The 55625-nt window shown below is 69.9% G+C and carries 55 protein-coding genes and 1 riboswitch (1 of these 56 cut by a window edge); of the genes, 28 read left to right on the top strand and 27 right to left on the bottom strand.

Annotated features, from left to right (window positions below; genetic code table 11):
* Together AB0I12_RS26925 and AB0I12_RS26920 are read right to left on the bottom strand one after the other, a co-directional pair.
* On the bottom strand, window positions 1-1561 hold the 5' portion of the coding sequence (locus tag AB0I12_RS26925; RefSeq protein WP_359934635.1) for an ABC transporter ATP-binding protein. The gene continues 218 nt to the left of window position 1, outside the view; only the first 1561 of its 1779 coding nucleotides appear in the window; its start codon is at window positions 1559-1561; the stop codon falls past the left edge of the window.
* Window positions 1558-3318 carry an ABC transporter ATP-binding protein gene (locus AB0I12_RS26920; protein WP_359934633.1) on the bottom strand — a complete coding sequence of 587 codons (1761 nt, stop codon included), beginning with the start codon at window positions 3316-3318 and terminating at the stop codon, window positions 1558-1560. The genes AB0I12_RS26925 and AB0I12_RS26920 overlap by 4 nt, the downstream gene beginning before the upstream one ends.
* A 164-nt stretch (window positions 3319-3482) precedes the next feature.
* Here AB0I12_RS26920 and AB0I12_RS26915 point away from each other — a divergent pair, with 164 nt between their 5' ends.
* Window positions 3483-4892 carry an MFS transporter gene (locus AB0I12_RS26915; protein ID WP_359934631.1) on the top strand — a complete coding sequence of 470 codons (1410 nt, stop codon included), beginning with the start codon at window positions 3483-3485 and terminating at the stop codon, window positions 4890-4892.
* Here the strand turns inward: AB0I12_RS26915 and AB0I12_RS26910 are convergent.
* Entirely contained in the window at window positions 4879-5892 is a 1014-nt protein-coding gene (locus tag AB0I12_RS26910) for a (p)ppGpp synthetase (protein ID WP_359934629.1), read from the bottom strand. The genes AB0I12_RS26915 and AB0I12_RS26910 overlap by 14 nt on opposite strands.
* Before the next feature lie 149 nt (window positions 5893-6041).
* Here AB0I12_RS26910 and AB0I12_RS26905 point away from each other — a divergent pair, with 149 nt between their 5' ends.
* From AB0I12_RS26905 to AB0I12_RS26885, 5 genes are all read left to right on the top strand, one after another.
* On the top strand, window positions 6042-7235 hold the full coding sequence (locus AB0I12_RS26905; protein ID WP_359934627.1) for an ATP-binding protein: 1194 nt from the start codon (window positions 6042-6044) through the stop codon (window positions 7233-7235).
* A gap of 475 nt (window positions 7236-7710) precedes the next feature.
* Window positions 7711-8565 (top strand): DUF3152 domain-containing protein, encoded by an 855-nt coding sequence (locus AB0I12_RS26900; RefSeq protein WP_359934622.1) that lies wholly within the window; start codon window positions 7711-7713, stop codon window positions 8563-8565.
* Window positions 8566-8593: 28 nt separating this feature from the next.
* A complete protein-coding gene (locus AB0I12_RS26895; RefSeq protein ID WP_359934620.1) occupies window positions 8594-9400 on the top strand; it encodes a hypothetical protein in 807 nt (268 codons plus the stop codon).
* Window positions 9397-10056, top strand: coding sequence for an alpha/beta hydrolase (locus tag AB0I12_RS26890; protein ID WP_359934618.1), 660 nt, complete (start codon window positions 9397-9399; stop codon window positions 10054-10056). The genes AB0I12_RS26895 and AB0I12_RS26890 overlap by 4 nt, the downstream gene beginning before the upstream one ends.
* Window positions 10057-10073: 17 nt before the next feature.
* Window positions 10074-10191, top strand: a riboswitch (TPP riboswitch).
* Window positions 10187-11512, top strand: a complete 1326-nt coding sequence (locus AB0I12_RS26885; protein WP_359934616.1) for a cytosine permease — start codon at window positions 10187-10189, stop codon at window positions 11510-11512. It overlaps the preceding riboswitch by 5 nt.
* On the opposite strand, the gene AB0I12_RS26880 is transcribed toward AB0I12_RS26885, so the two are convergent.
* Genes AB0I12_RS26880 through AB0I12_RS26860 form a run of 5 tightly spaced genes read right to left on the bottom strand, consistent with a single transcriptional unit; the run spans window position 11451 to window position 16237 of the window.
* Complete coding sequence (locus tag AB0I12_RS26880; protein WP_359934614.1) at window positions 11451-12671, bottom strand: cation:proton antiporter; 1221 nt, start codon at window positions 12669-12671, stop codon at window positions 11451-11453. The two genes, AB0I12_RS26885 and AB0I12_RS26880, sit on opposite strands and share 62 nt — an antisense overlap.
* Before the next feature lie 39 nt (window positions 12672-12710).
* Window positions 12711-12941 carry an anti-sigma factor gene (locus tag AB0I12_RS26875; RefSeq protein WP_359934612.1) on the bottom strand — a complete coding sequence of 77 codons (231 nt, stop codon included), beginning with the start codon at window positions 12939-12941 and terminating at the stop codon, window positions 12711-12713.
* Window positions 12938-13570, bottom strand: a complete 633-nt coding sequence (locus AB0I12_RS26870; RefSeq protein WP_359934610.1) for a sigma-70 family RNA polymerase sigma factor — start codon at window positions 13568-13570, stop codon at window positions 12938-12940. The genes AB0I12_RS26875 and AB0I12_RS26870 overlap by 4 nt, the downstream gene beginning before the upstream one ends.
* 29 nt (window positions 13571-13599) lie before the next feature.
* Complete coding sequence (locus tag AB0I12_RS26865) at window positions 13600-14304, bottom strand: flavodoxin family protein (protein WP_359934608.1); 705 nt, start codon at window positions 14302-14304, stop codon at window positions 13600-13602.
* 10 nt (window positions 14305-14314) lie between these two features.
* Window positions 14315-16237, bottom strand: coding sequence for a thiamine pyrophosphate-binding protein (locus AB0I12_RS26860; RefSeq protein ID WP_359934606.1), 1923 nt, complete (start codon window positions 16235-16237; stop codon window positions 14315-14317).
* 86 nt (window positions 16238-16323) lie between these two features.
* Here AB0I12_RS26860 and AB0I12_RS26855 point away from each other — a divergent pair, with 86 nt between their 5' ends.
* Window positions 16324-16932 carry a hypothetical protein gene (locus AB0I12_RS26855; RefSeq protein WP_359934604.1) on the top strand — a complete coding sequence of 203 codons (609 nt, stop codon included), beginning with the start codon at window positions 16324-16326 and terminating at the stop codon, window positions 16930-16932.
* A gap of 26 nt (window positions 16933-16958) precedes the next feature.
* Entirely contained in the window at window positions 16959-17642 is a 684-nt protein-coding gene (locus AB0I12_RS26850; RefSeq protein ID WP_359934602.1) for a class I SAM-dependent methyltransferase, read from the top strand.
* Window positions 17643-17732: 90 nt separating this feature from the next.
* Here AB0I12_RS26850 and AB0I12_RS26845 read toward each other — a convergent pair whose 3' ends face one another.
* Window positions 17733-18299: a methylated-DNA--[protein]-cysteine S-methyltransferase gene (locus AB0I12_RS26845; protein ID WP_359934600.1), complete on the bottom strand. Its 567-nt coding sequence runs from the start codon at window positions 18297-18299 to the stop codon at window positions 17733-17735.
* Window positions 18292-18777, bottom strand: coding sequence for a sigma-70 family RNA polymerase sigma factor (locus AB0I12_RS26840; RefSeq protein WP_355693388.1), 486 nt, complete (start codon window positions 18775-18777; stop codon window positions 18292-18294). The genes AB0I12_RS26845 and AB0I12_RS26840 overlap by 8 nt, the downstream gene beginning before the upstream one ends.
* 251 nt (window positions 18778-19028) lie before the next feature.
* Between AB0I12_RS26840 and AB0I12_RS26835 the strand changes: the two genes are divergently transcribed.
* From AB0I12_RS26835 to AB0I12_RS26815, 5 genes are read left to right on the top strand one after another with little or no spacing between them, the layout of a single operon-like run.
* Window positions 19029-19571 (top strand): flavin reductase family protein, encoded by a 543-nt coding sequence (locus AB0I12_RS26835; RefSeq protein ID WP_359934598.1) that lies wholly within the window; start codon window positions 19029-19031, stop codon window positions 19569-19571.
* On the top strand, window positions 19564-20607 hold the full coding sequence (locus AB0I12_RS26830) for an ABC transporter substrate-binding protein (protein ID WP_359934595.1): 1044 nt from the start codon (window positions 19564-19566) through the stop codon (window positions 20605-20607). The genes AB0I12_RS26835 and AB0I12_RS26830 overlap by 8 nt, the downstream gene beginning before the upstream one ends.
* A complete protein-coding gene (locus AB0I12_RS26825; RefSeq protein WP_355693382.1) occupies window positions 20604-21440 on the top strand; it encodes an ABC transporter permease in 837 nt (278 codons plus the stop codon). The genes AB0I12_RS26830 and AB0I12_RS26825 overlap by 4 nt, the downstream gene beginning before the upstream one ends.
* Window positions 21416-22126: an ABC transporter ATP-binding protein gene (locus AB0I12_RS26820; protein ID WP_359934593.1), complete on the top strand. Its 711-nt coding sequence runs from the start codon at window positions 21416-21418 to the stop codon at window positions 22124-22126. The genes AB0I12_RS26825 and AB0I12_RS26820 overlap by 25 nt, the downstream gene beginning before the upstream one ends.
* A complete protein-coding gene (locus AB0I12_RS26815; RefSeq protein ID WP_359934591.1) occupies window positions 22123-23457 on the top strand; it encodes an LLM class flavin-dependent oxidoreductase in 1335 nt (444 codons plus the stop codon). The genes AB0I12_RS26820 and AB0I12_RS26815 overlap by 4 nt, the downstream gene beginning before the upstream one ends.
* A gap of 133 nt (window positions 23458-23590) precedes the next feature.
* Here the strand turns inward: AB0I12_RS26815 and AB0I12_RS26810 are convergent, their stop codons facing one another.
* The gene (locus AB0I12_RS26810) at window positions 23591-24568 is read right to left on the bottom strand and encodes a zinc-binding alcohol dehydrogenase family protein (protein ID WP_359934589.1); all 978 of its coding nucleotides are present in this window, start codon (window positions 24566-24568) and stop codon (window positions 23591-23593) included.
* A 205-nt stretch (window positions 24569-24773) separates the two neighbouring features.
* Between AB0I12_RS26810 and AB0I12_RS26805 the strand changes: the two genes are divergently transcribed.
* The 3 genes from AB0I12_RS26805 to AB0I12_RS26795 all read left to right on the top strand — a co-directional run bounded on the left by AB0I12_RS26805 (window position 24774) and on the right by AB0I12_RS26795 (window position 27405).
* The gene (locus tag AB0I12_RS26805) at window positions 24774-25598 is read left to right on the top strand and encodes a glycerophosphodiester phosphodiesterase family protein (protein ID WP_359934587.1); all 825 of its coding nucleotides are present in this window, start codon (window positions 24774-24776) and stop codon (window positions 25596-25598) included.
* Between the two features lie 241 nt (window positions 25599-25839).
* A complete protein-coding gene (locus AB0I12_RS26800; RefSeq protein WP_359934585.1) occupies window positions 25840-26256 on the top strand; it encodes an ATP-binding protein in 417 nt (138 codons plus the stop codon).
* Window positions 26257-26433: 177 nt separating this feature from the next.
* Entirely contained in the window at window positions 26434-27405 is a 972-nt protein-coding gene (locus AB0I12_RS26795; RefSeq protein WP_359934583.1) for a DUF5926 family protein, read from the top strand.
* A 373-nt stretch (window positions 27406-27778) separates the two neighbouring features.
* On the opposite strand, the gene AB0I12_RS26790 is transcribed toward AB0I12_RS26795, so the two are convergent.
* Together AB0I12_RS26790 and AB0I12_RS26785 are read right to left on the bottom strand one after the other, a co-directional pair.
* Window positions 27779-29011, bottom strand: coding sequence for an arginine deiminase (locus AB0I12_RS26790; RefSeq protein ID WP_359934581.1), 1233 nt, complete (start codon window positions 29009-29011; stop codon window positions 27779-27781).
* A gap of 94 nt (window positions 29012-29105) precedes the next feature.
* Entirely contained in the window at window positions 29106-29696 is a 591-nt protein-coding gene (locus tag AB0I12_RS26785) for a dihydrofolate reductase family protein (RefSeq protein ID WP_359934580.1), read from the bottom strand.
* A gap of 250 nt (window positions 29697-29946) precedes the next feature.
* On the opposite strand from AB0I12_RS26785, the gene AB0I12_RS26780 reads away from it, so the two are divergent.
* Together AB0I12_RS26780 and AB0I12_RS26775 are read left to right on the top strand one after the other, a co-directional pair.
* Window positions 29947-30744 carry a glycosyltransferase gene (locus tag AB0I12_RS26780; RefSeq protein WP_359934578.1) on the top strand — a complete coding sequence of 266 codons (798 nt, stop codon included), beginning with the start codon at window positions 29947-29949 and terminating at the stop codon, window positions 30742-30744.
* On the top strand, window positions 30734-32272 hold the full coding sequence (locus AB0I12_RS26775) for a DUF2029 domain-containing protein (protein WP_359934576.1): 1539 nt from the start codon (window positions 30734-30736) through the stop codon (window positions 32270-32272). The genes AB0I12_RS26780 and AB0I12_RS26775 overlap by 11 nt, the downstream gene beginning before the upstream one ends.
* Window positions 32273-32433: 161 nt before the next feature.
* Here the strand turns inward: AB0I12_RS26775 and larC are convergent, their stop codons facing one another.
* Window positions 32434-33801: a nickel pincer cofactor biosynthesis protein LarC gene (gene larC / locus AB0I12_RS26770; RefSeq protein ID WP_359934574.1), complete on the bottom strand. Its 1368-nt coding sequence runs from the start codon at window positions 33799-33801 to the stop codon at window positions 32434-32436.
* Entirely contained in the window at window positions 33801-34517 is a 717-nt protein-coding gene (gene larB / locus AB0I12_RS26765; protein WP_359934572.1) for a nickel pincer cofactor biosynthesis protein LarB, read from the bottom strand. The genes larC and larB overlap by 1 nt, the downstream gene beginning before the upstream one ends.
* 103 nt (window positions 34518-34620) lie before the next feature.
* Here larB and AB0I12_RS26760 point away from each other — a divergent pair, with 103 nt between their 5' ends.
* A complete protein-coding gene (locus AB0I12_RS26760) occupies window positions 34621-35106 on the top strand; it encodes a DUF4446 family protein (protein ID WP_359934570.1) in 486 nt (161 codons plus the stop codon).
* A gap of 24 nt (window positions 35107-35130) precedes the next feature.
* Here AB0I12_RS26760 and AB0I12_RS26755 read toward each other — a convergent pair whose 3' ends face one another.
* The gene (locus AB0I12_RS26755; RefSeq protein ID WP_359934568.1) at window positions 35131-36693 is read right to left on the bottom strand and encodes a diacylglycerol kinase family protein; all 1563 of its coding nucleotides are present in this window, start codon (window positions 36691-36693) and stop codon (window positions 35131-35133) included.
* 127 nt (window positions 36694-36820) lie between these two features.
* Between AB0I12_RS26755 and serS the strand changes: the two genes are divergently transcribed.
* On the top strand, window positions 36821-38095 hold the full coding sequence (serS, locus tag AB0I12_RS26750; RefSeq protein ID WP_359934566.1) for a serine--tRNA ligase: 1275 nt from the start codon (window positions 36821-36823) through the stop codon (window positions 38093-38095).
* Entirely contained in the window at window positions 38092-38895 is an 804-nt protein-coding gene (locus tag AB0I12_RS26745; RefSeq protein WP_359934564.1) for an HAD family hydrolase, read from the top strand. Before serS ends, AB0I12_RS26745 begins: the two co-directional genes overlap by 4 nt.
* A 144-nt stretch (window positions 38896-39039) precedes the next feature.
* On the opposite strand, the gene AB0I12_RS26740 is transcribed toward AB0I12_RS26745, so the two are convergent.
* Window positions 39040-39594, bottom strand: coding sequence for a WhiB family transcriptional regulator (locus AB0I12_RS26740; RefSeq protein WP_359934562.1), 555 nt, complete (start codon window positions 39592-39594; stop codon window positions 39040-39042).
* Window positions 39595-40172: 578 nt separating this feature from the next.
* Here AB0I12_RS26740 and AB0I12_RS26735 point away from each other — a divergent pair.
* Window positions 40173-40982 carry an HAD-IIB family hydrolase gene (locus tag AB0I12_RS26735; RefSeq protein ID WP_359934560.1) on the top strand — a complete coding sequence of 270 codons (810 nt, stop codon included), beginning with the start codon at window positions 40173-40175 and terminating at the stop codon, window positions 40980-40982.
* A gap of 4 nt (window positions 40983-40986) precedes the next feature.
* Here the strand turns inward: AB0I12_RS26735 and AB0I12_RS26730 are convergent, their stop codons facing one another.
* From AB0I12_RS26730 to AB0I12_RS26705, 6 genes are all read right to left on the bottom strand, one after another.
* Window positions 40987-41589, bottom strand: a complete 603-nt coding sequence (locus tag AB0I12_RS26730; protein ID WP_359934558.1) for a bacterial proteasome activator family protein — start codon at window positions 41587-41589, stop codon at window positions 40987-40989.
* Window positions 41590-41635: 46 nt separating this feature from the next.
* The gene (locus AB0I12_RS26725; protein ID WP_359934556.1) at window positions 41636-42166 is read right to left on the bottom strand and encodes a CGNR zinc finger domain-containing protein; all 531 of its coding nucleotides are present in this window, start codon (window positions 42164-42166) and stop codon (window positions 41636-41638) included.
* 169 nt (window positions 42167-42335) lie between these two features.
* Entirely contained in the window at window positions 42336-44948 is a 2613-nt protein-coding gene (locus tag AB0I12_RS26720) for an FtsX-like permease family protein (RefSeq protein ID WP_359934554.1), read from the bottom strand.
* Window positions 44948-45661 (bottom strand): ABC transporter ATP-binding protein, encoded by a 714-nt coding sequence (locus AB0I12_RS26715; RefSeq protein ID WP_359934552.1) that lies wholly within the window; start codon window positions 45659-45661, stop codon window positions 44948-44950. The genes AB0I12_RS26720 and AB0I12_RS26715 overlap by 1 nt, the downstream gene beginning before the upstream one ends.
* Complete coding sequence (locus tag AB0I12_RS26710) at window positions 45658-46245, bottom strand: helix-turn-helix transcriptional regulator (protein WP_359934550.1); 588 nt, start codon at window positions 46243-46245, stop codon at window positions 45658-45660. The genes AB0I12_RS26715 and AB0I12_RS26710 overlap by 4 nt, the downstream gene beginning before the upstream one ends.
* 33 nt (window positions 46246-46278) lie before the next feature.
* Window positions 46279-46851, bottom strand: a complete 573-nt coding sequence (locus tag AB0I12_RS26705) for a TetR family transcriptional regulator (protein ID WP_359934549.1) — start codon at window positions 46849-46851, stop codon at window positions 46279-46281.
* A 73-nt stretch (window positions 46852-46924) separates the two neighbouring features.
* Between AB0I12_RS26705 and AB0I12_RS26700 the strand changes: the two genes are divergently transcribed.
* The gene (locus AB0I12_RS26700) at window positions 46925-47344 is read left to right on the top strand and encodes a VOC family protein (protein WP_359934547.1); all 420 of its coding nucleotides are present in this window, start codon (window positions 46925-46927) and stop codon (window positions 47342-47344) included.
* A gap of 114 nt (window positions 47345-47458) precedes the next feature.
* On the opposite strand, the gene AB0I12_RS26695 is transcribed toward AB0I12_RS26700, so the two are convergent.
* The 3 genes from AB0I12_RS26695 to AB0I12_RS26685 form a co-directional block, all read right to left on the bottom strand.
* A complete protein-coding gene (locus AB0I12_RS26695; RefSeq protein ID WP_359934545.1) occupies window positions 47459-48436 on the bottom strand; it encodes an NAD(P)H-quinone oxidoreductase in 978 nt (325 codons plus the stop codon).
* A gap of 79 nt (window positions 48437-48515) precedes the next feature.
* On the bottom strand, window positions 48516-49376 hold the full coding sequence (locus AB0I12_RS26690; protein ID WP_359934543.1) for an aminoglycoside phosphotransferase family protein: 861 nt from the start codon (window positions 49374-49376) through the stop codon (window positions 48516-48518).
* A gap of 32 nt (window positions 49377-49408) precedes the next feature.
* A complete protein-coding gene (locus AB0I12_RS26685) occupies window positions 49409-49948 on the bottom strand; it encodes an NTP transferase domain-containing protein (RefSeq protein ID WP_359934541.1) in 540 nt (179 codons plus the stop codon).
* A gap of 107 nt (window positions 49949-50055) precedes the next feature.
* Between AB0I12_RS26685 and AB0I12_RS26680 the strand changes: the two genes are divergently transcribed.
* From AB0I12_RS26680 to AB0I12_RS26660, 5 genes are all read left to right on the top strand, one after another.
* Window positions 50056-50847: a carbon-nitrogen hydrolase family protein gene (locus AB0I12_RS26680; RefSeq protein WP_359934539.1), complete on the top strand. Its 792-nt coding sequence runs from the start codon at window positions 50056-50058 to the stop codon at window positions 50845-50847.
* Window positions 50848-50902: 55 nt separating this feature from the next.
* On the top strand, window positions 50903-51931 hold the full coding sequence (cobC, locus tag AB0I12_RS26675; protein ID WP_359934537.1) for an Rv2231c family pyridoxal phosphate-dependent protein CobC: 1029 nt from the start codon (window positions 50903-50905) through the stop codon (window positions 51929-51931).
* A gap of 103 nt (window positions 51932-52034) precedes the next feature.
* The gene (locus tag AB0I12_RS26670) at window positions 52035-52658 is read left to right on the top strand and encodes a BatC protein (RefSeq protein ID WP_359934535.1); all 624 of its coding nucleotides are present in this window, start codon (window positions 52035-52037) and stop codon (window positions 52656-52658) included.
* Window positions 52655-53950, top strand: coding sequence for a cupin domain-containing protein (locus AB0I12_RS26665; RefSeq protein WP_359934533.1), 1296 nt, complete (start codon window positions 52655-52657; stop codon window positions 53948-53950). Before AB0I12_RS26670 ends, AB0I12_RS26665 begins: the two co-directional genes overlap by 4 nt.
* A 112-nt stretch (window positions 53951-54062) precedes the next feature.
* The gene (locus AB0I12_RS26660) at window positions 54063-54989 is read left to right on the top strand and encodes a sucrase ferredoxin (RefSeq protein WP_359934531.1); all 927 of its coding nucleotides are present in this window, start codon (window positions 54063-54065) and stop codon (window positions 54987-54989) included.
* A gap of 4 nt (window positions 54990-54993) precedes the next feature.
* Here AB0I12_RS26660 and AB0I12_RS26655 read toward each other — a convergent pair whose 3' ends face one another.
* The gene (locus AB0I12_RS26655) at window positions 54994-55593 is read right to left on the bottom strand and encodes a gamma carbonic anhydrase family protein (RefSeq protein ID WP_355693323.1); all 600 of its coding nucleotides are present in this window, start codon (window positions 55591-55593) and stop codon (window positions 54994-54996) included.
* Window positions 55594-55625: the final 32 nt, after the last annotated feature.

Genomic DNA, 55625 nt, shown 5'->3' with positions numbered 1-55625 from the left:
CCATCAACGAGGTCGCCTCGTCCAGGACCAGGGTGTGGGGGTCGGCGAGGACCAGCCGGGCCAGTGCGACCTGCTGCGCCTGGGCCGGCGTCAGCGAGACCCCACCGGAGCCCACTTCGGTGTCCAGCCCGTCGTCGAACCCGGCGACCCAGCCGTCCGCGTCCACCGACCGCAGCGCCGCCCACAGGTCCGCGTCGGACGCGTCCTGCCGGGCGAGCCGCAGGTTGTCGCGCACGCTGCCCACGAACACGTGGTGCTCCTGGTTGACCAGGGCAACATGACTACGGACCTGCTCGGCAGACATCCGGCCGAGCGCCGCACCGCCCAAGGTGATGTCACCGACGCGCGGCGAGTAGATGCCGGCGAGCAACCGGCCCAGCGTCGACTTGCCCGCACCGGACGGCCCGACGAGCGCCACCCGGGCACCCGGCTCGACCGTCAATGTGACACCGTGCAGGACGTCGCGGCCCTCCAGGTACCCGAAGCGGACGTCGTCGGCCAGCACGGTCCGCCCGTCCGGCTCGGCCTCGCTCGCCGCCGCGGCGGTCTCGACCTCACGGACGCCGACCAGCCGCGCCAGCGACACCTGCGCGACCTGGAGCTCGTCGTACCAGCGGATCATCATGTTGACCGGCTCGACGAGCATCTGGATGTACAGCGCGCCTGTGGTCAGTGCACCGACGGTCAGCCAGCCCTGGATCGCGAAACCGCCGCCGATGACCAGCACGGCCGCCAGCGCGACCGTGTGGGTCATGTTGATCACCGGGAACAGGATCATCCGCAGGTACAGCGTGTACCGCTCCCAGGCGACCCACTGGCCGATCCGGGTGTCACCCAGCTCGATCCGGCGGCCACCGAGCCGGTGCGACTCGACGGTGCGGCCCGCGTCGACCGTCTCGGCCAGCGCCGAGGCGACCGCGGCGTACCCGGCCGCCTCCGACCGGTACGCCTTCGGGGCGCGCTTGAAGTACCAACGGCCGCCGATGATCAGGATCGGCGCCGCGATCACCACCGCCACGGCCAGCGCGGGCGCCGTCACGATCAGCGCGCCGATCAGCAGCGACGCCCAGATGATCGCGATCGTCAGCTGCGGTACGGCGTCGCGCATCGCGTGCGACAGCCGGTCGATGTCGGTGGTGATCCGGGACAGCAGGTCACCGGTGCCGGCGCGCTCGAGCACGCCCGGCGGCAGCCCGACCGCACGGATCAGGAAGTCCTCGCGCAGATCCGCGAGCATCTCCTCACCGAGCACCGCACCGCGCAACCGGGTCAGCCGCACGAACACGGTCTGCACCGCCAGCGCGAGGACGAAGCCGATCACGACATACGGCAGGTTGACGTCGGTGTGGCCCTCGGACAGCTTCTGCACGACGTTGCCGAGCAGCCACGGACCGACCATGCCGCTCAGCGCTGCCACCGCGTTCACCAGGGTCAGCCAGAGGAACTGACGCCGGTGTCGGCGGAACAGTGTCTTGATGTAGGCACGGACGGTCGCGCCACTCGCTACCGGCAGCCGCACCACTTCCTGGGGGGCTGCCGGGTCGTACTCCGGGCGCTTCACGCTGACTCCTCGAATGTTGGCTCTTCTTCACGGGTCACAACGGCCCTGTACCGCGCGTTGGTGTGCAGCAGTTCGTGGTGCGTGCCGACCGCGTCGACGCGGCCCTCCGGCACGAACACGACCCGCTCCGCCCGGTCCAGCATCAGAGGACTGGACGTGAACACCACCGTGGTCCGGCCGGCACGCAGCAGCTGCAGACCGTCCGCGATCCGCGCCTCGGTGTGCGCGTCGACCGCACTGGTCGGCTCGTCGAGCACCAGCACCTGCGGGTCGACGTACAGCGAACGCGCCAGCGCCACCCGCTGCCGCTGACCGCCGGACAGGGACCTGCCGCGCTCGGTCAGCACCGCCTTCATGGCGTCGGACTCACCAGCAGGCAGCGTCTGCCGCAGCACGTCGAGGATGTCCTCGCACTGCGCTGCGTCCAGGGCCGTCTCGGGTGAGACCGCACCACTCGCCGGCACGTCGAACAGCTCCCGGACCGTCCCCGACAACAGCACCGGGTCCTTGTCCTGCACCAGGACGACGGTGCGCGCGGACTCGAGCGGGATGTCGTCCAGTGCGACACCGTCGAGCAGGACGGAGGCCTCGTCGGTGGCGGACGGGCTGTGGCCACCCAGCCGGTCGGCCAGCAGACCACCGGCGTCCGGGTTGCCGCAGACGACCGCGGTGAAGCTTCCGGCCGGGACGTTCAGCCCGGTGACCGGGTCGAGCAGGTCGCCCTCCGGCAGCTGGGCCGCGGACGTCCCCTTGGTCTCGTCGGTCCGCTGCAGCGACAGCACGCGCGCGGCCCGGCGCGCCGACACCTTCGAGAAGATGAACGCGCTCGCCGTCTCCTCGAACGTGTGCAGCGGAACCAGCATGAACGTGATGAACCCGTACGTCGTGACCAGCTCGCCGACCGAGATCCGGCCCTGGGTCACCAGCCGGACGCCCATCCAGACGACGACCACCAGGAACAGACCGAACAGCAGCACCTGCAGAGCCGCGATCAGCGACCACATCCGGGCACTGCGCACCGCGCTGCTCCGGTACTGCTGTGAGGCCTCGCGGTAGCGCTGCAGGAACAGCTGCTCACCGCCGATGCCGCGCAGCACGCGCAGGCCGGCGACGGTGTCGGCGGCGAGCTCGGTGGCCCGGCCGCCCTTGGCCCGCTGCTCGTCCGCGCGGCGCTCCGCCGGACCCATCAGCGGCACGATCGAGAACGCGAGCACCGGTACGGCGATCGCGACGACGAGGCCGAGCTGCGGTTCGTACAGCAGCAGGCCGATGACGACCGCGAAGCAGGTCAGCAGCGCGGCGACGAAGCGGCCCAGGACCTCGACGAACCAGCCGATCTTCTCGACGTCGCCGCTGCTCACGGCGACCACCTCGCCGGCCGCGATCCGGCGGGTCAGCAACGAGCCCAGCTCCGCGGCCTTGCGGAACAGCAGCTGCTGCAGGCGCGACGCGGTGCTGATCCAGTTCGTCACCACGGCCTTGTGGAAGAACGAGTCGGCGCCGGCCTTGGCCGCGCCGAAGGCCAGCAGCAGCGCGCCGGCCAGGATCAGCTTGGGCCAGGACAGGTCGATCGCCGCCTGCACGGCGAGACCGACGGCGACCGGAGCGGCGGCGATACCGCCGAAGTAGACCAGTCCCCAGAACACTGCGAGGACTTGCCCCCGCAGTTGCTGGTGCTCCAGCCAGATGATGAGTCGGAGGCCGGATCGGGTGTCCGGCACACCCGGATCGGCGAAGGGAATGAGGCGCAAGGACATGACGTCTCACAAAGAGGCATAGAAGGATTGGAAGAAGGCACCTGACCAGGCGAATGGAACAAGCGTAGGCGGCCCCGCCGACAGTCCGTCAAACCGTTTTCGTGGCTGGTCGGGAACCGTTTCCAGGCTGGGTAGTACAGTCTTCAACGGATGGAGGGAGCCGGGTGGAGGAGCTGACCCGCGGTCGGCGGCTGCTGGTGCTCGCGATCTGTTGCTCGAGCCTGTTCATCGTCGGGCTGGACTCGACCATCGTGAACCTGGCGCTTCCGGCGATCCGGTCCGAGTTCGACGCCTCGGTCGCCAAGCTGCAGTGGACGATCGACGCCTACACGCTGGTGCTGGCCTGTCTGCTGATGGTCTCCGGGTCGACCGCGGACCGCGTCGGGCGGCGGCGGACCTTCCAGGCCGGGCTGGTGCTCTTCGGGATCGGGTCGTTGCTGTGCGGAGTCGCGACGAGCATCGACCTGCTGATCGCGTTCCGGGTGCTGCAGGCCGTCGGCGGGTCGATGCTGAACCCGGTGGCGATGTCGATCATCACCAACACGTTCACCAACCCGCGTGAGCGCGCCCAGGCGATCGGGGTCTGGGGCGGAGTCGTCGGGCTGAGCATGGCGGTCGGCCCGGTCGTCGGCGGTTCGCTCGTGGATGCGGCCGGGTGGCGGTTGATCTTCTGGATCAACGTGCCGGTCGCCGTCGCCGCCTTCGTCATGACGGCGCTGTTCGTACCGGAGTCACGGGCCGCCGTACCGCGGCGGATCGATCCGGTCGGGCAGGTGCTCGTCGTCTTGCTGCTGGGCAGCCTGACGTACGGAATCATCGAAGGTCGGTCGGCCGGGTGGGGGTCGCCGCTCATCGTCGGATGCTTCGTCGTGTGCGTCGTCTCGCTGGCGTCCCTCGTGTACTACGAGCGTCGCCGGGAGGAGCCGCTGCTGGACCCGCGGTTCTTCCGGAGTGCGCCGTTCTCCGGGGCCACACTGATCGCGGTGTGCGGGTTCTCGGCGCTGTCCGGGTTCCTGTTCCTCAACTCGCTCTATCTGCAGTCTGTGCGCGGGTTCAGCGCACTACATGCCGGTCTGCTGACCCTGCCGATGGCTGCGATGACTGTGGTGTTCGCGCCAGTGTCCGGGTGGCTGGTCGGTCACCGCGGCCCACGGGTACCGCTGGTCGTCGCGGGCACCATGCTGACTTTGTCGGGTCTCCTGCTGTCCCAGTTGAGCACTACTACTTCCACTGCATGGTTGCTGGTCAGCTATCTGGTCTTCGGGCTCGGCTTCGGGATGCTGAACGCACCTATTACCAATGCGGCGGTCTCCGGGATGCCGCGTTCCCAGGCCGGCGTCGCTGCAGCGATCGCGTCGACCAGTCGCCAGGTGGGTGCCTCGCTCGGTGTTGCCGTCGCGGGCACTGTCCTCACGGCGCGTCTGGTCGGCTCTTTCGAGTCCGGGTTCGTCGACGCGGCAAAGCTGTGCTGGTACATCATCGCGGGCTGCGGTGCGCTGGTACTGGTGCTCGGTCTGATCACCACGACCCGCTGGGCCCGCCGTACGGCAGAGGACCTCGTCAGGGCTGGATGATCTCGGCCCGGACAAGTGCCTTGAGCCGGCCGCGGAGGATCTTTTGGCGGCGCTCCTCGTCCGGGAACAGGTCCAAGTAGGCAGGGCCTTTGGCGGCGAGCAGGTCGTCGTCGAGGCGGCGTACCGTGCCTGCCGGCGCCCGGTGCGTCATGGCGGCCTGCACTGCTTCACTGTCGATCCCGGTGAGCAGTTCGGTGAGCTGCTCCTCCGTGGTGATGTCGAGGCGGTGCAGGATGCCCAAGATCCAGGCGTAGTGCGTGGTCTTCGCGTGTGGCGCGTCCGGGTAGCGACGCGTCAGGTACGTCGTCAGCGTGGCCGTGGTGAGGTCGAGCGGCGCCTTGTCCTCCGCGGTCGCCGCCAGCTCGCGGTACAGGCGGTCGATCTCGGTGAACTCGTTGTCGGCCAGCTCCATCAGGGCCGCCGCCAGCAGGAACCGCCGGTCGAACTCGGGCTTGCGGTCCGGCGGGATGTCCAGCTTGTACCGGATGTCGTGCTCGAACTCGGCCCACGCGTGCTGGACCGCCGTACGGACCTGGATCTCCATCACGAGGTTCTTCAGTACGGCGTACTCCGGGAGCTCGCGGCGGTGCTCGTTCAACCGGACCAGGTAGTGCTTGCTGGCGTACCCGAAGACGCCCTGCGCCCGGGTGTGCGCGCCCATGTCGGTGTGCTCGACGATCTCGAACTCTTCCTCGATCACCTCGCACACCCGGTCCACCGCCTCGACCAGGAACGTGATCACCCGGGCCGCGACCAGGTCGGTGATCTGGTTCAGCGGGTCGTCGTACTTCGGCCTGGCGGGATCGTCCGGGTGCGGCTTGGACGCCTTCGCGAGGAACGACTCCGGGTCCTTCGCGCGAGCCGTCGCGCTCAGGTAGTTGATGCCTTCCTCTTCGCCGATCAGCTCGTTGATCAGCGCCTCGAGCTTGCGTGCGCCGCCGACGTACTGCTGGTGCACCCGCTCGTACAACGCCCCTGCCTGCGGAGCCCACTCCACCATGGCGGAACCATAGTGGTCTTCGGGTCGCTCACGGTGTCTATCGGTTTCTAGTCATTTCACTAGAAAGCCGTAGAGACCGCTCGCGACACGCTCTGGCCGTCGATCGGTCAATCTACGGAAAACGCTAGACGCGCTCATACAGTGAAAGCATGGATCCGATCCGGAATCCCTATGCGCCCGGCGCCGGTCAGCGGCCGCCTGAGCTGGCCGGACGCGACACCGAGGTGCGGCAGTTCGAGGTAGTGCTCGAACGGGTCGCGGCAGGCAGACCGGAACGGAGCCTGGTGCTCAGCGGACTCCGGGGCGTAGGCAAGACGGTCCTGCTCAACACACTGCGCTCACAGGCCATCAAGCGAGCGTGGGGTACCGGCAAGATCGAGGCCCGGCCGGACCAGAGCATCCGGCTACCGATCGCGCAGGCGCTGCACACCGCGATGCGGGAGCTGGGCCACCGGCACCGCGACGACCAGAAGGTCGACCAGTTCAGCGCCGTACTGAAGGCGTTCGCGCTGCGCACCGCGGTGAACGACCGGAAAGGCATCCGCTGGCATCCGCCGGTCGACGTCGCCGCGGCAAAAGGCCGAGCCGACTCCGGTGACCTGGAGATGGACCTGATCGAACTGTTCACCGACGCCGCGGACCTGGCCGGTGACCTGACCGTCGGGGTCGGGCTGTTCATCGACGAGATGCAGGACATCAGCACCGACGACCTGTCCGCGCTGTGCGCCGCCTGTCACGAGATCTCGCAGCAGAGCGCCCCGCTGGTCGTCGTCGGCGCGGGGCTGCCGCACCTGCCCGCCGTACTGTCGGCCAGCAAGTCGTATTCCGAGCGGCTGTTCCGCTACATCCGCGTGGACCGGCTGGCGCGTGAAGCGTGCGACCGGGCGCTGATGGTGCCGGCCGAGAGCGAAGGCGTGCAGTACGACGAGGAGGCTCTCGACGAGCTGTACGCGCAGACCGACGGCTACCCGTACTTCGTGCAGGCGTTCGCGCACTCGACCTGGGACCACGCGCCGACCTCACCCATCACCATCAAGGACGTCGCCGTCGCCGCCCCCGAAGCATCCGCCGAGCTGACCGTCGGCTTCTTCGGCTCCCGCTACGAACGCGCCACACCCGCGGAACGCGAGTACATGCGCGCCATGGCCGAACTGGGCATCGGCGTCGACGACGGCTCCGTCCCCACCGCCGAGGTCGCCAGCACCCTCAACCGCAAACCCCAGTCCCTCTCCCCCGCCCGCGACGGCCTGATCAAAAAAGGCCTAGTCTTCTCCGCCGAACGCGGCACCGTAGCCTTCACCGTCCCCCACTTCGGCAAGTTCCTCCGCACAAGAACAGCCTGACAACTGGCGGAGGGTGAGCGGGGAAGTGTGAGCGGGGAGGTATGAATGGTGAAGGTGGAGCAGGCCACGCGTGCTACGCAGCCGCCACTCGTCGCTCCGCTCCTCGCCGCGCCTGCTACGCGCGCTCCCTCCCACCCCCGGGCTAGCGCCCGTGCATCAGTTGCCGGCTGCCGCCGGCGTGCTCCCGGCTGCCGCCGGTGCGTTGCGGGCTGGCGCCCGCGTGTTCGCGCTGCCGCGCGGGGTGACTGCAAGCGGATTCCGGGCCGGGGCATGACCGTCGCCGGCGAACAGACCGCCTTCAACCCACCCCGAGCTGGCGCCTGCACACACCTCCGGTTCTCGCCGGGTGCTGCGCCTGCGGCCAACCGCGAGCAGGCCGTCCGTGGGAGCCGCTCCTCCTCTTCCGGCTCATCTGACCGCGGCTTAACACAACCGGGCTTTCGTGCTTTGGCAGGTATCGGTAGGGTCACTTGTCATGACCACCCGGCGGAGCGGCCAGCGGGCCGACGTGTCCAGGCGTCGGGGTGGGCGGCACAGTCGGCGGAAGTCGTACAAGGGGCAGTGGCTTGTGGTGACGGCGTTGGCGGTGCTGGGGACTGTGGTGGTGGCGCATCCGGACGTGGCGCATCGGAACAGTCTTGCGGCGGAGGCGGTGGCGGGGGTTGACGCTGTCGCCGAGGAGGTGCCGGTGGCTGCTACGCCCAAGCCGACTCCGATCGCCACGCCGACGCAGAAGTTCACCACGCCGTTGCGGCCGGCACCGACGCTGACGCGCAAGCCGAAGAACGCGAAGCCGAACGTGTTGGTCTCGAGCGGGAAGCTTGCGGTGGTGCCGGGGTCCGACAAGGCGACCGGGGTGCGCGACAAGCTGACGTACCGGGTCGAGATCGAGCAAGGGGTGTCGGTGAACGGCGCCGCGGTGGCGGCGGCGATCCACAAGACTTTGACGGATCCGCGCGGCTGGCAGGCGCTGCATCCGGTGAGTTTCGAGCGGACGGACCGCGTCGACGCCGACCTCCGGATCATCCTCGCGACGCCGACCTTGACCGACAAGCTCTGTCTGCCGCTCGACACCGGCGGTGAGGTGTCCTGCCGCGTCGAGGACCGGGTGGTGCTCAACGCCAAGCGGTGGATCTACGCGATCCCGGCGTACAACGGCAACGTCGAGATGTACCGCAGCTACCTGGTCAACCACGAGGTCGGTCACGCGCTCGGCCACGGGCACTCCACCTGCACCACCCCGAAGACCCCCGCGCCGGTGATGATGCAGCAGACCAAGGGTCTGGCCGGCTGCCTACCGAACGCCTGGCCGACCATCAAGGCCACCTGAGAGACTGGGCGCGACGGAGGGAGCACCGATGTCGTCACAGGACTTCCCGACGTACGGCCGGGGCGATGAGCCCGAGAAGCAGCAGGCAGCTGGTGAGGAGCATCACTACGCTCCGCCCGCGCCGTACGGCGGCGGCACGTACGCCGGGCCGCCTGCCCCGCCGGAGCAGTTCCAGTACGCGCAGCCGCAGCCGTACGGGACCCAGCCGCAACCGCAGGGCAACCCGGCGTACCACCAGCCTCCGGCCTACCGCCCCGGCGCACCCTACGGCGCCGAAGCGAGCCCGCAGCCGCATGAGCTCCCGACGTACGGCCGGGACGAGCCGTCGCGGGATCCGCGCGCCGCTCGGGTCGTCGGCCTGGCGACGTTCATCGCCGCGATCTACGGTCTGCTCGTCGTGTCCGTCCAGCGGGTCGCGCTGCGGGAGATCTCCCAGGCGCCCGGCTCACCGCTCAACCACCCGTTGCGGACCGACGTGCTCGACGCGATCGGCCAGCTGCTGCTTCTCGTCGTCGGCACCGGCGCGCTGGTGATGTGGATCCGGGACGTGCTGGCCCGCCGCAAGGCCGATCGTCGGCCCGAGCCGGCCGAGCTCGCGGGGCTGCTGCTGGTCGCGGTGTCGGTGGTGCTGATCCTGGTCTGGCTGCTCATGGTGCTCTCCACCGGGCTGGGTAGCAGCAACGACGCGCTGCACCGGCTGCCCACGGCGTACGGCTGGGGTGGGGTCGGCCTGCTGCTTCTCGCCCTCGGCCTGTTCCTCGGGTACCGCGAGCTGAAGCCCGACGTAGCGAACCCCGTCGTCAAAGGCGCTCCGGCCAAGGCGCCCTGGGAGTGAGCGCACCGATCGTCCTCGTGCCCGGCCTGGGCCTCGGCCCGGAGTCGTACGCGCGGACCGCCGAGCATCTCGTCACGCCGTACCACGTGGTGACGCTGCCCGGGTACGGCGAACCGGCAGGCGCTCGGGAGGACCTGCATCCGCGGGCGCTCGCGGTGGCGCTGGCCGAGAAGATCCGCGAGCGGTCGGTGCTGGTCGGCCACTCGGCGAGCTGTCAGGTCGTCGTCGAGACGGCGGTGCGCTACCCCGAGCTGGTGCACGCCCTCGTGCTCGTGGCCCCGACGGGTGATGCCCGGATGTCGAGCTGGGTCGACCGCGCCGTCCGGCTCGTCGGGTCCGCCATCCCGGATGTGCCGAAGCTGGTCCGGATCAGCCCGCAGTACGCGCGCACGACGCTGCCGTCGATCGCCCGCGCCGGGGAGGCGTCGCGGATCCACGACCTGGCCGCGGTGATGCCGCACGTCCGGGCGCCGGTGGTCCTGGTCCGCGGCAAGCACGACCTGATGTGTACGAAGGAGTGGCTAGAGCAGCTCGCCGAGCTCAGTCACGGTGAGGCACGCACGCTGGAGACGGGTGCCCACATGCCGGTCGTCACGAACGGCCCCGAGGTGGCGGCGCTCATAGAACGAGCGGCCGCTCTGCCGGAAAGTAGCTGACGCGTTAAACTCACAGCACCAACCTATGCGGGAGCTCGCACCGAGGATGCGCGGGCTGAGAGGGCGACAGCTGGGTCGCCGACCGCCTGAACCTGACCGGGTAATGCCGGCGTAGGGAGTGGGGTCACTCATGACCGATACAGCTGTTCGTCCGTCGAGCTCCACCGAGGCTCCGCTCGTTCTCACCACCGATGCGCCGCGCACGCTCGGCTTCTTCGACCAGTTCACGCTCTGGGGCAACTTCGGCATCTCGCTGTTCGGCCCGGTGACCGGTGCGCTGGTCGCGGCGTACACCGGCTCGCTGTGGCAGGGCCTGCTCGCGGTCGTCGTCGGCTGTGGCATCGGTGCGCTGGTGCTCGGCGGTGCGGCCGTGTTCGGGTCGCAGACCGGTGCGCCGGCGATGGCGTGCCTGCGTGGTCTGTTCGGCCGCCGCGGCTCGATGGCGCCGACCGTGCTGAACATCGCGCAGAACGTCGGCTGGGCGACGATGGAGATCATCGTGATCTCGCAGGCCGCGGTCGCGGTGACGAGTGAGCGCTGGCGCTGGCTGTTCGTCGTCCTCGCCGGGGTGATCGCGACCGCGATGGCGGTGCGTCCGCTGGGCAGCGTGAAGATCCTGCGCAAGTTCATGGTCTGGCTGGTGCTGATCGCGTCGGTGTACCTGTTCGTGCAGGTGCTGAGCAAGCCGACGCACGCCCTGCCGCAGGACAGCGTGTTCGGCTTCTGGCCGGCGGTCGACCTCGCCGCGGCCGGTGTCGTGTCGTTCGCCCCGCTGGCCGCGGACTACACGCGGCACTCGCGGACCAACAAGGCGGCGTTCGCCGGTTCCTCGCTCGGCTACGGCCTGGCCGCCATCGCGTACTACGCGCTCGGCGTGGTCGCCGTTGCGACGCTGGGGACGAACAGCGACGACGTCATCACCGCACTGGTCACGCTGCCGGCCGGCGCGATCGCCCTGCTCGTGCTGCTGGTGGACGAGGTCGACGAGGCGTACGCGAACGTCTACTCGACCACGATGGCCGCGCACAACCTGATCGGCCACATCGACCGGCGGTGGATCTCGGTCGCGATCGGCGTCATCGCCACCGGGATCGCGCTGTTCATCGACCTCGGCAACTACACGCAGTTCCTGTACCTGATCGGCTCGGTCTTCGTTCCGCTGTTCGCGGTCGCGATCGCCGACTTCTTCGTGGTCAGCAAGATGAAGTGGGACGTGTCCGGTACGGCGAAGTTCCGCTGGCAGCCGACCGTCGCGTGGCTGATCGGCTTCGTCGCGTACCAGCTGGTGAACCCCGGCACCGTCACGGGCTGGTCGCCGTTCTGGACCAAGATCCAGCAGGCCCTGTTCAACGACCAGCCCGTGCCCAGCTGGCTCGGTGCGACGTACACGTCGATCATCGTCTCGATGGTGGCTGCGGTACTGCTCGGCCGGATCGGTCGGCGGCAGGCTGCCTGAGCAGCACCAGCGCGACCGCCGGGAACACCAGCACGGACAGCAGCCCGGCGCAGACCAGAGCGGCGGCGGTGACCGGGCTCATCAGCCCGGTCGCCACGCCGATCTGCGTCGCCGTCACGATGAACGGCAGCGACGTCGCCTGCAGCAGCGCCGCCGCAGCCGTCGCCCGGGGGCCGAGTGTCCGCACTGCGAGGTACGCCGGTGCGCCGCGGACGACGAGCAACGCGAGCAGGAACAACGGCACCCGGACGAGCGCGGCCGGGTCCTCGAGCAGGCCGCGCAGATCGAGCCGGAGTCCACTCGTCACGAAGAACACCGGGATCAGGAACCCGTAGCCCAACGCCTCCAGCTTGATCCGGAAGCGTGGATGCGAGGCGGCGTCCCGGTCGACCAGTCCGACTACCGCTCCGGCCAGGAACGCCCCGAGGATCGTCTCCAGCCCGAACTGCTCCGCCAAGGCGACGAAGGTGACCAGCAGCACCACAGCAGCCCGGACCCTGATCTCCGCTGTGGTGTCCTGCAGCCGCAGCAGGACCCCGCCGAGTCGCTGCGACCGTCCGGCGGTGGCGACCACGAGACCCGTGACGACCACGAGCAGAGCGAAGAGCGCGACCATGACGAGCCGTTCGCCCGCACTGCCTCCTTCGGTCGAGAAGACGAGTGACAGCACCAGTACGGCGGCGAAGTCGGCGACGGATGCGGCCGCGATGGTGAACTGCCCGACGCTGCCCTCGGCCTTGCCCGCGTCCTTGAGGACCGGCACGACCAGGCCCAAGGACGTCGCTGACAACGTGACAGCGAGCAGGAGCGCGCTGTTCACCCAGCCGACCGCAGAGAACCCGAAGCCGGCCAGCCCGCCCAGCAGCAACGTCACCAGATAGCCCAGGACCGCCAGCCGCAGCACCTGTCCGCGCAGCCGGTGTACGTCGATCTCGAGGCCGGCCAGGAACAACAGGAAGCCCAGCCCGAGCAGCGAGACGATCTGCAGCGGCAGGTCGACGTCGATCAGGCCGAGCCCGTGCGGACCGAGCACGATCCCGGCGACGATCTCGAGGACGACCGCCGGGACCCGGAGTCGCGGTGCGAGGCCGAGCAGCAGCGGTGCGAGCAGCGCGATCAGGACGACCGCGAACAGGTTGGTGAACTCCACGTCCGGCATACCGCTTCAGTGCCGTCGACGCGGCCGGACGTTACGCGGTCAACCGCGCGGGAAGGAACGGAAGGCGTCGAGCAGCCGGTCGCGGGTCTCCTCGGGCAGGTTCTCGGGCTCGACCCGCCCGACCTCGGTCGCCGTGCGCCGGATCTGCTCGACGTAGCTCTCGCAACCGTCGCAGAGCGCCAGATGCTCGACGAACCGCTGCTCGGTCTCCGTGGCCAACGCACCGTCGAGATAGGCGGTGACAAGCTCGACCAGCTCGGCGCACGTCATGCGTCAGCTCCCGTGAAGTAGTGGTCCAGCCGGCCGCGAACGGCTGCCCTGGCGCGGTGCAGCAGGACCCGTTGGTTGGCCATGGAGATCTCCAGCAACGCACACACGTCCTCGGCGTCGTGTCCGTCGATGTCCCGTAACGTCAGCACCACCTGCTGTCGGATCGGCAGGCCCTCGATCGCCGCGGCCACGGTGGACCGGACCTCGTGGGCCAAGACCTCGCTCTCGGTGGTCGGCCAGCGGTCCGGGAACGTGCGCCAGCCGCCCGGGTACTGGTCGTCGGCGCCCCGGAAACGCTGCGGGTCGACCGTCGGCTCGCTGTCCGGCACAAGGCTCGTCCAGGGGACGGTCCGCTGCTCGCGAGTGGCCCGCTTGCGGGCGATGTTCACCAGGATCCGGTACACCCACGTCCGCAGTGACGACCGGCTCTCGAAGCGGTCGATCCCCTCGAACACCGCCAGCCAGGTGTCCTGCACGACCTCCTCGGCACTGGCCGACGTGGACACGAACGACCGGGCCAGTCGCAACATCGAGCCGGACCAGCCGTTCAGCAGGCACGCGAACGTCTCCTCGTCCCCGGTCCGCAGCCCGGCGACGAGGACGTCGTCCGTCGGCAGCACCACCCCCACAAGCCGACGGTACAGCAGCACCCCGGACGTCAGCGGTACTCCGGGTTCTCGAAGTCGAAGCGGCAGCCGGCGTCCCACTCGGAGCGCTGGTTGCCGTGCGCCGGTACGCCGCCGGCGTCGTTCAGCATCCGCGCGAGGTGCAGCAGGTTCCAGGTCATGAAGGTCGTGTTCCGGTTGGTGAAGTCGTTGTCGGGCCCACCCGAACCCTCGTCCAGGTACGACGGTCCCGGGCCGGCCTCGCCGATCCACCCGGCGTCGGCCTGCGGCGGGATCGTGTACCCGAGGTGCTGCAGCGAATACAGGACGTTCATCGCGCAGTGCTTCACGCCGTCCTCGTTGCCGGTGATCAGGCAGCCGCCGACGCGGCCGTAGTACGCGTACTGCCCGTGCTCGTTCAGGATCGACGAGTTGCCGTACAGGCGTTCGATCACCTGTTTGGTGACCGAGCTGTTGTCGCCGAGCCAGATCGGTCCGGCGATCACCAGGATGTCGGCGGCCATCACCTGCTCCTGGATCGCCGGCCAGCCGTCGGTCGCCCAGCCGTGCTCGGTCATGTCCGGCCAGACCCCGGTGGCGATGTCGTGGTCGATCGCGCGGATCACGTCCACCTGGACGCCCTGCTTCTCCAGGATCTTCCGGCTGACGTCGATGAGTCCCTCGGTGTGGCTGCCGGCCGGCGACCGCTTCAGCGTGCAGTTGAGGAACAGGGCGCGGAGGTCGTCGTACTCGGTCATCGGTGTCTCCTCAGAGAAGTTCCGCGTCCTGCTCGACACAGAGCAGGACCGGGCCGGTGGCGGTGAACAGTTCGGTCATCGCGTCGTCCAGGTCCTGACGACGGGTGACCCGCAGGCCGGTCGCGCCGCACAGTTCGGCGTAGGCGGCCCAGTCGGGGTTGTGCAGCGAGGTGTGCCAGACCGGGTAGTCGGCGGCGAGCTGCTCCTTGCTGATCTTGCCGAGCGAGTGGTTGTCGAGCAGCACGTGCTTGACCGGGATGCCGTACTTGACCGCGGTCGTGAGCTCGGCGGCGTACTGCGCGAAGCCGCCGTCACCGGTCACCGCGACGATCGGCCGGCCCGGAGCGGCCGCCCACGCGCCGAGCGCGGCGGGATACCCGAAGCCGATCGATCCGAGGTAGCCGGACATCAGCACCGGTTGGCCTTTCGACTCCAGGTACCGGCCGAGCGAGTACGCATGGTTGCCGACGTCAACGGTCACGACGGCGTCCGCGGGCAGATGCTTCGAGAGCGCGTCGAACACGGCCGCCGCCGACACACCCCGCCCTCGGTCGTCGTTCACACGCCGCTGTTTCTCCGCGCGCCAGATCGCCCAGCGCTCGGCCACGTCCGGCCGCTGGTCCTCGGCCTTGACCTCGCCGAGCATGCCGGTGAGCGCGGACAGTGCGAGCCGCGCGTCGCCGAGCACGTCCACGGCGACCGCGTCGAAGCGTCCGATCGCGGCGTGGTCGTCGTCGATCTGGACGATCGGCTTGTACGCCGCGATGCCGGTGTGGTTCGAGAACGAGGCGCCGGCCACGACGAGCAGGTCCGACTCGTTCATCAGCCAGCTCGCGACCGGCGTACCGCTGCGGCCGAGCACCCCGGCGCCGAGCGGATGCGTGTCCGGCAACAATCCCTTGGCCTTGAAAGTGGTCAGCACCGGCATGTTGAGGCGCTCGGCCAGCTCGCGGACCTCGGTCTCGGCTCCGCGGGCGCCGTGGCCCACGATCATCACCGGCCGGCGTGCGTCGCGGATCAGGTCCGCCGCGCGGACCAGCGTGTCCTCGTCCGGCCGGATCCGGCGGCCGGAGAGCCGCCCGCTGGGATTCTTGGCCGCCGCATCGGACGGTTGGACCTGTACCTCGTCGGGCAGCACGAGGTGTGCGACGCCGCGGCCGTCGATGGCGTGCTTGACCGCCAGCGCAGCCAGCTCGGCGTGATCGCTGCCGGCCTGGACCGCCGTACTCGAGACGGCGACGTCCTTGAAGACCGCGGTCAGATCGAGGTCCTGGAACGCGCCGCGGCCGAGCCACTTCGACGGCACCTGTCCGGAGACGGCCAGGACGGGCGAACCGTCGAGCTTGGCGTCGTACAGTCCGGTGAGCAGGTTGGTCGATCCCGGACCGGCGATCGCGAAGCAGACCGCAGGACGGCCCGTGAGCTTGCCGTAGGCACCAGCCGCGAACGAGGCCGCGCCCTCGTGCCGGATGCCGATGTAGGTGAGTTCACCGCGGTCCTCGGCCCGCCGCATCGCCTCGGCGAAGCCGAGATTGGAGTGCCCCACCATCCCGAACACATGGCTGATGCCGTGGGCAACCAATGTCTCCACGAGGACGTCGGCCACGGTCCGGACCGCTTCCTGCCGGTCCGGCAACTGCACATAGACCCCGTCCGCCCGCTCGTCCACCGGATACGACGGGACGCTGTCGGAGAACCCCTCCGGCGGTTGGCCGCTGATCGGGTCGTAGTCGTACCCGTGCCACGGACACCGCAGCAACCCCTTCTCGATCGACCCTTCCCCGAGCGGGCCGCCTTGGTGCGGGCACTTGTTCTCCAGCGCGCCGAGCCGCGCCCCGCAGCGGGCCAGCGCGATGCTCCGGCCGTCAACCACCACACTGCGGACGCGCCCGTCCGCCGGTACGTCGACCTCGTCCACCCGATGCCAGTCCATGTAACGTCTCCCACCCTTCGCGGCACCAATCGATCAGGTGATCAGTGCCGACACACGGCCTGGGCGTTACAGAGGAGACCGCAGCAATGGAAGAACGTTCGCTCGCCGTAACCCGTCGATCCCTGCACGGCGTCGCCGAGCTCGTCCTCGCCGGGCCGCAGCACGGCCGGGGAGGCGGCATCCGGCTGCGCGTCGTCCCCGGCGGGTTCGGCACCACCGACGGCGACTTCCGGGTCGAGGGCGACGCGCTCGTCGCGCCGGCGGGTACGGTCCGGCTGACCGGCACGTACGCCGAACTCGCTGCCGCCGTGGGCCTCGAGGCGAGGCCGCTCGACGAGGTGTACTCCGGCGGCCCGATGATCGCCTCGCACGAGCACCTCGAGATCGACCCGGCCGCGGCCCGGTTGCTCGCGGAGGCCTTCGCCTGCGGTGACGCGGCGCTGCGGGCGTTCGCGCCGGGCGAGACACCCGTCCTGTGGCCCGAGCACTTCGACGTCGGGATCACCGTCGACGAGGTCAACTACGGCGTCTCGCCCGGTGACGACCACCTGCCCGAGCCGTACGCGTACGTCGGGCCCTGGACGCCGCCGACCGGTGCTTTCTGGAACGCGCCGTTCGGCGCCACCCGAACGTTGGCCGAACTGTCCGACGTACTGGAATTCTTCACCGCCGGCAGATCCCTGCTGGACAACTGACCCACCGGGACCGGAATACTTGCCGCATGCTGAATTCCGCACTGCGTAGCCGGGCCGAATACGCCGAGCTCGGCGCCGACGGACTGGCCGCGCGGACAACGCCCGAGCGGGACGCCGCCATCGTCGCGGCGGTCGAGGAGCTGCTGGTCGGTCGGGAGTCGGTGCTCGACCTGTGCTGCGGGTACGGCCGGGTCGCGCTGCCGCTGCGCCGCGCGGGCAAGGTGGTGCGGGCGCTGGACATCTCGCCGAACCTGCTCGAGGCCGGCCGGGCCGCGGCCGCCGAGGAGGAGCTCGCGATCGACTGGGCGATCGGCTCGATGACCGACCTGCCGTACAAGTGGGATTCGTTCGACGCGGTGATCTGCCTGTGGACGGCGTTCCACGAGCTGTTCGCCGAGGACGAGCAGATCTCCACCATCTGCGAGATCTCCCGGGTGCTGAAGCCGGGCGGGATCGCGATCGTCGAGGGCCCGGTCTGGGGCCCGGCGACCGCCGCCGAGATCGCAGGAGGGATGCGCCAGGGCCCGGAGCACCGGATCGTCACCACCGAGCACGACGACGACCGCAGCAGCGTGCACTTCATCCACGACGAGATCAGCTACGGCCGGCTCTGCGCGGCCGCCGGAATCGACGACTACAAGGTCTACAAACGCGACTGGGGCGGCCGGCGCCGGCTCATCCTGGAGATCCACCAACCGGCAACTTCCTGACAGGTCAGGAGGAGCAGATCCCCACTCCACATTGGGGATCTGCTCCTTTGAATTTCGAGTGTAAAACCATTCCGGGCTATTCAGGAAAACTCAGCTTTTTGCTTCGAGATTCAGCAAGAATCGCTTCGCGTCGAGACCCCCGGCGTACCCGGTGAGCGCGCCGTTCGCGCCGATCACCCGATGGCAGGGCAGCACGACGCACACCGGGTTGGCGCCCAGCGCGGTCCCGACCGCGCGCGCCGCCTTCGGCCGGGCGATGTCGCCGGCCACCGCGCCGTACGTCGTGGTCCGCCCGTAGCTCGTGTGGGTCGGCAGGTCCTCGAGCACGAGCCGCTGGAACGGTGACGCCAGGACCAGATCGACGTCCAACTCGAACGCTCGCCGCTGCCCGGCGAGGTACTCGTCGAGTTGCCGTCGTACGTCGTCCAGCGGGCCCGGCTGGCGTAGTACCCGCGGGGACACCGCCCGGGCGAGCCGGTCGGTCATCGTCTCCTCGTCGTCGAACGAGCTGGCGACCACCCGCCCGTGCGAGATCGCGAGCAGCATCGTGCCGATCGGGGTGTCGTGCAGTGTGTAGGCCACGTCGGCGTCCGGCAGGACGGGCGGCCTGAGGCCGGGGGTGCTGAGCCGGGTCAGCCGGCTCTCGAGATCAGTCATCGTGTACTCCGAGTTTCGTGCGCAGGGTCGCCAGCGCGTCGCTGACGAGCCGGCGCGACGCGGCGGGCGTGGTGTCCAGAGCGGCGGCCACGCCGTGGTGGTCCAGGTCGCCGACGTATTTGAGCGTGATCGCGAAGCGTTGCCGCTCCGGAAGGTCGTTGACCGCCCGCCACAGGTCGGGGTCCGGCCAGTCCGCGGTCTCGGGCCCGTCGACCGCGACCGGCGGCGCCTCGTCCAGCGGGCGCTGCGGTTTCCGCGCCCGGTGCACGTCGGTCGCGCACCGGGCGGTGATGGTCAGCAGCCAGCTGCGCAGGTTCTTCGCCGACGTCAGCGCCGGGTACGCCGCGTACGCCTTCTCCCAGGCGCGCTGCGCGACGTCGTCGCCGTCGTCCGGACCCGCCAGCGCGCGGGCCAGCCTGGCCACGTCCTGCCAGTGCGCGTCGATCAACGCCTGGAACGGGGGTAACCGCAGAGCCATCACGTAAGTAGAACGCATCGGGGTCGCGGCGTGTGAGTCCGGATCACGAGATTGTCTAGTTACTTGGTGGACATTGATGCGAAGATAGCTGACATGACGACGACACACCTCACCCGCCGTCGCGTCATCGACCTGCTGCGGACGGCGAGCGCCACCTGTCGGTGACGCGTTCACTCGCTGCTGCTCGCATGAGGCCTGTCTGATCACGCCTCACTTCACCTGTGGTCCCTGCCCCGTTCCGAGGGAGAGACATGTCTGTACCTGCCTTGAACCGTCCTGCCCTGTCCGTCGTCCCGGACCGATCCGTGGAGCGGACGGTGGACGCCGACGTCTACCGCTCCGTGTTCCGTCGCCACGCCGCCGGCGTCGTGGTGATCACCGCGGACGCCGGGCACGGCCCGGTCGGCTTCACCGCGACCTCGCTGGTCTCGATCAGCCTGCTGCCGCCGCTCGTCTCGTTCGCGATCGCCACCAGCGCGTCCAGCTGGCCGGCCGTGAGCGCTGCGAGCAGCGTGGTGATCAACTTCCTGTCCGCCGACCAGCACGCGATCGCCGGCCGGTTCGCCACCAGCGGTATCGACCGGTTCGCCGAACCGACCCGCTGGTCACGGCTTGCCACCGGCGAACCCGTCCTCGACGACGCGCCGAGCTTCCTGCGGGCGCAGATCGCGCACCGTTTCGCCGTCGGCGACCACTACCTGGTCGTCGCCCGCCTCGCCACCCATACCGAACGCCGTGAGCACGAGTCGCTGCTCTACCACGACGGCCGCTACGCGAAAGCACACCATGTCTAGAAAACGCCTCCTCCCCGCCCTCGCCCTGCTCGCCTTCGTCGCCGGTTGCGGCGCGAACGCGGCCGCCGACGACTCCGCGAAGCTCTCGCTCGACGCACCGCTGCCGACCGCGGTCCCGGACGGCGCCAAGATCGTCGTCGGCGATCCCGCCACCGAGGTCGCGCTGAAGCTCTCCGGCCAGTACGACAAGGTCTCGAAGTACGTCCAGTTCGCGAACCTGAGCGGTGGTCCGCAGACCACCGAGGCGTTCCGGGCGCACGCCCTGGACCTCGGCTCGGTCGCCGAGATCCCGCCGATCCACGCAACCTGGACCGGCCTGCACGTGAAGATCGTCGCCTCCAAGTTCCGTCAGGACCCGCTGAACCACCCGATCTACAAGCTCGGCGTCGCTCCCGGGGTGTCGGTGAAGACCTTCGGCGACCTGCGCGGCAAGAAGATCGCATACAGCCCTGGGCAGGCGCAGGGCGCGCTGATCCTGAAGGTGCTGAAGAAGGCGGGACTGACCAAGGACGACGTCAAGCTGGTCGAGTTGCCGAGCACCGGCGACGTCTACGCCCAGGCGCTCGCCGGCAAGCAGGTCGACGTGGCCCCGATCGGCGGCGTCCAGATCAAGCGGTACCTGGCGAAGTACGGCAAGGACGGCGCGAGCACGATCGACCACGGCCTGCGCGACGACGCCGGCCACCTCTACGGCCCGGTCGAGTCGCTCGAGGACCCGGCGAAGGCCGCCGCGATCCGGGCGTACGTCGCCGCCTGGGGTGTCGCCCAGGAATGGATCGACAAGCACCCCAAGGAGTGGATCGAGGGGTACTACGTCAAGAACCAGGGCCTGAGCGCCGCCGACGGGCAGTGGCTGGTCGACAACGCCGGTCACCCGGACATCCCGGCGGACTGGAGCGACGCGATCCAGCGTCAGCAGGAAACGATCGAGTTGCTCGCCCAGGAGACCGGCAACAAGGTGATCGAGGCCAAGGACCTGTACGACCTGCGGTTCCAGACCGTCGCCGCGGACGCGATCAAGGGAGGCGCCAAATGAGCGCGACCACCCTGCCCGGACTGCGTCCGCGCGCCGCGACCAGCCCCGTCGTACGGCGCCGCCGGCTCGGACCGGGCACGCCGATCCGGTTCGGGGCCGCGATCGGGCCGGTGCTGCTGCTGGTGATCTGGAGCATCGGATCCGCCACCGGTTGGATCGACCAACGAGTACTGTCCGCGCCGTGGACCGTGGTGACCACGGCCGGCGACCTGATCGCCGACGGCCGCCTGCAGTCGAACTTGTGGACGTCCGCGCAGCGCGCGCTGATCGGCCTCGCGCTCGGCATCGTGCTCGGCGTCGTCCTCGCGCTGATCTCCGGCCTGTCCCGCCTCGGTGAGGCGGTCCTCGACGGCCCGATCCAGATCAAGCGCGCGATCCCGTCGCTGGCGCTGCTGCCGCTGCTGATCCTCTGGCTGGGCATCGGCGAGTCGATGAAGATCGTCACCATCCTGCTCGGGGTGTTCGTGCCGATCTACATCCACACCCACAACGGGCTGCGCACCATCGACAGCCGGTACGTCGAGCTCGCGCAGACCGTCGGGCTGTCGCAGTGGGACTTCGTCCGGCGCGTCGTCCTGCCGGGCGCGCTGCCCGGCTTCCTGCTCGGGCTGCGGTTCGCCGTCACCGGCGCCTGGCTGTCGCTGGTCGTCGTCGAGCAGATCAACTCCACCAGCGGCATCGGCTACATGATGGAACTGGCCCGCACGTACGGGCAGACCGACATCATCATCGTCGGCCTGGTCGTGTACGGCGTCCTCGGTCTGCTGTCCGACGCGGTCGTCCGCCTGGTCCAGAGGAGGGCGCTGTCATGGCGACGAACATTGGCCTCCTGACCGTCCAGGTCCGCGACCTGGTCCGCCGGTACGACGATCGCGCCGTCCTGGACCGGCTGGACCTGGACATCGCGCCCGGCGAGTTCGTTGCGCTGCTGGGGAAGAGCGGATCCGGGAAGAGCACGCTGCTGCGGGCGCTGGCCGGTCTGGACCACGACGTCGAGGGAACCGGTGAGCTGGCCGTCCCGGCGAACGTCTCGGTGGTCTTCCAGGACTCCAGGCTGTTGCCATGGGCAAGAGTGCTCGACAATGTCGTGCTCGGATTGGGCGCTGCGGACGACCGCGGCCGCGAGAGCCTGGCGGAGGTCGGGCTCGCGGGACGCGAGAAGGCGTGGCCGAACGAGCTGTCCGGCGGCGAGCAGCAGCGGGTCGCGTTGGCGCGGTCGCTCGTGCGGGAGCCGGAGCTGTTGCTCGCGGACGAGCCGTTCGGGGCGCTGGACGCGCTGACCCGGCTGAAGATGCACGCGCTGCTGCGGAAGCTGTGCGCGGCCCACCAACCCGCCGTACTGCTGGTGACGCACGACGTCGACGAGGCGATCGTGCTGGCCGACCGGGTGATCGTGCTCGACGCCGGCCGGATCGTCGCCGAGGAAACCATCACGCTGGCGGCGCCCCGGAGCGCGGCCGATCCAGGATTCGCCGCGGTCCGGTCGCGGCTTCTCGACGCCTTGGGAGTTTCGGTATGAGCAGGCAGTTGCATCTGAACGCGTTCCTGATGAGCACCGGTCACCACGAGGCGTCCTGGCGGCTGCCGGAGAGCGACCCGTTCGCGAACACGTCCGTGGCGCACTACCAGGCGCTGGCCCAGCTGGCCGAGCGCGGCAAGTTCGACTCGATCTTCTTCGCGGACTCGCCGGTGCTGTTCGGCAACGTCGGGCGGCGCCCGGCCGGCTCGCTGGAGCCGACCGTGCTGCTGACCGCGATCGCGGCCGTCACGTCGCGGATCGGGCTGATCGCCACCGCGTCCACGACGTACAACGAGCCGTTCAACCTGGCCCGGCGGTTCGCCAGCGTCGACCACGTGAGTGGCGGGCGCGCGGGCTGGAACGTCGTCACCACGGCCGGGCCGGAAGCGGCCCGCAACTTCAACCTGGCCGATCAGCCGGCGCACGCCGAGCGGTACGAGCGCGCGGCCGAGTTCCTCGAGGTCGCGTACAAGCTCTGGGACTCGTGGCAGGACGACGCGGCGATCGCGGACAAGTCGTCCGGTGTGTGGGCGCTGAACGAGCGTGTGGTGCCCATCGACCACGTCGGGCGGCACTTCCAGGTCCGCGGGCCGCTGAACCTGCCGCGCTCGCCGCAGGGGCACCCGCTGATCGTCCAGGCCGGGTCCTCGGAGGACGGCAAGGGCCTGGCGGCCCGGTACGCCGAAGCCGTGTTCACCGCGCAGCAGACGCTGGAGGACGCGCAAGAGTTCTACCGGGACCTGAAGGCGCGCACGGCGGCGCTCGGGCGGGACCCGTCGTCGGTGAAGATCCTGCCCGGGATCGTGCCGGTGATCGGGTCCACGGCCGCGGAGGCGGAGCGGCTGGAGCACCAGCTGGACTCGCTGATCCGGCCCGAGTACGCGCGGCTGCAACTGGCTCGCACGCTGCGGGTGGCACCGGAGGACCTGCCGCTCGACCAGCAACTGCCCGCAGATCTCCCCGACGAGGACGAGATCGAGGGCGCCAAGAGCCGGTACACGCTGATCGTGACACTCGCCCGGCGGGAGAAGCTGACCGTCCGCGAGCTGATCGGCCGGCTCGGCGGCGGGCGCGGGCACCGGACCTTCACCGGTACGCCGGAGCAGGTCGCGGACGCGATCCAGCACTGGTTCGAGGCCGGCGCGGCCGACGGCTTCAACGTGATGCCGCCGGTCCTGCCGTCCGGTCTCACCACGTTCGTCGACGAGGTGATCCCGATCCTGCAGGCCCGCGGCCTGTTCCGGACCGAGTACACCGGCACGACCCTGCGCGACCACTACGGCCTGCCCCGTCCGGCAGGACGCTCCGGGCTCCACGAGGCGACCGCCTAGTGCCGCTGGTGCTGGGCCCGTCAGCCGGCCCAGCACGACCGCAGGATCTGCAGGCCATCACAACCGCCTCGCCGCGAGGCGTCCCCCGCGGCGACTCGCCTCCGGGTGCGGATTGTGATGGCCTGGAGATCGGTCAGTCCACCCGGACGACCAACTTCCCCACGGCGCCGCCGTCCTGCATCATGCGGTGCGCCTCGCCGATCTCGTCCATCGTGAAGACCCGGTCGATCCGGATCGGGAGCGTGCCGGCCGCGACCAGGTCGACGTACCGCTGGAACGCGCCCGCGGGCAGGTCCGAGCTCTCGCCGCCGTACGCCGTCAGCCGGACGCCGTTCGGGAGGTAGCCGATCGGGTAGAAGTCCGGGATCGTCCAGGTATCGCTGAGCATTCCCGTGAAACACACCGTGCCGTGTACAGCTGTGGCTTTCAGGGTGTCGGGGAGGACATTCGTCCCGACCAGTTCGAGCGCCGCGTGAACGCCGTTCGGCAGAATCTCCCGGACCTTTTGCGCAACGTTGCCGTCGTCAACGATCGGGTGATCGACGCCGAGCTCGCGGAGCACCTGCGCCCGCTGCGGATTCCGCGTCGTCGAGAACACGGTCAGCCCGTGCTCCTTCGCCAGGACGGCCGCCGCGACGCCGACCGACGACGTACCGCCGCGGACCAGCAGCGACTGGCCCGGCTCGATCCCGAGGCCCGTGTAGAGCGAGCCGTGCGCCGTCTGCAGCATCTCCGGCAGCGCGCCGAGCGTCGCCCAGTCCAGGTCGGTCGTCACCGGGATCACCGACGACGCCGGGACGACCGTGTACTCGGCGTACCCGCCGTCGTACTCGCGGCCCATCCCGCCCATCATCGCCACCACCTGCTGCCCGCTGGTGAATTCACCACCCGGGGCGAGGTCGACCGTCCCGGCGGCCTCGATGCCGGGGATCACCGGGAACCGCGCGTTCGTCGCCAGCCCGGCGCGGAGGTGGTGCTCCGAGCGGTTCAGCCCGAACGCCTCCACCTTGATCCGCACCCAGCCGGCCTCCGGCTCCGGCACCGGCACCCGCCGCACCCGAAGCTCCTCCGGCTCCACCGGCCCGTCCAGCACGATCGCCCGCATGTCCATGCCGTGAGGGTAGGTCTCGTGCTCCCACGCCTACTGCGCGGCACTCGGCACGGCACCTCGCCGCACTGGAGCAAAGGCCACGATGAAACCACATCGAGGCCTTCACTCCAGCACGCCGATGCACCGCACCGAGCACCTGCTCGCGACGGCGTGGGAGCACGAGACCTACCCCGATCCTCTATCACCGTGTGAAAGAGTTTCTTTCATGCGGAAGCTCCCGCGCGTCGTAGCTCATCGCGGCGCCAGTGACGTCAATCCCGAGCACACTCTCGCGGCGTACCAGCGGGCGATCGAAGTCGGCGCGGACGGACTCGAGTGCGATGTCCGGCTGACCTCCGACGGGCACCTGGTGTGCGTCCACGACCGCCGGATCGAGCGCACCTCGAACGGCCGCGGCGTGCTGTCCACGATGAGCCTCGAGGAGCTGGAGACGTACGACTGGGGCTCCTGGAAGCACCCCTGGGCCGAGCTCGACGAGGAGTCCGAGCTGCCCGGCCTCGACGTCCGGAAGGTGCTCACGCTCGAGACGCTGCTCGCCACCGTGCGCGACGCCGGCCGGCCGGTCGAGCTGGCGATCGAGACCAAGCACCCGACCCGGTACGCCGGTCTGGTCGAACGCCGCCTGATCGACGCCCTCGACCGCTTCGGCTGGGCGCACCCGAAGGTCGGCAGCGAGTCGCCGGCCCGGGTGATGAGCTTCTCCTGGCTCTCGCTGCGCCGGATGCGCGCCGCGGCGCCCGGCCTGCGCACGGTCCTGCTGATGGACCGCGTCCCGCTGCGCTTCCGCGACGGCTCGCTGCCGACCGGCGTTTCGTACGCCGGACCGAGCCTGGAGATCGTCACCGCGCATCCGGAGTACGTCGACCGCGCGCACAAGCACGGGCACGAGGTCCACGTCTGGACGGTGAACGCCGAGAACGACATCCGGCACTGCCGCGACATCGGCGTCGACGCCGTGATCAGCGACCGCCCGGACGTCGCGCTCCGGGTCCTCGCGGAGGGGCCGGAAGGTGTAGGACGTCGTACCTGACCTGCGGGTTTGTGACACGCCGGGACGAAATTGTGTGGCTTGTGTCACGCGGTCCGGATACGTAGCGAGATGAATGCGGGCGGTTATCGTAAACGTTCAATTCCGTCGATTTCGTTACGGTTTCAGGGTTTTTAGGCGTGATCTTCGGGAGGCTATGTAACGGAATACTTGCGGGTGTTTTCCGGGGCTGGTTCGTGGGCAGAAGTTCCAGTGGCTGAACCGATCATCGAGGAGACCCTGCTTGTCCTCTGCGACCCTGCCCGCCGACGTGAGCGTCGTGGACGTCGTACTGCCGCATGAAGTGTCCGCGGTAGCGGACGCCCGGCGCCGTCTGGCCGCCTACCTGAAGCGCTACCGGGTCACCGTTGCCGCCTCTGACGACGCGCAACTGGTGCTCTCGGAGCTGCTCTCCAACGCCATCCGGTACGCACCTCCGCTGCCGGCCGGTGAAGTGCGGGCCGCGTGGTGGATCGACAAGGCAGGAATCCATGTCGAGGTCACCGACGGCCGCGGCGACACCGAGCCGCAGCGGATCAGCGACCCGCACCCGGAGTCGATCGGCGGCCGCGGCCTGGCCATCGTCGACGTCCTCACCTCCGGCTGGGACGTCCGCACCGGCAGCTCGCACCGCACGGTGCACGCGGTCATCCCCAGCTGATCCCCGCGCCTCCCCGGCCCCGGCACCCGCCCGCCCCAACACGAGTGGGTATCCCCTGGTGTGTGGGGTTCTTCGTTGGTATGCGAGCGGAGAACCCCCGCTGCGAGCGGTTAACCCTCCGCGTGCGGTGGGAGCTGGTTGGCTCTTGGGCGGGCTCGGCTGTAAGACTGCGGGGTTATGGGAAAGAAGTCGCGGCAGCGCGCGAAGAACACGACGACGACCGTCACGCTCGACCCGGCCGATCTGGTGGACGTCGGGCCGCGCGAACCCTGCCCGTGCGGTTCGGGCAAGCGGTTCAAGCAGTGCCACGGCAAGGACCGGGCGCAGACCGCGGACAGCTTCGTGGTGCGGCCGTTCGAGGGGCTGCCCTCGGAGTGCGACCTGATCGCCTTCCGGGAGATCGTGCCGTCCGGCACCGTGCAGGTCGAGCTCGTCGGTGACCACGCCGGCAAGGTGATCAACCTGGTCACCCTGCTCCCGATGGCGATGCCGGGCGTGGTGCGCGACGACGAGACGATCTGGATCGGGATGCAGACGCACGCCTCGTCGGGCGACCCGAGCCGCGACCTCGGCCACGCGATCACCACTGCGCTGCGCACCGACCCGGGACACCCGGTGCAGGTCGGCGACCTGATGAAGGACGGCCCGCGGCTGCAGGACCTGATCGACACGAGCAAGCCGCTCGACATCAAGGTCCACGACGGCTTCGAGTACTGGGTCGGCGAGAACGTCGAGGACCCGACCGGTGAGGTCGCGGCCGGCCTGGAGCGCGCGAACGCCGCGGCTGCCCCGACGGTCCGGCTGGAGTCGGTCGAGGCGGCGTACTGGACGACGATCGGCGATCGCATCTACCTGCGCTGGGTGCTGCCGCACACCGAGGACACGCTGCTCGACGCACTGGCCCGGCTGCACGCGGCGGGCTCGTCCGCGATCGTGGACCGCAGCCGGCTGATCGGCTCGTTCCGCGCGCTCGGCGTCCTGGCGCCGGTCTGGGAGCTGCCCGCCGGCACCGAGGCCGCCGACGTCGAGAAGCCGGCCGCCGACTTCGCGACGGCGCTGGAGAAGGCACTCGCCACCGAGGCCCCGCTCACCACCGAGGAACGAGCCGCCCGCGCCGGCCTGGCCAGCCGCCAGCTCACCATCCGCTGACCCCAGCACGACGAACCCTGGATCCCACGCTTACCGGTCCAGTGTGCGAACGCCCGGCTGAACCACCGGCCGGGCGTTCGCCGGTTTGAGCCAGGGGCCGTTCAGGCCGCACCTGCGACAGGTGGAGGAGCCGCCCCGGCGGTTGGCCACGCCAACGACAAACGCCCACTCGGCTGAGCAGGGTGGGCGTTGTGTTTACTGAGAGTGGTCTAGGCCGCCGAAGCGATCTGACCTCAGAAACGTGGACGGCCCAAGTCCTGCTGACGGGGGAGCAACAGGGCCTGGGCCTAGGCATGGAGAATACTCAGGCCAAGGGCTCCGCACAACCCCCGATTTCACTCCGCGTGTCGCCAGGCTCACAAGCCCACCGGGCTCAGGTGGTGACCGGGGCGCGGAGGACCGGGCAGGACATGCAGCGGGGGCCGCCTCGGCCGGAGCCGAGTTCGGAGCCGGAGATGCGGATGACCTCGATGCCGGACTCCTCCAGGCGTGCGTTGGTCTCCACGGTCCGCTCGTAGGCGATGCACACCCGCGGCGCCAGGGCCAGGGTGTTGTTGCCGTCGTCCCACTGCTCGCGCTCGGCCGTCACCGGGTCCAGCCCGGTGTCGATGCGCCGCAGGGTGTCGATGCCGAGCGCCTTCGCCGCCGCGACCAGGAACGGCTCGGACTCCGCGACGTGCAAGCGGTCGCCGTCGGTGGTGACCGCCAGCGCCCGCATCTCCTCGGCCATATTGGGATACATCAGGACGGCGTCGGTGTCGACCATCGTGCAGACGGTGTCGAGGTGCATCGTCGCCCGCTGCTGCGCGATCGGTACCGCGAGCACGGTGTGGGCGAGCCCCTTAGTGAACACCCGCTGGGCGAGCCGCTCCACGCCGGCAGGCGTCGTCCGCTCGCCGACTCCGACCGCGAGGACCCCAGGGCCGAGCGCGAGCACGTCCCCGCCCTCGACGTGCTCCAACTGGTGGTCATACACCTTGTCGGCGCCTGCGAACCGCGGGTGGAACGTGTAGATCAGCTCGGTCAGCTGTGTCTCACGCATCCGGGCCGGCATCGCGAGCGAGGTGACCGCGACGGAGTCGCGGATCCAGACGCTCGAGTCGCGGGTGAACAGCAGGTTCGGCAGGGGGTCGATGAGGAAGTCCTCGTGCGCCAGCAGTGAGGTGACCAGCCCACCGGCGTGAACCTCGTCGTTGCGCACACCGGCCATCAGGGCCTCGGCCAGCGCGGGCGGCTCCAGGTCGCCGAGGGCGGCCCGCAGGTAGTCGCGGAGGGTGTCGCCCAGCCGTAGGTCCTCGGTCGCGCCGGCGACTGCCTGGGCACGGGCCTCCGGATGGTTGAGCGACTCGGTCAGCAGCTCGCCGAGATACAGCACCTCGACGTCGCGGTCGCGGAGCGCCTGAGCGAACGCGTCGTGCTCGTCCTGCGCCCGCCCGACCCACGGGATGCCGTCGAACAGCAGCTTGTCGTTGTTGCGCGGCGTGAGCCGACGGAGCTCGTTGCCCGGCCGGTGCAGCATCACCGTCCGCAGCGGACCGACCTCACTGTCGACGCCGTACGCCGTGCCGTCCCGGAATCCCTGGCCGTCCTGCCGCGTCTCGGTCATCCGTCCGCCCTTCGCCTCCGCCGTGCCCACCACGCTACGGCAACCCGGTCAATCTGTCTGATTGTCCGACAATATGCGTCGGATGGCCAATCGGTCAGGAGCGGACCCGGTCGTAGATCAGGCAGAGCGCGCCGGAGTCGGTCGGGGTGGAGTCGGTCAGCTTCCAGGAGGTGGCCGGCAGCCCGTCCTCGAAGAGCCGGGCGCCGCCGCCGACCAGCTCGGGGTCGAGCGTGATGCTCAGCCGGTCGATCTCGTCGGCGGCCAGCAGTGCACGGATCACGCTCGAGCTGGCCAGCACGATGATGTCGCCGCCGTCCTGGGCGCGGAGCTGCTTCACCACGTCCGCGGGCTCGCCGTCGGCGATCCGGGAGTGCTGCCAGGGCGCCTCGGTCAGCGTCGTCGAGAAGACCACCTTGTCGGTCTCGTTCAGCCACTGTGAGAACGCGCGGTCCTGCGGGGCCGCATTCTCGTCGTCGGCCACCGCCGGCCAGAAGCCGCCGAAGCCTTCGTAGTTCTTCCGGCCGAGCAGGATCGTGGTGGCCGGCCGGGTCACCCGGATCATGTGGTCCCGGGCACCCTCGGTGATCGCGTGCGGCACGATCCAGCTCATGTCGTAGTCGCCGCCGGCGCCGTTCACCCGCCCGTCGAGCGAGAGCGAGATGTTGGCGGTCACAGTGCGGGTCATGTCCTTACCTCTTCCTGATCGGTCCTGCCTGACCCCTGAAATCCTGCCGCCGCGGCCGCCCCGGAACATCTGCCAGCCGGCCGATATCGGGCGGCCACCCGGCCGACGGCGCGGCCTGTCGACAGAGAAGATGTCGTGATCAGGACCCCGTCCGGCGGTTTTCCACAGGCTCGTTCGAAAGAACGAGAAATCCACAGGCGGTGGCCGCTGAGGCAGTCGATCGGCTGCGGAGGAACTAGGCTGCAGTGCTGTGCCCGATGAAGACCTGTCCCCCGAACCGTTCGAGCGTGCCGTCGCCTGCGTGATCCCGGCGAAGGACGAGGCCGACCGGATCGCGGCGACCGTCGACGCGGTGCACAAGATCATCGGCGTCGACCTGGTCGTGGTCGTCGACGACGGCTCCACGGACGGCACGACCGAGGCGGCCGAGCAGGCCGGCGCGGTCGTCGTGCGGCACGAGCGCAACCGCGGGAAGGCCGCCGCGATGGAGACCGGCGCGGCCGCCGTCGCGGAGCGCGACGGCGCCCGGCCGCGGCACCTGCTGTTCCTCGACGCCGACCTGACCGACACCGCGTCCGGGGCGGGCCCGCTGATCGAGCCGGTGCAGACCGGCCGTGCAGACATGACGATCGGGACGCTGCCGGCCCAGGTGCGCGCCGACGGCTCGAAGGCGGGCGGACACGGGTTCGTGGTCCGGCTGTCGCGGGCCGGGATCCAGGAGGCGACCGGCTGGGCGCCGGAGCAGCCGCTGTCCGGTCAGCGCTGCCTCACCCGCGCCGCGTTCGACTCCGCGGTGCCGCTGGCCGCCGGCTTCGGGGTCGAGACCGCGCTGACGATCGACCTGGGGCGGAAGGGCTTCCGGATCCTCGAGGTGCCGATCGACGTCCGGCACCGGGCCACCGGGACCGATCTGCGCGGCCAGCTGCACCGCGCGAAGCAGTATCTGCACGTCCGCCGTGCGCTCGCCGCCCGCAGTGCGCTGCCCGCGGACGGTGGTGGGCCGTCGCTGCGCAGTCTGTTCCCGCGGAGACTTCGCAATGAGCACTGACGCAGGCCTGAAGTACGGCCGCTGGGCTGTCGCGCTCTACATCGCGTGCACGGCGCTGATCGTGGCGGTCGGCCTGCTCGGCCCGTCCGTGGTCGTGCTGACGCTGACCAACCCGCACGCCTGGCTCCCGTCGTACTGGTTCGACACCAAGCCGAACGACTGGCTCGTGACGGTGATGATCTACGTCGCGATCCTGCTCGGCGGGTACGGCGTTTTCCTGGCCACCAAGGCGTTGAAGCACGGGTGGGCGCCGCGGGTCGACCGTTTGATTGCCTTGGGCATCGGTACGACGGCGGCCGTCACGCTGGTCCCGCCGATGGCCTCCGGGGACGTCCTGATCTACGCGGCGTACGGGCGGATCATGGCGCTCGGCGGCGACCCGTACACGGTGTCCCCGGCCGACACCATCCGGCTCGGGTACGACCCGGTGATCGCCGCGACCGAGCGGCCGTGGCAGGGCGCCCGCAGTGTGTACGGGCCGATCGCGACCTGGGTGCAGTGGCTGGCGTCGCTGATCGGCGGTGACTCCGCGCAGCTCACCGTGTGGATGCTGCAGTTGTCGGTCGGGATCGCCATCGTCGTCACCGGGCTGTTGCTGGTGAAGCTGGTCGGCAAGGACCTGCCGGCCAGGCGGCGGGTGATCATGCTCGGCCTCGCGAACCCGCTGATCCTGTGGTCGGTGCTGGCCGGTGCGCACAACGACGCGATCGCGGTGATGTTCGCGGTGATCGCGCTGGTCTTCTTCCGCCGGCACGTGTTCCTGGCCGGCATCATGATCGGCGTCGCGGGCTGCACGAAGCTGTCGATCGGCCTGGTCGGCGTGGCGATGCTGTGGGCGCTGCGAGCCGACCGGCGCAAGTGCCTGTACTTCTGCGGCGGCGGCGCGCTCGCCATGGGCGGGCTGTATGCGATCGTCGGCCTGCAGGCGTTCCAGCAGGCCCGGTCGCAGACGTCGTTCATCTCCACCGGCACGCCGCACAAGGTGCTGCTGAGCTTCTTCACGCTGTTCCTGCCGAACGGGCTGGTGCGGACCGTTCTGGCGATCCTCGCGTGGGTCGGCCTGATCGTGGTCGCGATCCTGCTGACGCAGGTGTTCCCGAAGTCGCTGGTGCCGCAGACACACCCGGACGACCCGACACCGGCCGCGATCCGGTACACCGCGATCTACGCGATCGCCTGGGTGCTGACCGCGATGTACTCGCTGCCCTGGTACGACGTGATCGCGTGGGTCGCCCTGGCCGCGGTCGCCGCGTCGAAGGTCGACAGCCTGATGGTCATCCGGACGACGATGCTCGCGATCGCGTACGTCCCGGGCCGGGATCCACGCGCGCGGCAGGTCGCGGCCAGCCTGTCGGACTCGCTGGAGTTCTTCAGCGCGCGACTGCGGGACACCATCTGCCCCGCGGTCGAGCTGGCGGTCCTGATCGGCCTGATCGTCTGGGCCCGCCGCAACGGCGCCCAGTGGTGGCCGTACGACTGGCCCCGCCGCAAGCAGAAGCCGCTCCCGGAGAAGGCCGCGTCGGTCTAGGCCCTGTCTGGTAATCCATCGCCTACTGCGGGGCACTCGGCACGGCACCTCGCCGCACGGGTGCAAAGGCCACGATGCTCCGCATCGAGACCTTCGCCCCCGCACGCCGATGCACCGCACCGAGCACCTCCTCGCTACGGCGCTGAATTACCAGTCAGGACCTAGCTCCAGAGCGCTTCCGCCGCGGCGACCGCGCGGGCCAGGACGAGCTTCACCGGCTGGTTCAGCTCGGCCGCGGCCGCGACCACGTCGTCGTACTCCGGTTGCACGTTCACGACCTGACCGTCGTACCGGGCGATCTTCACGCTGATCGACTGGCCGTCGAGCTTGATCGTGGTGAACTCGCGGTCCGCGGCGTGCTTGCTGATCGGGTACTCGCGCAGCCCGATCGCGGTCGTCTCGGCGAGGATCACCCGCCGTACGGCGTCCGCCTTCGTGCTCGTCACCAGCACCGAGAGCGTGTGCGCCGGACGGCCCTTCTTCATCAGGATCGGGGTCAGCCAGGCGTCGGCGGCGCCCGCCTTCAGCAGGCTTGCCAGGATCTGCGGCCACAGCCGGGGGTCGAGGTCGTCGACGTTCGTCTCGTAGACGAGCTCCGTCGCCGGGCGGTCGGCGGACTCGCCGACGATCACGCGGAGGATGTTCGGGACCTCGACCGGGTCGCGCCCGCCCGCGCCGACACCGGTCGTGCTGACGCGCATCGGCGGCATCATGCCGAACTCGTCCGCCAGCGTGGCGAGCAGCGCGGCGCCCGTCGGGGTCGTCATCTCGTACGGCGCCGTGCCGCCGACGACGGGTGCGCCGGCCTCGGCCACCAGGTGCAGCACCGCAGGCCCGGGGATCGGGATGCCGCCGTGCTGCCCGCGGACCTGACGCCCGCCACCCAGCGCGATCGTCGACACGACCACATGCTCCAGCCCGAGGCTGACCGCTGCCGCCGCGACGCCCACGATGTCCGCGATCGCGTCCAGCGCCCCGACCTCGTGGAAGTGCACCGTGTCCGGCTCGACCCCGTGTGCGGACGCCTCGGCCCGAGCCAGCCGCGCGAACGTGTCGAGCGCCCGCTCCCGCACGGCGTCGTCGAGCGACGCCTGCTCCAGCAGACGCCGCACATCCGCCCACGCCCGCGTCGGACCGGAGTGGCTGTGGCGGGAGGAGGAGGCGTCGCCCACCTCCGGGCCGCCGGCGGCTCCACCGTCCCCTGGCCCCGTCGCGTCGTGCCCGTGTCCCGCGTCGTCATGCCCGTGCCCGTGCCCGTGTCCTGCGCCGTCGTCGTGCCCATGCCCGTGCCCATGCCCGTGGCCGGCGGCCTGGAGGTTTTCCGGGTGGGGCTCGCCGTTGACCTCGACCGTTGCCTTGGTGGCGGCAATCTGGTGGCGGGCCGTTTGGCTGACTGCGACGGAGAGGGACGGATCCACGGCGGCGACCGCCGCGTTCACGAAGGCGAGGTCCGCGCCGGCGGACAGGAAGGCGCCGAGGAGCATGTCGCCGGACGCTCCTGCGGAGCAGTCGATCCAGGCGGTGCGCATCAGGCGTCCTTCCGCTCACGCGGAGCCGACTGCCGGGCGACGCGGGCGGCGAACACACCGGCCCCGAACCCGTTGTCGATGTTCACCACGCTCACCCCGGGCGCACACGAGTTCAGCATCCCGAGCAGCGCGGCCAGCCCGCCGAACGAGGCGCCGTACCCGACCGAGGTCGGCACGGCCACCAGCGGTACGCCGACCAGTCCGCCGACGACGCTCGGCAGCGCGCCCTCCATCCCGGCGACCACGATCAGGCAGTCCGCCGCGTCCAGGCGCTCGCGCTCGCCGAGGATCCGGTGCAACCCCGCGACACCCACGTCGGTGATGACGTCGACCCCGGCCCCGAATACCCGAGCCGTCGTCGCCGCCTCCGCGGCCACCGGCGCATCCGACGTACCAGCGGCAACGACCGCGACCGTCCCGCGGCGCGTCGGCGGCTCGCCGAGCACTGCCGTACGTCCGACCGGGTCGACCACGGCAGCCGGCAGTGCAGCGGCGACGGCGTGCTGCGCCTCGTCGGTCAGCCGGGTCGCCAGCACGGCGTGGTCCGGGTGCGTGGCGTGCAGGGTCCGCAGCAGTTCCACGACCTGAGACGGCGTCTTTCCGGCCCCGTAGACGACTTCGGCGTCGCCGGTGCGCTCCAGCCGATCGGTGTCGAGCCGCGCGTACCCGAGGTCGTGGACGCCCGGTTGTACCCCCTGGTCAGGCAAATGTGTCACGCCGCGAATCTACGTTGCTCCGGCCCGAGGTGCCGAACCCGTCCCGTCCTGTGCACGTTGTGCGATCACCTGAACACTCAGGCGATGCTTTAGGCTTTCGTGCGTGTCTTCGTCGTTAGCCGGTGCCTTCGGGGTCGCCGCCCTCTTCGTGGCGGTGCTAGCCCTGGTGTTCGCGATCCAGGCCCTCCGGGCCCGGACGGTCTCGTCGGACCACCTGCCACCCGCCGCACACCCCGAGCCCGAACCGCAACCGGCCCAGCCGGAGGCCAAGCCCGGCACGGTGAAGTCGGAACTGCGCAAGCTGGGCAAGGACCTCGACGTCACCCGCGCCGAGCTCAAGGGGTCCCTGCAGCACCTGGCCGTCGTCCGGTACGACGCCTTCGGCGAGACCGGCGGCAAGCTCTCGTGGTCGATGGCGATCCTCGACGACAACGGCGACGGCGTCGTCCTCACCTCGATCAACAGCCGCGCCGACGCCCGCACGTACGCGAAGGAGATCAAGTCCTTCACCAGCGAGTCCAAGCTCTCCCCCGAAGAGGAAGAGGCCCTGGACAACCTGCGCAAGGAAGCCGGCCCCACGGTCGACTGACCTTGCAGCCGGCCCCGTACGACGTCACCGGCGTTTCGGGACCCGGGCGGTCAGCGCTCCTGGTTCGATCTCGGTGTAGAGGGAGCGGCCGGGGCCGATCGGGTCGCCGTCGAGCTGGCGCTGGACGTCCACGGCGGCGTGGATCTCGACCTTGCGGCCGGTGAAGCGTTCCAGGTACATGTCGGTGCGGTTGGTGCGTGTCATCAGGCGCCAGACGACGATCGGCCACTGGGTAACGCGGCGCGGGGCGATCACGACGACGTCCAGCAGGCCGTCGTCGGGACGGGCGTCGGGGAGCAGCGGGATGTTGGCCTGCAGCATGCCGACGTTGCCGATCACGACCGTGCGGACGCGGCGTTCGATCGTCTCGCCGTCGTCGATGGTGAGCTGGACGCGGACCGACGGGTGGTTGATGTTCTTCGCCGCCGACACCAGGTACGCCGTCCAGCCGATCTGCTTCTTCAGGTGCGGCGGGGCGTCGGAGATGATCGCGGCGTCCAGGCCGAGCCCGGCCATCACGGCGAACCGGTCGGTGTCGAGTTCGTCGCCGTGGACGCGGACCAGGTCGATCCGCCGGTCGCGGCCCTCGAGGATCCGCTCCAGGGCGTCGTCCAGGTCGAGCGGGATGTGCAGGTTGCGCGCCAGCAGGTTCCCGGTGCCGGCCGGGATCACGCCGACCGGGATCCCGGTGTGGGCGAGCGTCGAGCACACCACCCGGACCGTGCCGTCGCCGCCCGCGACCAGCACCAGGTCCGATTCGTACTCGATCGCCTGTTTGGCCATCGCGTTCCCGGCGTCGTCGACGCGGGTCTCCAGCCAGAGCGGGTCGTCGAACCCGCGGACCGCGAGGGCCCGCGTCACCTTGCGGCGGAACGCGACACCGTCGCCGACCTTGATCGGGTTCACGATCACCGCGGCCCTCGGCGGCGACGTCGTACTGTCGCCGGCGGACGACGGGATCCGGCGACGGCGCCGCCGCAGCCCCGGCCGGAGGCCGAACCCGATCGACGTCGCGGTCAGGATCGCCAGCCCGAGCGCCCAGCCGCCGAGGACGTCGGACACGTAGTGCACGTTCAGCGCGATCCGGTCCGCGGACGCGATCCACACCACCGCGAGCACCGGCAGCAGCACCAGCAGCCGGAACCGGCGCCGCCAGCCGCGCACCGACGGCAGCACGACGCCGAGCGCGCCGGCCATCACGAACGCTGCCGTCGCATGGCCGGACACGTAGGAGAAGCCGTCGGTCTCGACGAGCATCCCGGCCGGCCGGTCCCGCTCGAAGATCGCCTTGACCACCTGGACCAGGATCAGCTCGGCGGCGGCCGACGTCAGCAGCCAGATCGTCAGCAGCCGGGCCCGGCGATGCCACAGGTACGCGGCGACGATCACGATCACCGCCCGCGACGTCCACGGCAGCACCACCGCGCCGACCACCTGCCAGAAATCGACGAGGCCCTCGTGCGTGGCGCCGTACGACGCGGCGCGCGCGGCGACCGACTGGTCCCAGCGGGCCAGCGGCGGCCACCCCCGGAACACCAGCAGCGTGATCACCGTGAGCGGCAGCGCACCCAGCACGACCGTGAGCACACGGCCGACCGAACTGGGTGGGTGGTGGTTCATTGCCCGCTCGGATCCCCCTCGATGGTCACGTGTGGCCACCCCATCATCCCGAATAGACTTCGCCGGTTCAGACACGCCCCGATACCCTCAGGGTGTGATTGACGCGAAACTGCTCCGTGAGACCCCCGATGTCGTGCGCGCCGCCCTGACCAAGCGCGGCGAGAGTACTGACCTGGTCGACCAGATCCTGGTCGCCGACAGTGAGCGTCGATCGTCCATCTCCGCCTTCGAGGCGCTCCGGGCCGAGCAGAAGTCGCTCGGCAAGCAGGTCGCGCAGGCCAAGGGCGACGAGCGGGCCGCGCTGCTGGAGCGCACCAAGACGCTGGCCGCCGAGGTGAAGACCAACGAGGCCGCGGCGAACGAGGCCGGGAACCGCTTCGACGAGCTCGCCCGTGCGCTGCCGAACCTGGTGTCCGACGAGGCCCCGGTCGGCGGCGAGGACGACTACGTGGTGGTCGAGGAGGTCGGCAAGCCGCGCGACTTCGCCGCCGAGGGGTTCGAGCCCCGTGACCACCTCGAGCTGGGCGAGCTGCTCGACGCGATCGACATGGAGCGCGGCGCGAAGATCTCCGGCTCGCGGTTCTACTTCCTCAAGGGCGCCGGCATGCTGCTCCAGCTCGGCATGCTGCAGCTGGCGATCCAGCAGGCGGTCGAGGCCGGCTTCACCCCGATGATCACGCCGACCCTGGTCAAGCCCGAGGTGATGGGCGGCACCGGGTACCTGACGGCGCACGACGACGTCTACCGGCTCGAGGACCCCGAGCTGTACCTCACCGGTACGTCGGAGGTCGCGCTGGCCGGCTACCACATGGACGAGATCCTCGACCTGTCGAACGGCCCGATCCGGTACGCCGGGTGGTCGTCCTGCTACCGCAAGGAAGCCGGGTCGCACGGGAAGGACACCCGCGGGATCATCCGCGTCCACCAGTTCGACAAGGTCGAGATGTTCTCCTACTGCAGGCTCGAGGACGCCGCCGCGGAACACCTGCGGCTGCTGGCCTGGGAGAAGGAGATGCTCGACAAGATGGAGCTGAGCTACCGGGTGATCGACACCGCGACCGGCGACCTGGGCGTCTCGGCGTACCGGAAGTTCGACTGCGAGGCGTGGGTGCCGACGCAGGGCCGGTACCGGGAGCTGACCTCGACGTCGAACTGCACCGACTTCCAGGCCCGCCGGCTGAACATCCGGCACCGCGACGCCGAAGGCAAGACGCAGCCGGTCGCGACGCTGAACGGCACGCTGGCGACCACCCGCTGGATCGTCGCGATCCTGGAGACCCACCAGTTGGCGGACGGTTCGGTCCGCGTCCCGACCGCGCTCCAGCCGTACGTCGGTGGCCGCGAGGTGCTCGAACCGGTCGCTCGATGACCGACAGCCCACCCTTCGCGCGACCGACAGCCGTTGCCCTGGACATCGACGGCACCCTGATCGATCACGACGAGGGGATGTCGTCCGCGGTCCTCGACGCGGTCCGCCGGACGGCCGAGCAGGTGCCGGTGATCCTGGCCACCGGCCGGGCCTGGTCGACGACCAGGCCGGTGGCGCAGCGGCTCCGGCTGCCGGCCGACGGACTCGTTGTCTGTAGCAACGGTGCGCGCACGCTCCGCTACCCGGACGGCGAGGTCGTCGACGAGCGGACCTTCGATCCGTCGATGGTGATCGAGTCCGTCCGGCGGTACGCGCCGAACGCGCGGATGGCGGTCGAGGAGTACGACGGCAGCTACCTGGTCACCGAGCCGTTCCCGGACGGCGACCTCGGCCGGGACGCGCGGATCCGGGTGGTCACCGACGAGGAGCTCGCACCGCAGCCCGTGACCCGGCTGATCATCCGGGACCCCAACCAGTCCGAGAGCGATTTCGTCCACCTGGCGGAACGTCTCGGTCTGCACGGGGTCAGCTACTTCGTCGGCTGGACCGCATGGCTCGACATCGCGCCGGAGGGTGTGGACAAGTCGACGGGACTCAAGGTCGCGCTCGCGCAGTACGACCTGGACCCGGCCGGACTGCTCGCGATCGGTGACGGGCGCAACGACATCGAGATGCTCGGCTACGCGGGTCTCGGGGTCGCGATGGGCTCCGCGCCGGACGAGGTCAAGGAGTCCGCCGACGAGGTCACCAAGTCGGTCCAGGACGACGGCGTCGCGGCCATACTCAACCGCTGGTTCTGAGTCAAGGCGTTTCGGCGACAACCGAGACCCTTGACGCATCCGATGCCGCAGGCAAGCGAAAGGCCCGGAACCCCTGTCTTCGCGGGGATTCCGGGCCTTCGGTCGTTCAGTCTCCGATAGTCCGCTGGCGGGCCGAGTATCGGATCAGGCGACCCGGGTGCTGCCGGCGCGGCGCGGCTGGTGCTGCTGGTCGACGACGGTGTCGAACGCGTCCAGCACGGCCTCGACCGCGGGACGCGGCCGCGGGGCCTTGGCGGCCGGGCTCTGGCCGCGGCGGGCCCGCCGAAGGTGCCGCTTGACAGTCGACAAGGAACAGCCCAACCGCATGGCCAGGGACTCGAGGCTGTCGTTCGGGTACTGCGCGCGCAGCCGCAGGACCTCCTCGTGGCTCACCGGGCGACGGGTGCCGCGCGCGCCGGCCAGCTGGTCGAAGTCGTCCGCCTGCACCTCGACGTCGAGCAGGTTGCGGATCGAACGCCGTTGTACAGCAGTGGTTCCGGCGACGAAGCCGCTCACGTCGTGCTCGGCGACCGCGCTGTAGAGGCAGTCGGTGAACAGCGGGCACGAGGCGCACAGCGCCTTGGCCTCGCGGACGAGCTGCTCGTACCGCTCGCGGGTGCGACGGGTCGCAGACGCGGGCGGCGGCTCCTCCATCAAGCGGTGCTGGAAGATGTCGGAGCGGGCGATGCAGCCGGTCATTGACCCCTCCCCGGTAGAACATGTGTCGACAGCAGCTCGAGAGCTACTGCCCCCTGGCCCCGCTAGATTGGCGCTGTTGACGGTCATCAAGGCTCCCCAAGTATCAAGACCCGAATGAACGAACGGTGAACGACGTTCGTCCGCACGGATCCGCTAGCTGATGGACCCGCGTACTGTCACCGGCCCACCGTGTCGTCCCGGGCGCGGGACGCACCGATCCATAACTGTTGACGCCACTGCCGCGGTTTTGGTTGCAGCCAATTCCGCACCAGTTCTTCGACGTTTGTGTGTGCTTCCGGAGGTGGGGCCGGCATCAGTCGCGCTGATCCAGAACACGCTTACGACGCGAACGAACAGCCCCCGGTTCCCCGCCAGACCTCCGCATGAAATCACGCACCAACCGCGCAGCGCAGGGGAACTTGCTGCCTTTGCAGGATCCTGCCGTAACGGTCTGATGACGTTGTCAAAAGCTCAACGAGATAAGTCAAAAAGACCTGAAGCCGACGTCGTACGGCTTGCGCCCGAGGCGTTGACCAGGGTAATGCGGCACCGGATCATCGGACGATACGGTTGGCCTCGTGACGGCTTCGCAGTACCCCCGCCTGATAGCTACCGATCTCGACGGAACGCTCGTCCGCAGCGACGGCACGGTCTCCGCCCGGACCCGCGCCGCGGTCCTCGCGGCGCAGCGGGCCGGAAGTGTTTTCGTGATGGTCACCGCCCGGCCACCTCGCTGGCTGCACGACCTGTCGTACCTGGTCGGCGACCACGGCGTCGCGATCGTTGCCAACGGCGCTATTTTGTACGACGTCCTGCGCCGCAAGGCGATTCGGACCCGGTTGCTCGATCCCGCGGTGGCTCTCGAGGTGGCGCAGGCGATCCGCGCCGCGATCCCGGACGTGCAGTTCGCCATCGAGCGACCGGACCGCTACGGACAGGAACCGGTCTACCAGAACGCCTACCCGAATCCGGACAACTCGTTGATCGCCGCGGTCGAGGAACTCCTTACGGAGCCGGCCGCAAAGCTGCTCGTCCGGCATCCGAGCCTGCCCGCCGACGACCTGCTCGGTCTGGTCAATCCGTTGGTCGGCCAACGAGTGACCGCGAGTCACAGCGGCGGTCACGGTCTGGTGGAGATCTCCGCGAGCGGGGTGTCCAAGGCGGCGATGCTGGCCGACTTCGCCGCAGAGCAAGGGATCTCGGCTGCTGAGACGATCGCGTTCGGTGACTCGGTCAACGATCTGCCGATGCTCGCCTGGGCCGGCACGTCGTACGGCGTGGCCAACGCACACCCCGAAGTCCTCGCGGTGGTGGACAGAACTGCCCCCGCAAACGACGAGGACGGCGTCGCCGCCGTCCTCGAAGAGTTCTTCCAGCCTTTGAAATAAGGCGTTACAGATACATCCCGCCGCTGCCCGGGCCGTCGGTGGTACCGGCTTGCGGAGCTTCCGGGAACTGCCCGTCCGGGAGCTGCTGCCCGCCGGGCAGTGCGCGGCGCATCTGCTCCAACTGCTGGCGCGCGGCCATCTGCTGCGCGAACAACGCCGTCTGGATGCCGTGGAACAGCCCTTCGAGCCAGCCCACCAGCTGCGCCTGCGCGATCCGCAGCTCGGCCTCGGTCGGCGTGCTGTCATCGGTGAAGTCGAGGCTGAGGCGCTCGAGCTCCTCGACCAGCTCCGGCGCCAGGCCGCTCTCCAGCTCCTTGATCGACGCCTCGTGGATCGACCGCAGCCGCGCGCGGGAGGCTTCGTCGAGCGGCGCCGACTTCACCTCTTCGAGCAACTGCCGGATCATGTTGGCGACCCGCATCACCTTGGCCGGCTGCTCGACCAGCTCGGTCACCGAGCGCGGCTCGTCCTGCTCGTCGTGGTCGTTGTCGGAGCGCGGCGGTCCCTCGACGGCCATGCCGTCCGGCCCGACGATCAGCACCTTGCCGTCCTCGGTCCGCGCCCCGGCCATCGGAACTTCCTGGCCCTCGCTGCTGCTCTCGCTCATCTCCCCATCCTAGTTCGCGGTCCCCTTGCGGTACCCGCCGGGCGTTCTAGGATGCCCGCGCGCGATGACGGCGTACGGCGTCGCGGTTCGCGCAGGCGGGACTGCAGTAACGCTGGCGGCCGGTGCGCGACAGATCGGCGTACACGTTGGCGCAGCCCTCGGTGGCGCAACGGCCGAGCCTGGTGATCCCGCGGCCGGCCAGGTGCAGCGCCGTACCGGTGCTGATCAGCGTCGCGACCAGCCGCCCGACGGGTACGTCGTCCGGCCGGTAGTGCATGTGCCAGCCGTCGCCGGCGTGGTTGGTGAGCCGCGGATGCTCCGTGTACTTCGCGAGCATCGCGTTCACCAGGTCGACGCGGGTCTGCTCGTCCTGCGCGTCCACGACCTGCAGCCATTCGTCGAGCGCGGTCCGGACGGCCGCCAGATCCGCCGCAGTGACGTGCCGGTCACGCACCAGGCGGCTCTCGACGCCGCTCTCCTCACACCGCTCGGCCAGCTCGTCCGGCGTGGTCGCCGGGCGGGTGGCCAGGTTCACCGCGAGCAGGACGGCGTCGGCGCCGTAAGGGTTGAGATGCATAATGCCATTACATCACGATGGGTGCATGACTGAAACTCACCGTCATCGCTGGTCCGCGATCTCCAGCCACCCCGTCAGCGAGGGACTGGTCGTGTACCAGCGGTGTGCTTGTGGCCAATGGCGCGTCACCAGCACACCGCCGTACCCCGTCGCGTATCCCGAGGTCGCGCTACTCGATACGGCTGACCATCGGTAGCCGCGATCGCGTCAGCAGCCAGGCGAGCAGCCCGGCGAACAGCGGTACGACGACCACGATGCCGCCGATCTCCGCCCACGGGACCACGAAGCGCGGCGACCCGAACGCGGCGTGCGCCGTGTAGCCGTACAGCGCGCCGACCCCCACGCCCAGCACGCAGCCCAACTGTCCGAGCACCCACGCCTGGGCCGCCGCGAGCGACCGCCGCCGTCTCGGTGGCGCGCCAACCGCAGCGAGGGTGGCCAGATCGGCCCGGCCCTCGGCGGCTGACAGCGACACCGAGATCGCGACGCCGAGCAGGGTCACCACGGTGGCGGCGAGAAGGATCCCGATCAGGAACAGCCGCGCCGGGCTCTGGTACCCCTTCTCGACCACCAGCCGGTCGTCCGCGCCGAGCAGCCGAGCGACCGCCGCGATCTCGTCGGCGGACGGTTCCCGGGTGAGCTCGAAGTGCACCTCCGCGACCTGAATCGTGCCGAGCGCACGCGCGGTCTCCTGGCTGATCAGCGCGGTGTCGCGGAAGAACTGGACCCGTGGCGGCGGCCCGAACGACACCGCCGGCAGGTTCCGGAGATAGTCGTCGCCGTCATCGTTGTGCATGGCAACTGTCTGGCCGGCTGCGAGCCGGACGTCCGGGACGACCACCTTGCCCGCGCGCATCGCCGCCGCCACCTGCGCGCCGTACTCACCGAAGCGTTCGACGAAGGCGGGATCGGCCGCCTGCAACGGCATCCCGGTCATCCCCATGCCGTTCTCCGGTGTGGCGACGGCCAGAACGGGCGTGTAGCCATACTGGTTGGCCTTTGTGTTCGGTAACTGGACATACCCGAGCTCATACTGCTGCCGGACCGGAAGCAGCCCGGCCAGCTGCGCGCCGAGTTGTGGTGTGTACGTGATCCCTCCGGGGACATCCCGGCTGAACCGGACCGCCGCATCGCCCCGGTGCGCTGTCGCGGTGTAGTCCGCGGCGTCGGCCGCGATCGAGTTCGACGCCGCGAAGGCGACCGCGGCGGTGCCGGCCACGGCCATCATGATCGCCGCGGTCGCGGGACCGGTGCGGTGCCGATGGCGCGCGGCGTCGCGCATCGCCATCCGGCCGCTCAGCGGCAACACCCGCGCGAGGCCGGCGACCTTCACGACCAGGCTCGGCAGCATCCACACCAGTGCGGCGATCGACGCGGTGATGCCGAGCAGCACCAGCGCGATCGGGCCGATCGGCGTGGCCGTCGCCTGCTGCCCGAGTTGCGACGTCCGCGCCGATTTCAGCGCCGCGCCGATCATCGCGCTGCCGGCGAACACGCACCCGATCCCGCCGGCGAGCAGGACGACCGCGGCGATCCGGATCCGCGTCGCCCTCGCGGCGACGGTGAACCGCCCGGTCAGTGCGGCCATCGGCGCCTGCCGGCCGGCGCCGATCGCCGGTACGACGGCCGCGGCGAGTCCCGCACCGAGACCGAGCACCGCGATTCCGGCGATCGTGCCCCACGGGATCTGCCACGCGGTGAAGATCGAGTCCGTCATCGCCTCCCAGACCGGTTTCGCGCTGAACGCGGCGATCCCCGCGATCACCAGCCCGCCGGTCACACCGACCAGCCCGGCGAACAGGCCTTGCATCAGGACGACCCGCCGCACGTCTCCCGGCGTACCCCCGGCTGCCATCACGAGTCCGAGTTCACGGGTCTGGCGGCGGGCGCCGACCGCGAACGCCGTACCGGCGAGCAGCACGATCTCCAGGATCCCGAAGCCGATCACCAGTGCCATCGCGGCGTAAGGGCCGATGTCGTCGGCCGACGTCCCGTACGGGTCCGGCGGCGGATCGACGATGGTTGCTCGCGGCAAGAGAAACAGGCCCTTGCCGACCAGGTCGGTGCCGAGTTGCCCGGCGTCGGCAGAGTCGGGCAGATCGACGAGGTACTGCACCGTGCGCGTCGGGTCCGGCTCGTACAGCGTGGAGTCCGGTGTGGCGAAGATCGCCCCTGTGCTTTGTGCCGTGAGCATGCGGGCGATGCCGACGACGGTGTAACTCCGGCCGCTCGTGCTCACGACGGTGTCGGTCCGCCCGAGGTACTCCGCGACTGACGGCGAGATCGCGACCTCGTCGGCCTTCGCCGGCAGGCGGCCCTTGTCGAGCTTGACCGTCCCGGTGGTCAGCGGGTTCGCGCCGTCGCCCGTGAGCAGGATGACCGAGGTCTTTGTTTCCGGACCGCGGATCTCGGCCATGCCGGAGTCGACGAACGAACGGGCCAGCTTCGTCCCGGCCGGGAGCAGCGGCGTCGGGTCGAACGTCGCCGGAGTCCGGACCGCCTTGTCGTACCCCTCGGCCGGCGGCGGTTCGCCGTACGTCATCTCCTGGCCCGGCGGCACCTGGAGCTTGCCGTACTGCGTGACGTCCAGCCGGGCGTCCGCGCGGCCGATCGTGTTGGCGGCCAGCGTTTCACCGGTCGGGCTCGCGGACTTCAGGACGATGCCCAGCCACGTCGCGGCCAGCACGGGCAGTCCGATCAGCGCGGCGACCAGGAAGGTGCGGCCGAGCGTTCGTCGCGCCGTACGACGGGCGATCCGCAACGGCGGACCCCACTGGCCCATCAGCGGCTCTCCAGCAGCGCGTCGGCCTCGGGCAGCGGGCCGGCCTGGCCCACCAGGACGCCGTCGCGCAGGTAGACCACGCGATCGGCCCAGGCCGCGTCCCGCGCGCCGTGGGTGACGAGCACCCCGCCGATGCCGTGCTGGTCGCAGCGATCCCGGAGCAGCCGCAGAACGGCCTCGCCGGTCTCGGAGTCGAGTGCGCCGGTCGGCTCGTCCGCGAGCAGCAGACGCCGCTCACCCACAACCGCGCGGGCGATCGCCACGCGCTGCCGCTGACCACCGGACATGTCGTCGGGGAACCGGTCGGCGAGGTCCTCGATCCCCACCTCCTGCAACGCGGCGACGGCGGCCTTGCGGGCCGTCCGGCTGCGCGTGCCGTCCAGCTCCAGCGGAAGCGCGACGTTCTCGGCCGCGGTGAGCGCTGGAATCAGGTTGAAGTCCTGGAACACGTAGCCGATCCGGCGCCGCCGTAGCGCGGCCACGGCGTTCCGGCTGAGCGTGGTGAGGTCGTTGCCGTCGACAATGACTTCACCCGCGGTCGGCCGGTCGAGGCCGCCGGCGCAGGTGAGCAACGTCGACTTGCCGGACCCGGACGGACCCATCACGGCGACCAACTCGCCCGGAGCCACGGTCAGATCGACCCCGCGCAAGGCGTGCACGGCCTGCTCGCCCTGTCCGTGCGTCCGGGTCAGATTGCGAATGTCGAGGATCACGAGCGGGCCTCCTGCTCGTCCGGTACGACGGAGGTTCGCGGCGCCGGCCGGGGTGTGCCGCGGTGGCGTAACAGCATCGCCTCGCAGTGGTCGAGCCAGCGGATCTCGGCCTCGGCGCCGAAGATCATCGACTCGACGACCAGCTGCCAGGAGATCTCGCCGTCGCTGCTGTTGCGCTTCAGCCGGGTCAGTTCCTGCAGTGACTGCATCGTCGACATCCGCTGTCGCTGGACCACCGCGCCGACGTCCACGCCAGGCACCGCGAGCGCCAGCGCGAGCTTGATCGCGAGCTCGTCCCGCGGTCGCGACTCCCGGGTCACCGGAGTCTCGAACCACTTCGCCAGCTCGTCGCGCCCGGCGCCGGTGATCTCGTACATCGACCGGCCGTCGTCCTCGACGGTCGCCGCCCGGGCCGCCGCGGCCTGGACGAGCCCGTCACGCTCGAGGCGCGTCAACGTCGTGTAGACCTGCCCGATGTTCAGCGGCCAGGTCGCTCCGGTGGCGGCCTCGAACTCACCCCGCAACTGATAGCCGTACTTCGGCCCGTCCTGCAGCAACGCCAGCAATCCGTGCTTGATCGACATAGATACTGAGTATGCATACCGAGTATGCGGCCGTCAACCGTCGCGGGTCAGACGGCGTACCAGCCGGGCGGTGACCGCCTGCACGTCGTACGGGCGGCCGGTGCCGGGCGTCAGTTGGTCGAGGACCAAGCCGTCGATGGCGAAGTGCAGCAGCCGGATCTCTTCGGCGCCGCCCGGCAGACCTGCGTTCGCGTTGAAGGCGACGTCGGCGTCGAAACCCTGCCGGAGCGTGCGCGACAGGATCTCGTGCAGGCCCGGACGGCGGGCTGCTTCCAGGCGGAGTTCGAGCAGGGCGAGCGTGATCTCCGGGCGGCCGAGCAGGCGCTCGACGATGTAGTGCACGTAGTCCGTCATCAGGTCGAGGCCCGGCTCGCGCTCGGCGAGCGGTGCGATGACGGCCTCGTCCGGCGCCAGTCGCTCGAAGATCCGCTCGCCGAGCGCGCCGAGCAGCGCGTCACGCGTCTTGAAGTAGTTGGACGCCGTGCCGGCCGGGAGTCCGGCGGCGGCGTCCACGGCGCGGTGGGTGAGGCCGCGAGCGCCCGCCTCCGCGAGCACGGCGAGGCCGGCGTCGGCCAGCTGGGTACGGCGTTCCGGATTCCGGGGCATGTTGACAAGGCTAACAGAGTTCTACTACAACTGTCGTACACAACAACAACAGCTGTAGTAGTCAGGAGAACGTATGCAACCCGCGGCATTCGGCGCGACCGTCGTCACCGACCACCCCTCGGAGGTCGCCGCCTTCTACACGCAGTACCTCGACCTGCAGGTCGGGATCGACCTCGGCTGGTTCATCACGGTCCGCCGGGGCGCGGCCGACTGGGAGCTCGCGATCATGGAGCGCGGACACCCGACGATCCCGGCGGAGGTGTCGGCGCAGAAGGAGAGCAGCAACGTCTTCGGCTTCATCGTCGAGGACGCGGACAAGGTCGCCGACGCGCTCCGCACCGGCGCTGTGGAGCTGGAGACCGAACCGGTGACCGAGGTGTTCGGGCAACGGCACTTCTTCGTCCGCGACCCGGCCGGCACCTGGATCGACGTGATCCAGTTGGTCGCGCCCGACCCGGAATGGGCCGCGGCCAACCTGCCCACGGCGCCATGACCCCGGGCTGCGGATCTCCCACACTCACCAAGTCCGCTCCGGCGGCACAAACCACCGCCGGCTGAGCGTGACGACCGGCCGCGGCCGCGAGTTGGTGAGTGGGGGAGGTCCGCGTCAGAGCGTGAGCAGCACCTTGCCGAGCTGCGTCGACTGCTCCAACGTCTCGTGCGCCGTGGCGACCTCGGCCAGCGGGAACGTGGAGTGCACGATCGGCCGGACCTTCTTCTCCGCGATCAACGGCCAGACGTGGCCGACGACCTCGGCGATGATCCGGCCCTTGTCCGCCACCGAGCGGAACCGCAGGCCGGTCGCAATCACCGAACCGCGCCGGCTGAGCAGTCGCCCGAGATCCAGCTCACCCTTCGCGCCGCCCTGCATCCCGATCACCACGAGCCGCCCGTCGTAGGCGAGCGTCTTCACGTTGTCGGTCAGGTACTTGGCGCCCATGATGTCGAGGATTACGTCGGCCCCGGCGTCGTTGGTCGCCTCCTTCACCACCGACGCCCACTCGGCTTCCTTGTAGTTGATCGCGACGTCCGCGCCGAGCCGGGTGCAGAACTCCATCTTCTCGGTGCTGCCGACTGTGGTCAGCACGCGCGCGCCGTGGGCGACGCCGAGCTGGATCGCCATCGTGCCGATCCCGGACGAGCCGCCGTGCACGAGCAGGGTCTCGCCGGGCTTGAGGTGCGCGGCCATGAACACGTTCGACCAGACGGTCGCGACGACCTCGGGCAGCGCGGCCGCACTCACCAGGTCGACGCCGTCCGGAACCGGCATCACCTGCGGAGCCGGTACGACGACCTTCTCGGCGTATCCGCCGCCGGCCAGCAGCGCGCAGCACTCGTCCCCGACCGACCAGCCCTCGACCTCGGCGCCGACCGCGGCGATTCGGCCGGACACCTCGAGACCGATCGTGCCCGGCGCGCCGGGTGGCGGCGGATAGAACCCCTGCCGCTGCAGGAGGTCGGCACGGTTCACCCCGGCGGCGACGACGTCGATGACCACCTCGTCGACGGCCGGTTCCGGGTCCGGGATCTCGCCGATCCCGAGCACGTCGATCCCGCCTGCACCACTACACACGACAGCTCGCATGCGGCCCAACCTAAGAGGTCCCGCCAAGAGATGCCACCTGCTGCGCGCCGGTGTCACCTCTTGGCGCGACCTCTTACCCTCAGCGCTCGACGAGCTTCGCCATGTCTCGAGCGATCGAGTCGAGGTAAGTGGTCTCGCCTATCGACTTGAACCAGTCCCATAGTTCGAGCGAGTGGTAGAGGCGGTACAGGTCGATCCGGTCGCCGGGCACGGCGCCGTACCCGGCAGTGAGACCGGCGAGCTTCTCGGCGTTGTCGTGCACGGAGTACTGGATCGTCTTCGCCAGATCGACGAGCGGGTCGGCGGCGATCGCGTTCTCGACGTCGATGAAGCCGTTCACGCGCCAGGTGTCCGGATCCACGAGGATGTTGCCTTCGTGGAAGTCGTTGTGACACAGGACGGCAGCCGTGCTGTCCGCGAAGAGGTGCGCGTGCCGGTCGACGTGTGTCGCGATCTCGGCGTGCAGCTTCGCGTCGCCGCCGAGCTGCTCGAACTCCTGCAGCTTCTTCGCGAACTGCCGTCGCATGTACCGGTCGTTGTCCGGCAGCGGGTCGAGGATCTCGTCGGTCAGATACCCGTACGCCGGTTGGCCGATCCGATGCACCCGGCGCAATAGTTCGCCGAGCTGGGCGTACATCGCCCGCCAGTCTGGCGGCTCGACCTGCGACAGCGGTACGCCGTCGATCTTCGACAAGATCGTGACGCCGTCGCCGACGTGCAGCACGCGCGGGATCGAGCCGCCGACCTCGGGCTCGAGCATCGAGTACACGTGGACTTCCTTGGCCTGCTTCCAGCGCCATTCCGGCGCGTAGACCTTCACGATCAACGGATCGCCGGCCGTCCGCACCTCGTACACGGTGCTCAGTTGTCCGCCGGTGCGTTCGATCACCTCGCCGGTCTCGACTCCCAGCGCGTCCCGGGCCAGCTGCGCGACATCCATCTGTCGAACTTATGGACGGCGTCCAGCGGTTTTCAGTCGTCCAGGTCCGCCCAGGTATCCACGTCGTCGCCCGCGTGGGTCGGGTCGGTCCAGATGAGGTCGAGGCCCGCGAGCGTCCGGCGTACCGACTTGTCCCTCGGGTCGCCGACTTGCTGGATCGCTGCGGCCAATGCGGTACGCCGGTACGCGGTGGCGAGCTGCTGCTCTTGGCCGTCCGTGTCGCGCAATCCGTGTCCGTCGTGCTCCGCGATCCCCTCGACGAGCGCTGTCACATCGGCTTCGGTGATCCACGGCAGGTCACAGCTGACCACGACGACGATGGGCGCTGCCCCGTGCTGGAGTCCAGCCGCGAGTCCTGCGACCGGGCCGCCCGACGGTGGATCCTCGACTGTCCAGCTCACGTCCCGGTACGTCGTACGCACCGGGCCGACAACCACGGTCGACGCGGCTCGTGCCGTGGCCGTCAGTACCCGATCCAGAAACGACACCCCGTCGAGCACCAGCATGGCCTTGTCCACGCCTCCGAACCGAGTGGACCCGCCCCCAGCCAGCACGATCGCATCGAACTCCACAGCTGCAGTCTCGCATCAGTCCTTCGGCATCAGCGCCTCTCCGGCCTGTCGCATCCGCTCACGTCGCGTGAGGTTCAAGTCGCGGGTTTGTGCGGCACCATGGGGAGATGAGGATCGCCGTGGTGCAGACCGCCAGCAGCTACGACAAGGCCGCCAACCGGGACGCGGTTGCCAGGCTCGTCGCGGACGCGGTGCAGGGCCGGCCGGACCTGGTCGTGCTCCCGGAAGCGATGATGTCCGACTTCGCGGTCGAGGGTGAGTCGGTGGCGGAGGCCGCCGAGGCGCTGGACGGTGAGTTCGTCACGACCCTGCGGAAGGCCGCGGTCGAGCACGGGGTCGCGATCGTGGCGGGGATGTTCGAGCGCAGCTGCGACCAGCATCGGCCGTACAACACGCTCCTGGCTGTGGGTGCTGACGGCGTACTGCTCGGCGCTTATCGCAAGATCCACCTGTACGACGCCTTCGGGTACAAGGAGTCCGACCAGCTCACCCCGGGCGACGTAGCTCCGGTGGTGATCCAGGTCGGCGACCACTCGCTCGGACTGATGACCTGCTACGACCTGCGGTTCCCGGAGCTGTCGCGCGCTCTGGTCGACGCCGGCGCGGAGGTGCTCGTCGTACCGGCCGCCTGGGTTCGCGGACCGCTCAAGGAGCACCACTGGACCACACTGCTCACGGCCCGCGCCGTCGAGAACACCTGCTACGTCGCGGCGGCCGCACAGAACGGCAAGAAGTACTGCGGCCTCAGCCAGGTCATCGACCCGCAGGGAGTTGCTCTAGCGTCGGTGGGTGAGGCAGACGGGCAGGCGATCGCCGAGATCTCGGCCGAGCGGCTGGCCGACGTACGCAAGCGCAACCCGTCGCTGCAGAACCGCAGGTACACCGTCACACCCCGTTGACCAGTGCGCGGACCGGCTGGTCCGAATCACCGTCTGACCCGTTAGCCTCCTGGGCGTGGCGGATGGGTTTGATCTGGAGCATCACGGCGATCTCGAGGTCGGCGACGGGTTGGTCGACCTCGCCGTCAACGTCCGCGCGGGCACCCCGCCGCGCTGGTTGCTCGACGCGATCACGGCGAGCCTGACCGACCTCGCGGCATACCCGCGGCAGGACGCGGCCGTCGCCGCGGTCGCGCACCGGCACGGCGTCGCACCGGACCGGGTGCTGCTCACCGCCGGAGCCGCGGAGGCGTTCGTGCTGATCGCGCGGGCGTTCCGGCCGCGACACCCGGTCGTGGTGCATCCACAGTTCACCGAGCCCGAGGCGGCGCTGCGTTCGGCCGGGCACCTGGTCGACCGGGTGATCCTGCGGCCCGAGAACGGGTTCGTGCTCGATCCGTCCGCCGTACCGGCCGATGCGGATCTCGTGATCATCGGCAACCCGACCAACCCGACGTCGGTGCTGCACCGCGCCGACGTGCTGCGCGAACTGGCGTGGCCCGACCGGATCCTGGTCGTCGACGAGGCGTTCATGGACGCCGTACCGGGGGAGCCCGAATCGCTCGTCGGCGCGTCGATCCCCGGGCTCGTGGTGGTGCGGAGCCTGACGAAGACGTGGGGACTCGCGGGACTGCGGGTCGGGTACGTCGTCGCCGGCGCGGGACTGGTCGAGCAACTGGCCGCCGTACAGCCGCACTGGCCGGTGTCCACTCCTGCGCTCGCGGCGGCAATTGCCTGCAGCAACGAGCGGGCCGTCGCGGAAGCGGCGCAGGCGGCGCTCGACATCGAACGCCAACGTGTCCATCTGCTTGACAGTCTCCGAACAGTGAACGGACTCTCGACGTTCGGCGTGGCACGGGCGCCGTTCGTCCTCGTCCACCTCCCCGGTGCCGCCGGAGTGCGGGAATCCCTGCGTGGGCAGGGATTCGCGGTGCGGCGCGGTGACACGTTCCCCGGGCTCGGGCCCGACTGGCTGCGGATCGCCGTACGGCCCGAGGACGTCACCGACCGTTTGGTGAAGGTGCTAATCGAGTTGGCGCTGTAACGCGACGGGGGTTTAGCTGAGGTCCACTTTGCGCACAAGATGACCAGTGCCCCGGTTGGTATGTCTCGGGCAACTTCTGGCCGTTCGCGAAGGGAGCAGCACAATGGGTCTCGACGATGACGACATGAACACCTCGTCCGAAGGCAGCGGTGAGCACGGAGGCGGCTCGACGGCTGCTCCCGGCGGCGGGTACGGCGGGCAGTCGTCGGACGGTGGTGCTGACGGCGGGGCCGATGGCGGCGCGGGCTTCGGCGAAGGGCCGGCCGACGGCGGTGCCTCGCAAGGCACGCAGGACGGTGGCGCCGACGGCGGTGCGGGTGGCGGCTTCGGCGAAGGGCCTGCTGACGGTGGGGCTTCGCAGGGCACGCAGGACGGTGGCGCGGACGGCGGCGCTGGTGGCGAGGGCATCGCGGACGGCGGGGCCAATCCGGGTGGCGCTGACGGTGGTGCCGACGGTGGGGCAGATGGTGGAGCCGGTGGCGGCTTCGGCGAAGGGCCTGCTGACGGTGGGGCTTCGCAGGGCACGCAGGACGGTGGCGCCGACGGTGGTGCCGGCGGCGAGGGCGTCGCGGACGGCGGGGCCAACTCAGGTGGCAGTGACGGTGGGGCTGACGGTGGCGCTGGTGGCGAGGGGCCCGCGGACGGCGGCGCGAACCCGAACGCGACCGACGGCGGTGCCGATGGCGGCGCGGACGGCGGCGCCGGCGGGAACTCCGGAAGCTGGTGACCACGGTGCCGGAGGCCGGGCCGTTCCCGCAGAACAACCATCCGGCCGAGCAGTCGGCGCCGGACAGCGGTGAGCTGTTGCGAGCTGAGCGCCCGGCCCTCCGGCGCTGTGTAGCGGGCAATCTGGACGAGTTCGCCAACTCCTACTGGGGTTCGCGGGCCTTGCTGTCCCACGGGCCCGACCTGCCCGCGCCGTACGACGACCTGTTCAGTCTCGACGCCGTGGATGAGCTCCTGTCCCGTCGCGGCCTGAGGACACCGTTCTTGCGGATCGCGAAGAACGGGTCGGTGGTCGGCGACGGCCAGTTCACCGGATCGGCCGGTGTGGGTGCGGAGATCGCGGACCAGGTGCGGGACGACAAGGTCGCGGCGCTGTTCGCCAGCGGGCACACCGTCGTCCTGCAGGCGCTGCATCGCACGTGGCCGGCGCTGGTCGACTTCTCCACTCAGTTGTCGGCCGATGTGGGGCACCCGGTGCAGATCAACGCGTACATCACCCCGGCCGAGTCGCAGGGGTTCGCCGCGCACTACGACGTACACGACGTGTTCGTCCTGCAAGTCGCCGGTGAGAAGCACTGGACTGTGCATGAGCCGGTCCATGTCGACCCGCTCCGCAACCAGCCGTGGACCGATCACGCGCGGGCCGTTGAAGCGGCAGCGCGTGACAAGGCGCCGGTGATCGACGACGTACTGCGGCCTGGTGACGCGCTCTACGTGCCGCGCGGTTTCCTGCACTCGGCGAAGGCGCTCGGTGGTGTGAGCGCGCACTTGACGGTGGGGCTGCACACGCTGACGCGCTACCTCCTGGTGCAGGAGCTGGCTGCTCTTGCTGCTGACCAGCCTTCGCTGCGCACTGCGCTTCCCCTCGGCTTCGACCCAGGCGATCCGGAGCAACTGGCCGAGGTCCTGCCCGAGGTGGTCGAGCTCTTCACCCAAGAGCTCCGTACGGCGACCCCGGACGCGCTGGCCAACCGTCTGCGCCGACGCACGTGGTCGAGCAACCGGCCGGCTCCGCTGCCCCCGCTGGCCCACGCCGCGTCGATCGCGTCCCTCGCGGTCGGCACGACGGTCCGCCTCCGCGGCGGCCTCCGCTGCCGCCTCGTCCCCGGCGACCCGCTCGTCCTGCAACTACCCGACCGCACCATCACCTTCCCGCCAACCACCGCCGCAGCAGTCACCGAACTGATCTCCGGCGCCGAGTGCAAGGTAGGCGACCTCCCAGAGCTCGACGACGCAGACCAACTCGTACTGGTCCGCCGCCTCCTCACCGAGGCCGTCATCGTCGCCCAGTAGGTCGTCCACCCTGGGCCGGCTCGCGATGGTGTTCATCCAGCCGACGGTCCCGGGTACGCCGTGCGGTCAGGGGATCCTGGTAGTTGAAGTGGCAACAGTATCGTGAGGTGGTGTGGACCGAGACGGCGTCAGGTATCGACCGGAGACCGGCTGCGCAGCGCAGGCCGACCTCCGTCGCGACGCCCTGACCGCGACCGCTCCCCCCGCCGAACGCTGGCTCCTCATCGAATCCCATACCCCCTGGCCCCGCCAGGCCCTCACCTCCCTCAGACACAGCGGGCTTCGGGAGGGTTTGTCTGGTGGGGAGTTGGGTGCTCTTGTGGCGCGGATGTGTCGTGAGGCGGGGGTTCGGCCGGTGCTGATCCGGCGGTATGGGCGTGTGGATCGGAGCGGGCCGCGGCGTTGGGGGCTGGTGGACTGCCGACCTGGGCGTGAGCTTGTTCGGTGGGGTGAGCTGCCGGCTGACGAGCACCTGCTCGAGGTGCTCGCCGGCAACGATCCAGGACAGGTCAGCGACGAGCCGGTGTATCTCGTCTGCACACACGGTCGCCACGACGCGTGCTGCGCCGTCCGTGGACGGCCTGTCGCCGCAGCGCTGGCGACCGTCTACCCGGAACGCACCTGGGAATGCAGCCACATCGGCGGTGACCGCTTCGCGGCGAACGTCGTCGTCCTGCCCCACGGCCTGTTCTACGGGCATGTCCCACCGGCCCGCGCCGTCGAGCTCGCCAAGCGGTACGACGAGGGTGTCGTCGTACCCGACCTCCTCCGTGGATCAGGTGCGTTCAACCCCGCCGTCCAAGCCGCTCAGCACTTCGCCCGCGCCGCCGGTCACTCACCCGCGGTCGGCAATCTCCTTCCGCAATCCGTCGAAGTCCTCGGCGACCACCGCTGGCGAATCCTCCTCGCATCCACCAACGGCCTGCTCGCCGTCGCAGTCTCGGCGCACCTCGACACCGTCGATGCCCGCCTGACCTGCGCAGGTTCCTCTCCCGCCCAGGTACGTCGCTTCGAACTGCTTTCCCTGATCACCGCCTGAGGGGTCAGGACGGATCGACCGGGCGGTCCGAAGCGTGCTCGCCGAAGTACGCCGACTGGCGCGCCATGATGTCGCGCATGGACGTGCCGCGCGGCACGCCGTACACCGTCCCGGGGAAGTCCAGGTCGCGCTGGATCTGCCACAGCTCCTCGTGCCGGTCGGGGGAGAAGAGCTGGGCCGGGTCGCCGGCCGCGATCCATCCGATCGGGAGGACCGTGCCTGCTTCCAGCCGCGAGTTCACGTGCAGCACGCTGTTGATCCGAAGCTCCGCGCCTGCGCCGGCGACAGAACCGGGGAACAACGCGGCGCCCGTGGCGATGAAGACTTCGTCCTCGACCGTGGCGCCGTTGACGTGCGCATGGGGACCTACCAGAACCGCGTCGCCGATCAGGGCGGGATGGTTCGCCCGGCCGCGCACCAGGGCGTTCTCCATCACCACACTGTTCTCACCGAGCCGGACTTCGCCGTTCTCCGCGGTCAGTACAGCCCCGTGCAGGACTCTGCTGCCTTCGCCGAGGACGACGGCACCGCAGAGCACGGCCGATGGGGCGACGTACGCGGATTCGGGCACGACCGGTCGACGGCCGCGGTGTTCGAGCAGCATCTGTCGCTGTCCTCTCGTCGCTTGATCACCTC

The sequence above is a fragment of the Kribbella sp. NPDC050459 genome (genome assembly GCF_040655315.1).
Taxonomy (GTDB): Bacteria; Actinomycetota; Actinomycetes; order Propionibacteriales; family Kribbellaceae; genus Kribbella.
Note: the sequence above shows the minus strand (reverse complement) of the source record. Positions and strands in the feature narration are given on the sequence as shown.

Excerpts from the sequence above, each read along its gene's own strand:
- AB0I12_RS26865 (WP_359934608.1), bottom strand. The coding sequence starts at position 14,304 with ATGACCGAGTACGACGACCTCCGCGCCCTGTTCCTCAACTGCACGCTG.
- AB0I12_RS26900 (WP_359934622.1), top strand. The coding sequence starts at position 7,711 with ATGACCACCCGGCGGAGCGGCCAGCGGGCCGACGTGTCCAGGCGTCGG.
- AB0I12_RS26825 (WP_355693382.1), top strand. The coding sequence starts at position 20,604 with ATGAGCGCGACCACCCTGCCCGGACTGCGTCCGCGCGCCGCGACCAGC.
- AB0I12_RS26845 (WP_359934600.1), bottom strand. The coding sequence starts at position 18,299 with ATGACTGATCTCGAGAGCCGGCTGACCCGGCTCAGCACCCCCGGCCTC.
- AB0I12_RS26745 (WP_359934564.1), top strand. The coding sequence starts at position 38,092 with ATGACCGACAGCCCACCCTTCGCGCGACCGACAGCCGTTGCCCTGGAC.
- AB0I12_RS26785 (WP_359934580.1), bottom strand. The coding sequence starts at position 29,696 with ATGACCCGCACTGTGACCGCCAACATCTCGCTCTCGCTCGACGGGCGG.
- AB0I12_RS26680 (WP_359934539.1), top strand. The coding sequence starts at position 50,056 with ATGAGGATCGCCGTGGTGCAGACCGCCAGCAGCTACGACAAGGCCGCC.
- AB0I12_RS26795 (WP_359934583.1), top strand. The coding sequence starts at position 26,434 with ATGGGAAAGAAGTCGCGGCAGCGCGCGAAGAACACGACGACGACCGTC.
- AB0I12_RS26655 (WP_355693323.1), bottom strand. The coding sequence starts at position 55,593 with ATGCTGCTCGAACACCGCGGCCGTCGACCGGTCGTGCCCGAATCCGCG.
- AB0I12_RS26805 (WP_359934587.1), top strand. The coding sequence starts at position 24,774 with ATGCGGAAGCTCCCGCGCGTCGTAGCTCATCGCGGCGCCAGTGACGTC.
- AB0I12_RS26695 (WP_359934545.1), bottom strand. The coding sequence starts at position 48,436 with ATGCGAGCTGTCGTGTGTAGTGGTGCAGGCGGGATCGACGTGCTCGGG.
- AB0I12_RS26720 (WP_359934554.1), bottom strand. The coding sequence starts at position 44,948 with ATGGGCCAGTGGGGTCCGCCGTTGCGGATCGCCCGTCGTACGGCGCGA.
- AB0I12_RS26860 (WP_359934606.1), bottom strand. The coding sequence starts at position 16,237 with ATGGACTGGCATCGGGTGGACGAGGTCGACGTACCGGCGGACGGGCGC.
- AB0I12_RS26670 (WP_359934535.1), top strand. The coding sequence starts at position 52,035 with ATGGGTCTCGACGATGACGACATGAACACCTCGTCCGAAGGCAGCGGT.
- AB0I12_RS26830 (WP_359934595.1), top strand. The coding sequence starts at position 19,564 with ATGTCTAGAAAACGCCTCCTCCCCGCCCTCGCCCTGCTCGCCTTCGTC.
- AB0I12_RS26725 (WP_359934556.1), bottom strand. The coding sequence starts at position 42,166 with ATGCATCTCAACCCTTACGGCGCCGACGCCGTCCTGCTCGCGGTGAAC.
- AB0I12_RS26740 (WP_359934562.1), bottom strand. The coding sequence starts at position 39,594 with ATGACCGGCTGCATCGCCCGCTCCGACATCTTCCAGCACCGCTTGATG.
- AB0I12_RS26700 (WP_359934547.1), top strand. The coding sequence starts at position 46,925 with ATGCAACCCGCGGCATTCGGCGCGACCGTCGTCACCGACCACCCCTCG.
- AB0I12_RS26775 (WP_359934576.1), top strand. The coding sequence starts at position 30,734 with ATGAGCACTGACGCAGGCCTGAAGTACGGCCGCTGGGCTGTCGCGCTC.
- AB0I12_RS26810 (WP_359934589.1), bottom strand. The coding sequence starts at position 24,568 with ATGGACATGCGGGCGATCGTGCTGGACGGGCCGGTGGAGCCGGAGGAG.
- AB0I12_RS26790 (WP_359934581.1), bottom strand. The coding sequence starts at position 29,011 with ATGACCGAGACGCGGCAGGACGGCCAGGGATTCCGGGACGGCACGGCG.
- AB0I12_RS26895 (WP_359934620.1), top strand. The coding sequence starts at position 8,594 with ATGTCGTCACAGGACTTCCCGACGTACGGCCGGGGCGATGAGCCCGAG.
- larC (WP_359934574.1), bottom strand. The coding sequence starts at position 33,801 with ATGCGCACCGCCTGGATCGACTGCTCCGCAGGAGCGTCCGGCGACATG.
- AB0I12_RS26905 (WP_359934627.1), top strand. The coding sequence starts at position 6,042 with ATGGATCCGATCCGGAATCCCTATGCGCCCGGCGCCGGTCAGCGGCCG.
- AB0I12_RS26855 (WP_359934604.1), top strand. The coding sequence starts at position 16,324 with ATGGAAGAACGTTCGCTCGCCGTAACCCGTCGATCCCTGCACGGCGTC.
- AB0I12_RS26815 (WP_359934591.1), top strand. The coding sequence starts at position 22,123 with ATGAGCAGGCAGTTGCATCTGAACGCGTTCCTGATGAGCACCGGTCAC.
- AB0I12_RS26835 (WP_359934598.1), top strand. The coding sequence starts at position 19,029 with ATGTCTGTACCTGCCTTGAACCGTCCTGCCCTGTCCGTCGTCCCGGAC.
- AB0I12_RS26920 (WP_359934633.1), bottom strand. The coding sequence starts at position 3,318 with ATGTCCTTGCGCCTCATTCCCTTCGCCGATCCGGGTGTGCCGGACACC.
- AB0I12_RS26875 (WP_359934612.1), bottom strand. The coding sequence starts at position 12,941 with ATGACGTGCGCCGAGCTGGTCGAGCTTGTCACCGCCTATCTCGACGGT.
- AB0I12_RS26840 (WP_355693388.1), bottom strand. The coding sequence starts at position 18,777 with ATGGCTCTGCGGTTACCCCCGTTCCAGGCGTTGATCGACGCGCACTGG.
- AB0I12_RS26850 (WP_359934602.1), top strand. The coding sequence starts at position 16,959 with ATGCTGAATTCCGCACTGCGTAGCCGGGCCGAATACGCCGAGCTCGGC.
- AB0I12_RS26730 (WP_359934558.1), bottom strand. The coding sequence starts at position 41,589 with ATGAGCGAGAGCAGCAGCGAGGGCCAGGAAGTTCCGATGGCCGGGGCG.
- AB0I12_RS26885 (WP_359934616.1), top strand. The coding sequence starts at position 10,187 with ATGACCGATACAGCTGTTCGTCCGTCGAGCTCCACCGAGGCTCCGCTC.
- AB0I12_RS26820 (WP_359934593.1), top strand. The coding sequence starts at position 21,416 with ATGGCGACGAACATTGGCCTCCTGACCGTCCAGGTCCGCGACCTGGTC.
- AB0I12_RS26880 (WP_359934614.1), bottom strand. The coding sequence starts at position 12,671 with ATGCCGGACGTGGAGTTCACCAACCTGTTCGCGGTCGTCCTGATCGCG.
- AB0I12_RS26705 (WP_359934549.1), bottom strand. The coding sequence starts at position 46,851 with ATGCCCCGGAATCCGGAACGCCGTACCCAGCTGGCCGACGCCGGCCTC.
- AB0I12_RS26690 (WP_359934543.1), bottom strand. The coding sequence starts at position 49,376 with ATGGATGTCGCGCAGCTGGCCCGGGACGCGCTGGGAGTCGAGACCGGC.
- AB0I12_RS26710 (WP_359934550.1), bottom strand. The coding sequence starts at position 46,245 with ATGTCGATCAAGCACGGATTGCTGGCGTTGCTGCAGGACGGGCCGAAG.
- AB0I12_RS26910 (WP_359934629.1), bottom strand. The coding sequence starts at position 5,892 with ATGGTGGAGTGGGCTCCGCAGGCAGGGGCGTTGTACGAGCGGGTGCAC.